40 protein-coding genes and 1 pseudogene are annotated in these 47,915 nt (G+C 72.5%); 19 read left to right on the top strand and 22 right to left on the bottom strand.

Annotation, left to right across the window (positions count from 1 at the left end; translation table 11 throughout):
- Nucleotides 1–276: 276 nt before the first annotated feature.
- From ACFYS8_RS03805 to ACFYS8_RS03790, 4 genes are read left to right on the top strand one after another with little or no spacing between them, the layout of a single operon-like run.
- A complete protein-coding gene (locus ACFYS8_RS03805; RefSeq protein ID WP_387635267.1) occupies nucleotides 277–3,240 on the top strand; it encodes a lantibiotic dehydratase in 2,964 nt (987 codons plus the stop codon).
- Nucleotides 3,237–4,490: a lanthionine synthetase C family protein gene (locus ACFYS8_RS03800; RefSeq protein ID WP_387635264.1), complete on the top strand. Its 1,254-nt coding sequence runs from the start codon at nucleotides 3,237–3,239 to the stop codon at nucleotides 4,488–4,490. Before ACFYS8_RS03805 ends, ACFYS8_RS03800 begins: the two co-directional genes overlap by 4 nt.
- A 33-nt stretch (nucleotides 4,491–4,523) precedes the next feature.
- Nucleotides 4,524–6,599, top strand: a complete 2,076-nt coding sequence (fxlM, locus tag ACFYS8_RS03795) for a methyltransferase, FxLD system (RefSeq protein ID WP_387635261.1) — start codon at nucleotides 4,524–4,526, stop codon at nucleotides 6,597–6,599.
- Nucleotides 6,600–6,603: 4 nt separating this feature from the next.
- Nucleotides 6,604–7,770 carry a hypothetical protein gene (locus ACFYS8_RS03790; protein WP_387635258.1) on the top strand — a complete coding sequence of 389 codons (1,167 nt, stop codon included), beginning with the start codon at nucleotides 6,604–6,606 and terminating at the stop codon, nucleotides 7,768–7,770.
- A gap of 463 nt (nucleotides 7,771–8,233) precedes the next feature.
- Here ACFYS8_RS03790 and ACFYS8_RS03785 read toward each other — a convergent pair whose 3' ends face one another.
- Complete coding sequence (locus ACFYS8_RS03785) at nucleotides 8,234–8,755, bottom strand: hypothetical protein (protein ID WP_387635256.1); 522 nt, start codon at nucleotides 8,753–8,755, stop codon at nucleotides 8,234–8,236.
- 156 nt (nucleotides 8,756–8,911) lie between these two features.
- Nucleotides 8,912–9,763 carry a S1 family peptidase gene (locus ACFYS8_RS03780; protein ID WP_387635254.1) on the bottom strand — a complete coding sequence of 284 codons (852 nt, stop codon included), beginning with the start codon at nucleotides 9,761–9,763 and terminating at the stop codon, nucleotides 8,912–8,914.
- Between the two features lie 278 nt (nucleotides 9,764–10,041).
- On the opposite strand from ACFYS8_RS03780, the gene ACFYS8_RS03775 reads away from it, so the two are divergent.
- Entirely contained in the window at nucleotides 10,042–10,563 is a 522-nt protein-coding gene (locus ACFYS8_RS03775) for a PadR family transcriptional regulator (protein ID WP_387635251.1), read from the top strand.
- Between the two features lie 36 nt (nucleotides 10,564–10,599).
- Here ACFYS8_RS03775 and ACFYS8_RS03770 read toward each other — a convergent pair whose 3' ends face one another.
- Nucleotides 10,600–11,253, bottom strand: a complete 654-nt coding sequence (locus tag ACFYS8_RS03770) for a TNT domain-containing protein (RefSeq protein WP_387635249.1) — start codon at nucleotides 11,251–11,253, stop codon at nucleotides 10,600–10,602.
- A 239-nt stretch (nucleotides 11,254–11,492) separates the two neighbouring features.
- Here ACFYS8_RS03770 and ACFYS8_RS03765 point away from each other — a divergent pair.
- The 4 genes and pseudogenes from ACFYS8_RS03765 to ACFYS8_RS03750 all read left to right on the top strand — a co-directional run bounded on the left by ACFYS8_RS03765 (nucleotide 11,493) and on the right by ACFYS8_RS03750 (nucleotide 14,645).
- A pseudogene (locus tag ACFYS8_RS03765) lies at nucleotides 11,493–12,646 on the top strand (LLM class flavin-dependent oxidoreductase).
- A gap of 5 nt (nucleotides 12,647–12,651) precedes the next feature.
- Nucleotides 12,652–13,260: an FMN reductase gene (locus ACFYS8_RS03760; protein WP_387636829.1), complete on the top strand. Its 609-nt coding sequence runs from the start codon at nucleotides 12,652–12,654 to the stop codon at nucleotides 13,258–13,260.
- Nucleotides 13,261–13,333: 73 nt separating this feature from the next.
- A complete protein-coding gene (locus tag ACFYS8_RS03755) occupies nucleotides 13,334–13,642 on the top strand; it encodes a GNAT family N-acetyltransferase (RefSeq protein ID WP_387635246.1) in 309 nt (102 codons plus the stop codon).
- Between the two features lie 196 nt (nucleotides 13,643–13,838).
- Complete coding sequence (locus tag ACFYS8_RS03750; RefSeq protein WP_387635244.1) at nucleotides 13,839–14,645, top strand: DUF1028 domain-containing protein; 807 nt, start codon at nucleotides 13,839–13,841, stop codon at nucleotides 14,643–14,645.
- A gap of 46 nt (nucleotides 14,646–14,691) precedes the next feature.
- Here ACFYS8_RS03750 and ACFYS8_RS03745 read toward each other — a convergent pair whose 3' ends face one another.
- Nucleotides 14,692–16,017, bottom strand: a complete 1,326-nt coding sequence (locus tag ACFYS8_RS03745) for an erythromycin esterase family protein (protein ID WP_387635241.1) — start codon at nucleotides 16,015–16,017, stop codon at nucleotides 14,692–14,694.
- Nucleotides 16,018–16,202: 185 nt separating this feature from the next.
- Nucleotides 16,203–17,354, bottom strand: a complete 1,152-nt coding sequence (locus ACFYS8_RS03740) for a trans-sulfuration enzyme family protein (RefSeq protein WP_387635238.1) — start codon at nucleotides 17,352–17,354, stop codon at nucleotides 16,203–16,205.
- A gap of 112 nt (nucleotides 17,355–17,466) precedes the next feature.
- Between ACFYS8_RS03740 and ACFYS8_RS03735 the strand changes: the two genes are divergently transcribed.
- The gene (locus ACFYS8_RS03735) at nucleotides 17,467–17,946 is read left to right on the top strand and encodes an Lrp/AsnC family transcriptional regulator (RefSeq protein ID WP_387635235.1); all 480 of its coding nucleotides are present in this window, start codon (nucleotides 17,467–17,469) and stop codon (nucleotides 17,944–17,946) included.
- Nucleotides 17,947–18,180: 234 nt separating this feature from the next.
- Nucleotides 18,181–18,615 (top strand): ATP-binding protein, encoded by a 435-nt coding sequence (locus ACFYS8_RS03730; RefSeq protein WP_387635233.1) that lies wholly within the window; start codon nucleotides 18,181–18,183, stop codon nucleotides 18,613–18,615.
- A gap of 153 nt (nucleotides 18,616–18,768) precedes the next feature.
- On the opposite strand, the gene ACFYS8_RS03725 is transcribed toward ACFYS8_RS03730, so the two are convergent.
- Together ACFYS8_RS03725 and ACFYS8_RS03720 are read right to left on the bottom strand one after the other, a co-directional pair.
- Nucleotides 18,769–19,932 (bottom strand): alpha-hydroxy-acid oxidizing protein, encoded by a 1,164-nt coding sequence (locus ACFYS8_RS03725; protein ID WP_387635231.1) that lies wholly within the window; start codon nucleotides 19,930–19,932, stop codon nucleotides 18,769–18,771.
- Between the two features lie 74 nt (nucleotides 19,933–20,006).
- Nucleotides 20,007–21,011, bottom strand: a complete 1,005-nt coding sequence (locus tag ACFYS8_RS03720) for a LacI family DNA-binding transcriptional regulator (RefSeq protein ID WP_387635229.1) — start codon at nucleotides 21,009–21,011, stop codon at nucleotides 20,007–20,009.
- Nucleotides 21,012–21,118: 107 nt separating this feature from the next.
- On the opposite strand from ACFYS8_RS03720, the gene ACFYS8_RS03715 reads away from it, so the two are divergent.
- Entirely contained in the window at nucleotides 21,119–22,030 is a 912-nt protein-coding gene (locus tag ACFYS8_RS03715) for a helix-turn-helix domain-containing protein (protein WP_387635227.1), read from the top strand.
- A 96-nt stretch (nucleotides 22,031–22,126) separates the two neighbouring features.
- Here ACFYS8_RS03715 and ACFYS8_RS03710 read toward each other — a convergent pair whose 3' ends face one another.
- From ACFYS8_RS03710 to ACFYS8_RS03700, 3 genes are all read right to left on the bottom strand, one after another.
- Nucleotides 22,127–22,534 (bottom strand): HIT family protein, encoded by a 408-nt coding sequence (locus ACFYS8_RS03710; protein ID WP_387635225.1) that lies wholly within the window; start codon nucleotides 22,532–22,534, stop codon nucleotides 22,127–22,129.
- Nucleotides 22,535–22,597: 63 nt separating this feature from the next.
- The gene (locus ACFYS8_RS03705; protein WP_387635222.1) at nucleotides 22,598–23,809 is read right to left on the bottom strand and encodes a hypothetical protein; all 1,212 of its coding nucleotides are present in this window, start codon (nucleotides 23,807–23,809) and stop codon (nucleotides 22,598–22,600) included.
- 80 nt (nucleotides 23,810–23,889) lie between these two features.
- Nucleotides 23,890–24,417, bottom strand: a complete 528-nt coding sequence (locus ACFYS8_RS03700) for a SigE family RNA polymerase sigma factor (protein WP_387635220.1) — start codon at nucleotides 24,415–24,417, stop codon at nucleotides 23,890–23,892.
- A 133-nt stretch (nucleotides 24,418–24,550) separates the two neighbouring features.
- On the opposite strand from ACFYS8_RS03700, the gene ACFYS8_RS03695 reads away from it, so the two are divergent.
- The 3 genes from ACFYS8_RS03695 to ACFYS8_RS03685 all read left to right on the top strand — a co-directional run bounded on the left by ACFYS8_RS03695 (nucleotide 24,551) and on the right by ACFYS8_RS03685 (nucleotide 28,704).
- The gene (locus ACFYS8_RS03695; RefSeq protein WP_387635217.1) at nucleotides 24,551–26,617 is read left to right on the top strand and encodes an MDR family MFS transporter; all 2,067 of its coding nucleotides are present in this window, start codon (nucleotides 24,551–24,553) and stop codon (nucleotides 26,615–26,617) included.
- 97 nt (nucleotides 26,618–26,714) lie between these two features.
- Nucleotides 26,715–27,707 (top strand): YdcF family protein, encoded by a 993-nt coding sequence (locus ACFYS8_RS03690; protein WP_387635214.1) that lies wholly within the window; start codon nucleotides 26,715–26,717, stop codon nucleotides 27,705–27,707.
- A gap of 79 nt (nucleotides 27,708–27,786) precedes the next feature.
- Nucleotides 27,787–28,704, top strand: coding sequence for an endonuclease/exonuclease/phosphatase family protein (locus ACFYS8_RS03685; protein WP_387635211.1), 918 nt, complete (start codon nucleotides 27,787–27,789; stop codon nucleotides 28,702–28,704).
- A gap of 7 nt (nucleotides 28,705–28,711) precedes the next feature.
- Here the strand turns inward: ACFYS8_RS03685 and ACFYS8_RS03680 are convergent, their stop codons facing one another.
- The 8 genes from ACFYS8_RS03680 to ACFYS8_RS03645 form a co-directional block, all read right to left on the bottom strand.
- Nucleotides 28,712–30,193, bottom strand: a complete 1,482-nt coding sequence (locus ACFYS8_RS03680) for a hypothetical protein (RefSeq protein ID WP_387635208.1) — start codon at nucleotides 30,191–30,193, stop codon at nucleotides 28,712–28,714.
- The gene (locus tag ACFYS8_RS03675) at nucleotides 30,186–33,977 is read right to left on the bottom strand and encodes a CDP-glycerol glycerophosphotransferase family protein (RefSeq protein WP_387635206.1); all 3,792 of its coding nucleotides are present in this window, start codon (nucleotides 33,975–33,977) and stop codon (nucleotides 30,186–30,188) included. The genes ACFYS8_RS03680 and ACFYS8_RS03675 overlap by 8 nt, the downstream gene beginning before the upstream one ends.
- Nucleotides 33,978–33,992: 15 nt before the next feature.
- Nucleotides 33,993–35,069 carry an LCP family protein gene (locus ACFYS8_RS03670; RefSeq protein WP_387635203.1) on the bottom strand — a complete coding sequence of 359 codons (1,077 nt, stop codon included), beginning with the start codon at nucleotides 35,067–35,069 and terminating at the stop codon, nucleotides 33,993–33,995.
- A 233-nt stretch (nucleotides 35,070–35,302) separates the two neighbouring features.
- Nucleotides 35,303–36,313, bottom strand: a complete 1,011-nt coding sequence (locus tag ACFYS8_RS03665; RefSeq protein WP_387635200.1) for a hypothetical protein — start codon at nucleotides 36,311–36,313, stop codon at nucleotides 35,303–35,305.
- 192 nt (nucleotides 36,314–36,505) lie between these two features.
- Complete coding sequence (locus ACFYS8_RS03660) at nucleotides 36,506–37,225, bottom strand: TSUP family transporter (RefSeq protein WP_387635198.1); 720 nt, start codon at nucleotides 37,223–37,225, stop codon at nucleotides 36,506–36,508.
- Nucleotides 37,226–37,227: 2 nt separating this feature from the next.
- On the bottom strand, nucleotides 37,228–37,566 hold the full coding sequence (locus ACFYS8_RS03655; RefSeq protein WP_387635196.1) for a deoxyxylulose-5-phosphate synthase: 339 nt from the start codon (nucleotides 37,564–37,566) through the stop codon (nucleotides 37,228–37,230).
- Nucleotides 37,567–37,628: 62 nt separating this feature from the next.
- On the bottom strand, nucleotides 37,629–38,564 hold the full coding sequence (locus ACFYS8_RS03650) for a 1-phosphofructokinase family hexose kinase (RefSeq protein WP_387635193.1): 936 nt from the start codon (nucleotides 38,562–38,564) through the stop codon (nucleotides 37,629–37,631).
- A 96-nt stretch (nucleotides 38,565–38,660) separates the two neighbouring features.
- The gene (locus ACFYS8_RS03645; protein ID WP_387635190.1) at nucleotides 38,661–39,515 is read right to left on the bottom strand and encodes a DNA-formamidopyrimidine glycosylase family protein; all 855 of its coding nucleotides are present in this window, start codon (nucleotides 39,513–39,515) and stop codon (nucleotides 38,661–38,663) included.
- Nucleotides 39,516–39,635: 120 nt separating this feature from the next.
- Here ACFYS8_RS03645 and ACFYS8_RS03640 point away from each other — a divergent pair, with 120 nt between their 5' ends.
- A complete protein-coding gene (locus ACFYS8_RS03640; RefSeq protein ID WP_387635188.1) occupies nucleotides 39,636–40,484 on the top strand; it encodes an EamA family transporter in 849 nt (282 codons plus the stop codon).
- Nucleotides 40,485–40,630: 146 nt separating this feature from the next.
- Entirely contained in the window at nucleotides 40,631–40,858 is a 228-nt protein-coding gene (locus ACFYS8_RS03635) for a hypothetical protein (RefSeq protein WP_387635185.1), read from the top strand.
- Nucleotides 40,859–40,865: 7 nt separating this feature from the next.
- On the opposite strand, the gene ACFYS8_RS03630 is transcribed toward ACFYS8_RS03635, so the two are convergent.
- The 4 genes from ACFYS8_RS03630 to ACFYS8_RS03615 form a co-directional block, all read right to left on the bottom strand.
- The gene (locus tag ACFYS8_RS03630; protein ID WP_387635183.1) at nucleotides 40,866–41,306 is read right to left on the bottom strand and encodes a hypothetical protein; all 441 of its coding nucleotides are present in this window, start codon (nucleotides 41,304–41,306) and stop codon (nucleotides 40,866–40,868) included.
- Nucleotides 41,307–41,310: 4 nt separating this feature from the next.
- Entirely contained in the window at nucleotides 41,311–41,820 is a 510-nt protein-coding gene (locus ACFYS8_RS03625) for a hypothetical protein (protein WP_387635181.1), read from the bottom strand.
- A gap of 187 nt (nucleotides 41,821–42,007) precedes the next feature.
- On the bottom strand, nucleotides 42,008–43,093 hold the full coding sequence (locus ACFYS8_RS03620) for a sugar ABC transporter substrate-binding protein (protein ID WP_387635179.1): 1,086 nt from the start codon (nucleotides 43,091–43,093) through the stop codon (nucleotides 42,008–42,010).
- A 162-nt stretch (nucleotides 43,094–43,255) separates the two neighbouring features.
- Nucleotides 43,256–44,257, bottom strand: a complete 1,002-nt coding sequence (locus tag ACFYS8_RS03615) for an EamA family transporter (RefSeq protein WP_387635176.1) — start codon at nucleotides 44,255–44,257, stop codon at nucleotides 43,256–43,258.
- A 233-nt stretch (nucleotides 44,258–44,490) separates the two neighbouring features.
- Here ACFYS8_RS03615 and ACFYS8_RS03610 point away from each other — a divergent pair, with 233 nt between their 5' ends.
- Both ACFYS8_RS03610 and ACFYS8_RS03605 read left to right on the top strand, forming a co-directional pair.
- Nucleotides 44,491–45,942 carry a lipase maturation factor family protein gene (locus tag ACFYS8_RS03610; protein ID WP_387635174.1) on the top strand — a complete coding sequence of 484 codons (1,452 nt, stop codon included), beginning with the start codon at nucleotides 44,491–44,493 and terminating at the stop codon, nucleotides 45,940–45,942.
- A 241-nt stretch (nucleotides 45,943–46,183) separates the two neighbouring features.
- Nucleotides 46,184–47,915: hypothetical protein (locus ACFYS8_RS03605; RefSeq protein ID WP_387635171.1), on the top strand; the 1,732-nt coding region annotated here is incomplete at its 3' end.

Raw genomic sequence — 47,915 nt, 5'->3', positions numbered from 1 at the left:
ACGTGGGGGGGGGGGGGGGGGGGGCGCCCGGGGGGCGCCCCCCCCCCCCGCGCCCCCCCCCCCCCCCGCCCCGCCCCGGGGGGGGGGGGGGGCCGGGCGCCCCCCCCCCCCCCCCCCCGGCCGGCCCTGTTCCATTCGTCCGAACCGGAGGTACTCGTGCGCTCTCCCGCCAGCTACCAGGCAGCTGGGACGGCCCTTGTGCGCGCCGTCGCCCGCCCCGACCTGGCGCCGCCGGTCTGGCCTGAGCTGACCGCCACCGGGCCAGATCACCTGCCAATGTGGACGCGATGGCTGCGCACTGTCTGGTCCGACGAGCAACTCGCCGAGGCGCTCGGGCAGGCCAGCGCGGCTCTCGCCCGCCGGGTTGAGGCGCTGTGCTCCGCTGCCGCTCCGGACGCGCGGGACACACGGCGAGCTGTGCTGTCCACCGCCCGCTACCTGCTGCGTGCCACCGCCCGGCCGACACCGTTCGCCCTGTTCGCAGGCGTGCAGGCCACCACGTTCGCCCCCAACTCCCAGCTTCGCTGGGGAGAGCAGCACCAAGCCCTCGCCCGCGCCGGTGCCGAGTGGCTCGCTCTAGTGATCACCCAGCTAGAGGACTGCCCGCAGCTGCTGACCCGGCTGGAAGTAGTGGCCAACTCCAACGCGGCGGTGCGCGGTGATCGCCTTGTGGCCCCGCATCAGCCCGTATCGCGGCCTGATGGCACTACGGGAGCCGCCGAGGTGTCCGTACGCCACACCGGCGCGGTGCGCTTCGCCGTTCAGGCCGCGCAAACCCCGGTGCGTGTCCATGATTTGGCGGCAAAGCTGGGTGCGGAGTTCCCCGGCACGGCGCCTGCCCGGATCACGGCTGCGCTGACCGATCTGGTGGCAAGCCGAGTCCTGATCACCAGCCTGCACGCTCCGGCCACCGTGCCGGACGCTCTGGGGCACCTACTGGCCGCCTTGGAAGTGGCCGGTGCAGACGCTCTCCACCAGGTCGCGGCTCTTGTCATAGGCCTCCGCACCGTCCACTCCGAACTCGCCGCCCACAACCAAGCCCCCGACACAGCGCAGCGACGTCGTACCGCGCACACGATGAGCCAGCTGGCCGCGACGGAACGGCATCCGCTGGCCGTCGACCTGCGGTTGGACGCCGACCTGGTCCTTCCCGAGGCAGTCGCCCGGGAGGCGGCGCACGCAGCCGACCTCCTCGCGCGTCTGAGCGCCTTCCCGTACGGGGTGGCCGCATGGCGGGAATACCACCAGCGGTTCTACGAGCGCTACGGCCGGGGATCCCTGGTGCCGCTGCTCGACATGGTCGCCGACAGCGGTATCGGCTGGCCCGACGGCTATCCAGGCACCACCCAGGCCGCCGAGCAACCCCGCTTCTCCGAACGCGACTCAGTTCTCGCGGCACTCGCCCAACGAGCCGCCCTCGAAGACCACCGCGAAGTCGAACTCGACGAAGCCCTGCTCGCCTCCCTCTCGCTGGGGCCCGCCGAGCCGCGCCTGCCCGCACACCTGGAGATCGGGGCCCGGCTTCATGCCGGCAGTCAGCAGGCTCTGCAGCGCGGTGAGTTCCGACTGGAGGTCGTATCCGTCTCCCGCGCCGCCGGCGTCTCCGTCGGCAGGTTCCTGCCGTTGCTGGTGACCGAGCAGCGTACGGCGCTGACTTCCGCTCTCGCGGGACTGCCGACCATGGACGCCGACACCGTCACCGCCCAACTGTCCTACCCCCCGTTGGATCCGGCGACCGCCCATGTCACCCGCACCGTGCCGACCGGCCAACTCCTCATCAGCCTCGCTGAACACCGGCTTCCCGTTGCCGGCGTGCTCTTCCCCCGCGACCTAGCGGTGGGCTGCGACGGACGCCGCATGTACCTGGCCGCCCCCGACCTGGGCGTACGGATCGAGGCAGCCGGCACAAACGCGCTGAACCTTCGCACCCACACGCCACCACTGGCCCGACTGTTGACCGAACTCTCCCGTGCCCAGTGCGCCCAGGTGACCGCATTCTCCTGGGGCGCCGCCCGCACCTTGCCGTTCCTGCCGCGCCTTCGGCACGGCCGGGTCATCCTTTCCCCCGCAACCTGGCGGCTGACCGCCCGCGAGCTGCCCACCGCTGACGCCCCTTGGGACACCTGGCTGCAGGCCCTGACCTACTGGCTTGCCCGCCGCTGCGTTCCGCACCGCATCCACCTGGTCGAGGGCGACCAGCACCTGCCGCTCCACCTCAACCATCCGGGCCACCGGGCCCTGCTGCGTGCCCACCTCGCGCAGAAGCCGGTGGCCGTACTCACCGAGGCACTGCGGCCTGGTGATGCCGGCTGGGCTGGGGGCCGCGCCCATGAGATCGTCGTGCCGCTGACCGCGGCCCGCCCAGCCCTGTGGCCGCGCCTACCCAAACCGACCCGCGCCCGCGTCCTCGCCCGGGGCCACGGCGACAACCCGGGCACCTCCCGGGTGCTGCTCGCCAGCCTCTACGCCAACCTCGATCGCCAGGACACCATCCTCACAGGCCACTTGCCCGACCTACTTCAGCGCCTCGACTCGCCGCCGTGGTGGTTCGTGCGCTTCCGCGACCCACACCAGCACCTTCGCCTGCGGATCGCTCTGGACGATCCGGCCGACTTCGGTGCCGCCGCCCAGACGGTGAGCACGTGGGCCGCCGAGCTGCGCCAGGCCGGCCTGCTGGCCGAAGTCCGCTATCCCGCCTCGTTCCCTGAGACCGGCCGCTGGGGCGACGGACCCGCCTGGGACGCGGCCGAAGAGGTGTTCCGCGCCGACTCCCGCGTCCTGCTCGCCCACCTGTCCCAGCTCCACCGACCCGAGCGAACAGCGCTGCTGGCCGCCCACGCGGTGGCCATCGCCTGCGCTTTCAGCGGCGGGATGCACGCCGGCCTTCGCTGGCTCGTCGCCAATGTCCCTGCCAAGGCTCCGGCCCCTATCCCACGCCACCTCTTCGCCCAGGCCGTACGCCTCGCCGACCCTGCCGACGACTGGGCGCCCCTGCGTGCCGAGCCCACCGGCGCGGCCATCGTCGACGCCTGGGGCGAGCGGGACCAGACGGTGGCCGCCTACCGCCGCCACTTCCCCGGACCCCACACCCGGGGCGTAGACGTGGACGACGTGCTCGGCTCCCTGCTGCACGTCTCCTATGTCCGCGCCCACCGGATCGACTTCGACGATGAGGCCCACGTCCTCTACCTGGCCAGGGCCGCCGCCCTCGCCCGGCTCGCCAAGGACGGTGCACGATGACGCACCTCGCGCTGGAGATGGCCGGCGTGATCGCCGACCGCCTCGCCGCCCCCGGCGACCTGCCTGCCGCCTGGACGACCCGTCCCCAGTGGCGCCAGTCGTTGGCCCACGGCGCTCCGGGCATCGCGCTGCTCCACATCGAGCGGGCCGCCGCCGGCCTCGGCACCTGGCAACGCGCTCACGACTGGCTGCGGTTCACCACGAGCGCGCCGATCACCAGCGGCCCGGACAGCTACCTGCATTACGGTGCACCGGCCGTCGCCCACGCCCTCACCAGTGCTGCCCGCGCACGCCCCGGCACCTACACGCGCGCCCTGGCCGGCCTCGATCAGATCGTCGCGTCCGACGCGACGCGACGCGTCGAGGCCGCTCACGCGCGCATCGATCGCGGCGACCGCAGTGCGCTGGCCGAGTTCGACGCCATCCGGGGCTTGGCCGGCCTCGGTGCCCACCTGCTGCGCCGCGACCCCGACGGCCCCGCGCTCCTCAGAGTCCTCTCCTACCTGGTCCGCCTGACCGAGCCGCTCGAGCGTGACGGTGCCCTGCTGCCCGGCTGGTGGGCAGCGAGCGGGCCATCCGGCCGCGCGGATGACCGGTACGCCGGTGGTCACGCCAACAACGGGATGGCGCACGGGATCGGCGGCCCGCTCGCCCTACTCGCCCTCGCTCTGATGAACGGGGTGAAGATCGACGGGCAACTGGAGGCGATCGACCGTGTCCTGTGCTGGCTGGACCGGTGGCGGGCGAGCGCGAGGTGGCCGTACTGGGTCATCCGCGACGAGCTCGACTCCGGCCGAGCCACGGCGCCGAACTCGCAACGACCGAGCTGGTGCTACGGCAGCGCTGGACTCGCCCGCGCCCAACAGCTCGCCGCCCACGCGGTCGGCGACCCTGACCGCCAGCGCGACGCGGAAACCGCCCTCATCGAAGCTCTTTCGGACCCGGCGGCGCTCGCGGCGACGACGGACATCTCGCTGTGCCACGGGTACGCCGGGCTCGCGCACATCGCCCACCGCGCGGCAGCTGACGCCACGCCGTCGACGGCCTCGCGGCTTCGAACCGTCGCCTCGACCCTGTTGGACGTCGTAAGCCCAGTCGGCGCTGATCCAGTCCAACAGACGACCACCGTGCTGGACGCAGCCGGTCCGTCCTTCCTCGAAGGCGCCGCCGGCACCGCGCTCGCCGTGATCACGCCCGCAACCGGCACGGCCCCGCTCTCCGGCTGGGACGCCTGCCTGCTCATCGCCTGACCGCTGACCGACCCGATGTGAGGACGCCCCTTGATGAACCGTTGGATCCAGCACGAGATTCGGTTTCGTGACGGCCAGAGCGCCGAGCACGCCGCCGCCCACCGCCTGGCTCCGGCGCTGACCGCCGCGAAGAGTGACCTTTCGTTGGACGGCTGGTGGTACATGCGCAAGAACCCGTTCAAGCTGCGGTATCGCGCCGAAGTTCCGGTGCCCTCCATCACCGGACTCCTTGACAGCCTCACCGCCGAAGGCCTGATCACTGGGTGGACAAACGGCATCTACGAACCGGAGACCGCCGCGTTCGGCGGCGAGCGCGGCATGGAGGTCGCCCACGAGCTGTTCCACCACGACAGCCGCTACCTCCTCGCCCGCGCCGCCCCCGCTGGCGCACCGACTCTCGGCCGACGCGAGACCACCGTTCTGCTCACCGGCGTGATACTTCGCGCCGCCGGCCTCGACTGGTACGAGCAGGGCGCCGTATGGGACCTGTTCGCCAGACTCCGCCCCGAACCCGCTGCCGTCGACCCCGAACGGGAGGCCGTTTGGACCCGGGCGATGCTGCGGCTGATGACCGTCGACACGCGGCGACTCACTAGCTCCGCCGGTCCGCTCCAAGGACAGGACGAGTGGGCCAGCGCCTTCGAGAGCGCCGGCCAGTCCCTGGCGCAGCTCGCCCGCCACGACAGCCTCACCCGGGGACTACGGGCCGTTCTGGCCCACCACCTGCTCTTCCACGCCAACCGCGCCGGGATCTCCACCGCAGACCAATCCTCCATGGCCGCACTGGCGTTGGAAGTCGTCTTCCACTCCGGCGGGGACCTCGAGTCCTCGCAGCCCACCATCCGCTCAACCACTAGGGTCGCCCAAGTGACTACTCTCAGCGATGACCAGTCCCAGTCCTCCGAGCAGCTGCGCACCGCGCTGACCGCCCGCCTGCGCGAGCAGAAGGTGATCACCACCGCTGCGGTCGAGAACGCCTTCCGCACCGTGCCCCGCGAGCACTTCCTGCCCGGTTTCCCGCTGGAGACGGCCTACGCCGACAACCCCACCTACACCAAGACCGACGGCTCCGGCACCCAGATCTCCGCCGCCTCCCAGCCGTGGATCGTCGCCCTGATGCTCGAACAGCTCGCCGCCAAGCCCGGTGAGCGCGTCTTCGAGTCCGGCGCAGGCACCGGCGTCAACGCCGCCTACCTGGGCACCGTGGTCGGCCCCGACGGCCGGGTCGTGACGGTGGACGTGGACGACGACCTCGTCGACGGCGCCCGCAAGCACCTCGTGGACGCGGGCATCACCAACGTCGAGGTCGTTCTCGGCGACGGCGCCCTCGGCCATGAGGCCGGCGCCCCCTACGACAAGGTCATGGCCACCGTCAGCACCGCCGAGATGCCGACCGCCTGGCTCCAGCAGGTCAAGCCGACCGGCCGGATCGTGGTACCACTGCGGCTGCGCGGCACCGCCAGCCGCTCCATCGCCTTCGAGCGTGGCGAGAGCGGGTGGGTATCGGTCGACAGCCAGCTCGCGGTCTTCATGCCGCTGCGCGGCAGCATGGACGACGCGCGTCGCACCCTCGCCCTCACCGAGCAGGACGACGTGACGCTGCAGGTCCACAAGGACCAGATCGACGCGGTCGACGCCGGCGCCCTGCTCGGTGTCCTCGACTCCGAGCGCCACGAGCGATGGACCGAAGTGAACATCCCCGCCGGAACGACCTACGAGTACATGGACCTGTGGCTGGCCTGCTCGCTGCCCAACTCCCTGATGCGCATGAGCGTCGGCGACGGTGCGCAGGAGCGCGGTGTCTCCCGCATGTTCGGGTGGGGTTCCATGGCGGCCGTGGCGGGCGCCTCCCTGGCCTACCTCACTATCCGCCCCGCCGAGCCCGGCGAGGACGGCCACAAGGCGTACGAGACCGGCGTCATCGGCCACGGCCCCAACGGCGCGGCACTCGCCGACCTGGTCTCGCAGGAGATCCGCACCTGGGACACCGGCTTCCGCGACCGCTCAGTCCGCTTCGAGCTCCCCTACACCCCGGCCGCCGCCGACCCGGCCGCCGGCCGCTTCGTCCTGGAACGCCCCCACCACCCCATCACCGTCAGCTGGGAGTGACCTCGTGCACCCGACCGGGCCGATAGCCCAGCGGTTCCCGCTGGTTGCCCGGATCCGGCCCGCGTGCCTGCCCCTTGAGGCCCGCCTCGGCAAGCTCAGCGAGCTTGCCGAGGCGGGCATCCGGCAGGACGACCCGGGCCTGGCATCCACCGTCTTCAACCAGGCCGCCCTGCTTGCCTCCGACCTCGCGCTACCCGGCCTCGCCCGCGAACTGTGCCACCGGCACGCCGATCTGTACCTGCGGCTCGGCCCACTGCCGGCGATGAGCGCGATCCGCGGCCTGGAACCGATCATCAACCTCGCTCGCCTGCACATCAGGGCCGGACGCGGAAGCGAGGGTCACCAGCTGCTCCTCTCCCTGTATGACGCCATCGCCACCGGCACCAGCACTGTCCTCGACGGCGTCACCGTGCCTGCCCGCCTCACCGAGACCGACGCCCAACGCGCCGAGGTGCGCGCATGGCTGTGGCGGGTCATGCTCGCCGATGGCACCCGGGCCCTCACCTGCTCCGGCCTCTGGGAGGAAGCCCTCCGACACCTCAACAACTACCGCGGTGTGGGCAACCGGATCCTCGACGGCCGCCAGGTCGCCGTTCTCGCCCGCGCCACCACCGGCGACCTTGCCGGCGCTCTCGCCCTCCTCGCGGACACCGAGCCGGGCGACCCCTGGGAGAACGCGGTCACCTCCGTCCTCACCGCCCTGTGCACACCCGGCGGCCGACAGGAAGCCGCCGCCGCACTCGACCACTGCCAAGGTCTGGAGACCGGCCCCGGCCTCGCGGTGTTCACCACCCGGCTGATACTGACCGCCATCGACGCGGCGGGCGGGACCACCAGCGAGGCCGCCCGAAGCCTCACACGGTCCCTGATCATCCATTCGATGGAATCGGACGACGGATACGCGGCTCGCGACCTCCTCGCCCACTCCGCCTACAACGACCTGCTGACCCGGGCCGAGGCCAGCTCCCTCCGCGCGGTGGTTAGGGCATGCGCGCTGGGCGCTGGCCATCTCTCAGCCGTCGGCCGGGCCCAGTTGGAGGTTGCCCTCGCAGAGGCTGCCAGGGTGCTCGAAGAGGCCCCGGTCGACCGGAGCGCGCCCGGACCCGATCCCCTTGAGCGAACCCTTCGACAGCCCCTCGAAGTGACCCAGCCATCCGTCACCCCCGGATGAGCCCAGCCAACGACCGCAGGGTCGATTAGGTCGGCCCGCGTGGACGAGCAACGTCCGACCCGCCCGGCCACGTAGGACGTCGGGCGCCGTGAGCCGCCAGGAGCAGACCGCAGGCACGCTGGCACGGTATTGGCCCGTACAGGCGCTCTGCCGAATCGTGCGTGGCGCGATGCCGCGCGGGCCCGGGGCACCGTTGGGGTGCTGTACGGCTTCGCCTTCGGTCTCGATGACAGGCTTGGCAGCCAAGAGCTCCTGGCCGCACCTCAGGCCGCTTCGGAAGCGTTCCAGATCGGTTGCGCGAAGGGCTTGGTCGCGGCGGCCATTGTTCCGTGGAAGGACCGTGTGCTGTCTGCTGCTCCGCCACGAGTCCGTGTTCAACGCCGCCGGAAGAGCTCCAGAGAGGCCCGCCGCAAGAAGTGAGCTGCCGCGAGGGTGGCCGGGGGCGGTGCGGCGCTCCGGCCGGTCAGTGGGACGTGGCCAGGAGCCAGACCGCGATGGCGAGGAGCGGGAGCAGGAGCAGGTCGGGCCATTCGATGCGGAGCGTCCGTGCGGCGCGCGCGGGTTCGGTCGCCGGTTCCGTCGCTCTGGCCTCCTTGGCGAGGCGGCGCACTGTGCGGCGGGCGTTCCGCACCTGCCCGCCGTCGAAGACGGACAGCGACATCGCCCACAGGAAGACCTCGCCGATCCCGTCCACCGTCACCGCGCTGCCCCCGGACCGCCCGACCGGGTGGGCCGAGCGCAGCGGGACGTCGTAGGTGACGAAGGGGTTCACCACGACGAGCCGGTCGTCCTCGGTGTACACCCGGGGTGACACCCCGAAGCGGCGGAAGATCCAGGCCAGGGCGGCCGGCAGGGCCGTGGCGAGCACCGCGTCCCAGGGCCGGGAGAGGCCGCCGCCGTCCACGAGCAGGAAGACGAGCAGCACCGGCTGCGCGGCGATCAGCGCCCAACTGGCCACGGCCAGCGGCAGGTTGCGGTACCTCATGGGTGTTCCGCCGTGCGGTCCTGCCGCGAAGGGCCACGGTGCGTCCGGGTGTTCATTCGGTGCGTGTTCCTGGAGGTGGTGCCGGTAGGGCGGCGCCCGGGTCGGCGAACCGTATCACCGGCCGCGGGCACTGCCTCCACCGTGTCGTGCGGGGGATCAGTACAGCGAGACGCCGTACGCGGCGGCGGCCGCCGTGACGGGCTGGAAGAAGGTGGTGCCGCCGGAGGTGCAGTTGCCGCTGCCGCCGGAGGTGAGGCCGAGGGCCTTGGTGCCGTCGTAGAGCGGGCCGCCGGAGTCGCCGCCCTCGGCGCAGACGTTGGTCTGGATCAGGCCGCGGACGGTGCTGCCGTCGGAGTAGCGGACGGTGGCGTTCAGGGCGGTGACGGTGCCGCCGTGGGTGCCGGTGGTGGAGCCGGTGCGCTTGACGGATTCGCCGACGTACGCGCTGGCCGCCGTGTAGCCGCCGGGGTGGCTGGTCGAGCTGTACTTCACCAGCGCGTAGTCGGTGCCCGGGAAGCTGGAGCTGACGGTGGAGCCGACCGCCGTGGACTGGCCGGAGTTGCTGTACCAGGTGCTGGCGATGTTGCCGCAGTGGCCGGCGGTCAGGAAGTAGTAGACGCCGCCCTTGACCACGTTGAAGCCCAGCGAACACCGGTAGCCGCCACCGTAGATGGCCGCACCCGCGGAGAGCAGGGGGTTGAACGTTCCTGCGGTGCGCTCGATCTTGAGATGCTTCGTCCCGGCGGCCTTGCCGAGTTTGGCGAGCGCGGCGGGGCCGACGCTGCTGTCGGCCGTCACGACGACCTGGCCGGTGGCCTGGTCGGTGTGCCAGGCGATGCCGTTGACGCCGGCCTGCTCGACCGCGGTGCTGACCTGGGCCAGCGTGCCGGCGTCCGCGACGCCGTCGGCCGCGACGGCGCTGGGCGCCGCGAGCGCGGTCGCCGCGGCGAGGGCGACGGCGACGGCGAGCAGGCGTCCGCGGGACGGCGACGTGGGGGTGGTGCGCATGGTCCTCACAGTTCTCCTCCTGAGGGGTGGGGGAGGCCCGCGCAAGTGACGGGCCGTGAGGCGCGGGCAGGCGGCGATCGCGGACCGGTCGACTCGTGGCCCCAGGTCTGATCTGCCCCTGACAAGCGCTATCCCGGGAGTATTCGCCAGGAGTTGGAGCGGCACAAGACCCCCGACCGAGCTTTCCGGCCACCCGCACCGGCTGCGCACCGCCGCGCACCGGGGCCCGCCAAGGCGCCGAGGATCACCCAGCGAGTGGCGGCCCGTACGATCGCCGCATGTCACTGCCGCACGCGATCCTCACCGCCCTGCTGGAGAAGCCGTCCTCGGGGCTGGAGTTGACCCGGCGGTTCGACCGGTCGATCGGGTTCTTCTGGTCGGCGACGCACCAGCAGATCTACCGCGAGCTGGGGCGGCTGGAGCGCGAGGGGCTGGTGCGGGCGTCGGGGCCGGGGGCGGGGCGTGGGCAGCGCAAGGAGTACGAGGTGTTGCCGGCGGGGCGGGAGCGGCTGCGCGAGTGGGTCGGGCAGGCGCAGGACCCGAAGCCGATCCGGGACCCGCTCCTGCTGCGGCTGCGCGCCGCGGCGGTGCTCGGTGTGGACGGCTTGGAGGAGGAGCTGGCGCGTCACCGGGAGCTGCACCGGGCGCAGTTGGCCGAGTACCTGGAGATCGAGCGCCGCGACTTCCCGCCGGAGCGGGCGGAGACGGAGAACCGCCTGCAGCACATGGTGCTGCAGGCGGGCGTCCAGCTGGAGTCGTTCTGGCTGGCCTGGCTGGACCAGGCGCTGGAACGGAGTTGAGCGAGGCCCGGGTGCCGGAGGGCAGTTGGGCGCCGGTCAGACCAGTCGCGCCAGGTACCCGTTGTCCACCAGCCACCCGACGTTGATCCGCTCCGGCGCGCCGGGCACCAGCGCGGCGTCCAGCTGGTACTGGAGGCCGAGGCCGGGCTGCCCGAACCAGGGGGCGATCGGGCCGGAGTGCACGGTGAACGCCTTGAGCACCCGGTAGTCGTGGTAGTTGCAGCCCGCGGCCGGGTTGCCGTCGAGGCTGGACGGCGGGATCGAGCGGGTGGCGTACGGCAGGCCCTCGGGGGCGAGGAAGGAGCCGTACTCGCTGCCGTAGCGGTCGATCGTCTGGCCGGGGTCGAGGGTGGTGTTGTACTCGATCGGGGTGCCGTCGGGCATCAGCACGTAGCCGTTGGACGGCGGGTACTTCCAGCTGCCGGCCGCGCTGTCGTAGTACGTGTTGAGGAACTGCTGCTCGCTCATCAGCCCGGTGCGCAGGTAGCCGAACAGCTGGCGGCCGACCGCTCCGGCGTTGGGCAGTTGGGCCGGGCCGAGCCGGGAGTCGCCGTGCTGGAAGTCGGCGGAGCACTCGGTGGTGACGGTGATCCGCAGCTCGGCGGGCGTCGCGGCGGACGCGACGGGGGCGGCGGTCGCGAACAGGGCGACGGTGGCGACGAGCGGGGCGAGGAACTTGCGCAGGCGCACGGACACTCCGGTGGGGGCGGCTGGACGGCAGGGGCGCGGCCGGTGACGGTCCGCACCTGAAGGCGTGCACCAGGTAAGCGGAATGTCTGACCATCAGTCAACTCTGCGTATCCGACCAACTGCCGAGAGTGTCGGCGTTTCGGTCAACCGCCGAGGAATCCTGGCGGGAATAGGCCGGGGTGGCATCCCGTTGCACCGGCTGGTTGAATGTTGAATCAACCGAGAAGGAGTTGAGAGCGGTGCAGTTCGGCATCTTCAGCGTCGGCGACGTGACCACCGACCCCACCACCGGTCGGACCCCCAGCGAGCACATGGGGGCACCTCCCAGCCCCCAGGGGCTGGGGGAGGATCAAGGCGATGGTCGCCATCGCGCTCAAGGCCGAGGAGGTCGGCCTCGACGTGTTCGCCACCGGCGAGCACCACAACCCGCCGTTCGTCCCGTCCTCGCCGACCACCATGCTCGGCTACATCGCGGCCCGCACCGAGAAACTGATCCTCTCCACCTCCACCACGCTGATCACCACCAACGACCCGGTGAAGATCGCCGAGGACTTCGCGATGCGGATGGGGGCACCTCCCAGCCCGCCAGGGCTGGGGGAACCTCGCGAACGGCCGGGTGGACGTGATGATGGGCCGTGGCAACACCGGCCCCGTCTACCCGTGGTTCGGCAAGGACATCCGCCAGGGCATCCCGCTCGCCATCGAGAACTACGCGCTGCTGCACCAGCTCTGGCGCGAGGAGAACGTCGACTGGCAGGGCCGCTTCCGCACCCCGCTGCAGTCCTTCACCTCCACCCCGCGCCCGCTCGACGACACCCCGCCGTTCGTCTGGCACGGCTCGATCCGCAGCCCCGAGATCGCCGAACAGGCCGCCTACTACGGCGACGGCTTCTTCGCCAACAACATCTTCTGGCCCAAGGAGCACTTCCAGCGCCTGGTCAACCTCTACCGCGAGCGGTACGCGCACTACGGCCACGGCACCGCCGAGCAGGCCGTCGTCGGCCTCGGCGGGCAGGTCTTCATCCGCAAGAACTCGCAGGACGCGGTGCGCGAGTTCCGCCCGTACTTCGACAACGCCCCCGTCTACGGGCACGGGCCCTCGCTGGAGGAGTTCACCGAGCAGACGCCGCTGACCGTCGGCAGCCCGCAGGAGGTCATCGAGAAGACCCTGAGCTTCCGCGAGACCTTCGGCGACTACCAGCGCCAGCTGTTCCTGATGGACCATGCCGGACTGCCGCTGAAGACCGTGCTGGAGCAGCTCGACCTGCTCGGCGAGGAGGTCGTTCCGGTACTGCGCAAGGAGTTCGCCAAGAACCGCCCCGCCGAGGTCCCGGACGGGCCCACCCACGCCGCGCTGGTGGCAGCCGGGCAGCAGGAGGAGGTCGCCAAGTGAGCGCGCTGAAACTGGTCGTGGTGACGGCGGGGCTCTCCGTCCCGTCCTCCACCAGGCTGCTCGCCGACCGCCTGGCCGGCGCCGCCGCCCGCGAACTGGGCGGTGCCGGGCGGGAGGTGGACGTCCGGGTGGTCGAACTGCGGGAGCTCGCCCGGGACATCGCGGACAACCTGGTCACCGGCTTCCCGCCGCCCGCGCTGCGCGACGCCGTGCGGGCGGTCGAGGAGGCGGACGGGCTGATCGCCGTCACGCCGATCTTCTCCGCCTCCTACAGCGGGCTGTTCAAGTCCTTCGTCGACGTGCTCGACAAGGACGCGCTGACCGGCACCCCCGTGCTGATCGCCGCCACCGGCGGCACCGCCCGGCACAGCCTCGCCCTCGAACACGTGATGCGGCCGCTCTTCGCGCACCTGCGCGCGGTGGTGGTCCCCACCGCGGTCTTCGCCGCCTCCGAGGACTGGGGCGCGAACGGGGCCGACGGCTCGTTGGCCGGCCGGATCGACCGCGCCGCCCGCGAACTCGCCGCCCTGCTGGCCGGGCGGCCCGCCGCGACGCACCAGGACGAGCAGGTTGTGCCCTTCGCGCAACAACTCGCTGCGCTACGAGGACAGTGACGGGCCCTCGATGCCCTATCTTCCGACCGAGAGCCCCGACACCCAGGAACCCCGACACCCAGGAGCGTGCGCCATGGAACCCCAGGTCACCGACAACACCGAACAGTCCCGCTTCGAGATCACCACCGACGCCGGACTGGCCGGATTCGCCGAGTACCAGCTCCGTGACGGCGGGCAGATCGCCTTCGTCCACACCGTCATCGACCCGGCTTTCGAGGGCCAGGGCCTGGGCGGCAAGCTGGCCCGCGCCGTCCTCGACACGGCGCGCGAGCGCGGCCTGGGCGTCCTGCCGTACTGCCCGTTCATCCGAGGCTGGATCGCCAAGCACCCCGAGTACGTCGACCTGGTGCCGGAGGACAAGCGCGCCAAGTTCGACCTCTGAGCCGTCGCGCGGACGGCGGACGGCGGGTGCCGGGGACGAGACCGGCGCCCGCCGCAGCATTTCGCCCGTCGCGCGCGACCCTGTATGCCGCTATGCCGCTTTGCCGCTATGCCGCTATGCCGCGGAACTTGACGGAATGTGCCAAACCGGGACTCACCGTGGACGAAACGTTCCTGCACAGCTATCGTCGCCGCTCGTGACCTTCTCCATCGTCGCTCGGCACGGAAACGCCTATGGCGTGGCCGTGGCCAGCAAGTTCCTCGCTGTCGGCGCCCTCGTTCCGGCCGCCGAGATCGGCACCGGCGCCCTCGCCTCCCAGGCCTGGGCCAACCTCGCCTACCGCCCGCAGGGCATGGCGATGCTGCGCAGCGGCGCCTCGCCCGCCGACACCGTCGCGGCGCTGCTCGCCGCGGACGGCGGGCGGGTGCACCGCCAGCTCGGCGTGGTCGGCCCGGAGAGCGCCGTCAGCTGGACCGGCGAGGAGTGCCTGCCCTGGGCGGGCGGGGTGTCCGGCCCGGACTACGCGATCCAGGGCAACATCCTGACCGGGCCGGAGGTGGTCGGCGAGATGGCGGACGCCTGGCTGGACTCCGCCGAACTCCCGTTCGCCGAGCGACTGTTGGCCGCCCTCACGGCGGGTGACGCGGCCGGCGGCGACTCCCGCGGTCGGCAGAGCGCCGGGCTGTACGTGGTTGAGCCCGGCAAGGGCGTCGGCGGCTGGGGCGACACCTCGCACGACCTGCGGGTCGAGGACCACGCGGACCCGGTCGGCGAACTGCGCCGCCTGCTCGCCCTGCACGAGATCCTGCACGGTACCCCGGACCCGGACTCGCTGCTCGCGCTCGACGGCGAACTCGCCGACGAGGTCGGCGCGTTGCTCGCCAAGCTCGGCCACGACGAGCTCGACCGCTGGGCCGGGGTGGAGAACCTCGAGGGCCGGCTGGTCGAGGGCCGGATCGACCCGCTGGTGCTGAACCACCTGCGCACCGTCGCCGCCGGCTGACCGCAGCCGGGTCTGGGCGCGCAGCCGGGTCGGGGCGCAGCCGGGTTCAGGGCGTCAACTCCCTTGCGGCCGTCACCTCGTGCAGGTGGACCAGGACGTCGTAGGCCGTGCCGACGGCGAGTTCCGGCAGGGGCGTCGTGAAGGTGGTCCCCGCGTCGTACGTCGGGCGCGGGGTCGCCAGCCAGTTGCTCGCTGCGGCGGGCAGCCGGCGCAGCGGCACGTAGTAGTCGACGTGGCGGACCTGGTCGAGGACGTACTCGACGCTGCCGGGCGCGGCGGGCGGGAGGCTGACCGGCCCCCACGCGCCGCCCGCGCCGTCGCCGGTGGTGAGGAAGGTGCCGCGGTCGAAGGTGGTGCCGATCGCGGTGTAGTGGTCGCCGAGGGCCTGGCGCAGCTGCGCGCCCTGCGGGTGCGGGTAGAGCTCCGGCATGGTGGAGGCGTAGCCGGCATGGCCGTTGTGCGCGGAGACCAGGATGCGGTGGCCGGTCCGCCGCTGCCACCACAGGACGTTGTGCGCCATGGCGCGGTCGCGGAGCTGCTCGGCGGCCGCGACCGTCGCCGGGTCGCCGGGGTCGATGGTGAGGAAGGCGCAGGTGTCGGCGATCACCCGGGCGTGCTGCTCGGCCCACGGGTCGCCCGCCGAGGACGCCAGCTCGAAGGCCTTGCGGGCGAGTTCGGCGTTGGCGCGGCGCTCGGCGAGCGGGCGGCCGAGGTAGCCGAAGACGTCGTCCAGCGGGCGCAGCGGCGCGTACAGGTCGGTGAGCCGGGCCCGATCCTGGGGGCGGGCGAGGTCGAGGACGCGTTGGAAGACCCGGTCGCCGAGGCCGGGCAGGCCGAGGTCGTCGCCGAGAAAGCGGACGGGGCGGCCGGGGTGGCGGCGGTTGTGGTCCCGCATCCAGCCGATCAGGTCGGCGAACTCCTCGCGGTGCCACGGCGATCCGGCGAAGGCGCGGTCGGCGACCTGGCGGGCGTCGCCTTCGCCGCCCTGGAGGAACTCGTCGATCTCCAGGCCGGTGGTCCAGCTCGCCTCCAGGGCGAAGGTGGTGAAGCCGCGCTCCTCGACCAGGTGGCGGAAGAGCCGGTGCTTGAGCGTGAAGAACTCGTGGGAGCCGTGGGTGGCCTCGCCGAGGCCGACGACCAGCGAGTCGCCGATCAGGTCGCCGAGCGCCGCCAGGTCGGTGCTGCGGCCGCCCGGCGCGGTGGTGCGCAGGGGGTGCGCGGCGGCCTCCAGCTGCTTGACCACGAGCAGTTCCTGGCGGTCCGTACGGTCGGCCGCGGCGGCGGCCGGGATGTGCAGCGCGGGGACGGCGAGGGCCGCGGTGGTGGCGGCGAGCAGGCCGCGCCTGCTGAGGTGCCGGTGGTGAGCCGTCATGGTCGTGTCTCCGTGTCCGGGCCGCCGGGTGCGGCCCTGGTGACGATCATGGTTCGGCGGGGCGGTGCGACGCGCTGGGGCGTGCCACCGGAAGGGTGCGGGGGAAATCCCCCGCACCGGGGGGTGGTTGCCCGGTGGGCCGACGTCACCGGCTCGGGGATGGCCGACGTCGGCCGGGGGCCGTGCTACCGGAGCAGCGCCTTGGCGAGGTCCGCCTCCAGGTCGGCCGGGTCCTCGAGGCCGACCGACAGCCGCAGCAGGGCGGGGACGGGCTTGTGGGCGGCGGCGACCGGGCGGTGGGTGAGCGAGGCCGGGTGCTGGATCAGGGTGTCCACGCCGCCGAGCGAGACCGCGTGGGTGATCAGCTCGCAGTGCTCGGCGATCGCCGCCGCGTGCTCGAAGCCGCCTGCCGCCTCGAACGCCAAGGTGCTGCCGCCGCCGAGGAGTTGACGTCCGAGCAGCGGGGAGCCGGAGCGGCCGGGGTAGTGCACGGCCGTCACCTCGGGCTGCTCGGCGAGCCAGTCGGCGAGCCGGGCGGCGCTTTCCGAGGCGGCCCGCACCCGCAGCGGCAGGGTCTGCAGGCCGCGGTGCAGCAGGTAGCCGGCCAGCGGGTGCAGGATCGCGCCGGTGACGGCGCGGACCCGGCGCAGCCGCTCGGCCCACTCGGTGGTGCAGGCGACGGCGCCGGCCAGCACGTCGCCGTGGCCGCCGATCGACTTGGTCGCGGAGTGCAGCACCAGCGCGGCGCCGAACTCGGCGGGGCGCTGCAGCACCGGGGTGGCGAAGGTGTTGTCGACCATCAGCGGTGCGTCGCCGCACTGGTGGGCGATCGCGGCCAGGTCGACCAGGTCCAGGGTGGGGTTGCCGGGCGTCTCCACCAGGACGAGCCCGGTGTCGGGGCGGACGGCGGCGGCGACGGTGTCCGGGGTGGCCCAGGTGACTTCGGTGCCGAGCAGGCCGGAGTCCAGCAGGTGGTCCGAGCCGCCGTACAGCGGGCGCACCGCGACCACGTGCCGTCGGCCCTCCGAGGCGGCGGCCAGCAGGCAGGCGGTGAGCGCGGCCATGCCGGAGGAGAACGCCACCGTTTGGGCGCAGCCCTCCAGTTCGGCCAGCGCGTTCTCGAAACGGGCGACGGTGGGGTTCCACAGCCGCTGGTAGACCAGCCCGCCCTCGGCGGGCGGCCGTCCGCCGGTGGCCAGCGCCTGGTAGGCGTCGCCGCCGGCGGCGAGGTCGGGCACCGGGTAGGTGGTGGACAGGTCGAGCGGGGGGACGTGCGTGCCGAGGCCGGCGAGGTCGTCGCGGCCGGCGTGCACGGCTCTGGTGTCGAGTCGGCTCATGGCCGTTGATGGTGAAGTTGATGCCGCGAGAAGGCCAGAGGGACAATCGATCATTCGGTTCGGAGGGGGTGCGGTCTTGCGAATGTTCGACCCGGGCCGCCACGCTGGTGGCGTGCCGAACATTCCACGGGCCCGCGCGGCGCTGGACGAGACCGACCGGGCGATCGTCCGGGCGCTGCTGGCGAACGCCCGGATGGCCAACAACGCGCTGGCGGAACTGGTCGGGATCGCCCCGTCCACCTGTCTGACCCGGGTGCGGGCGCTGCGCGAGCGCGGGGTGATCCGCGGCTACCACGCGGAGGTCGACCTGCCGGCCGTCGGGCTGTCGCTGCAGGCGATGATCTCGGTGCGCCTGCGGGCGCACACCGTGGAGCAGAACGGCAGTTTCCGGGCGGCCGCGCCCCAACTGCCCGGGGTGCTGGCGGTGTTCCACATGGCGGGCAGCGAGGACTACCTGCTGCACGTGGCGGTGGCCGACCCGGAGGCGCTGCGCTGCTTCGTGGTGGAGCACCTGACGACGCATCCGGCGGTCGCCCAGACCCGCACCAACCTGGTGTTCGAGCGGATCCCGGGCGCCACGCCCGCGATCTGAGGTCCGATACCACGCGCCGTCGGTAGCCCCCGCCGCAGGAGCCGTGCGGGGGTGGCGAGTTGTGGCCACTGTCCACCATCCGCCGCCGCATCCGGGGCCTTTCGGCCTTACCGTACTGGTTGACGGTAATCTGTCCGGTCCGTCCGGACGGGGCAGGGCTGCCGAGCCCCGGCGCGGCCGGACGACGGCGCTCCCGCTCCGACCCCGGTCGCCCCCGCTGTGAAGGGACCGACCATGGCTGTCGCGGACCCACCCCAGACCGTGCGGTACTGCCTGAGCCTGGCGACCGTACCCGCGTCCGTGCCCGAGGCGCGGCGCGGTGTGCGTGCCGAACTGGCCGCCCGCGGCCTGGACGCGGACCATCCGCTGACCGACACCGTGCTGCTGGTGGTCAGCGAACTGGTCACCAACACGGTCCGCCACGCGGCCGTGCGCTCGCCCCGCACCACACTCCAACTGGACTTCGCGGCGGACGAGTTGACGGTCCGGGTGCACGACCGGCACCCGCACTGCCCGCACCGCCGGGAGACGCCGCACCCGGACGGCAGCGGCGGCTGGGGCCTGAACCTGGTGCACGAGCTGGCGCAGCTCGCCGGCGGCGGCACCGCGACGCTGGCCGACGCGGACGGCGGCGGCAAGACCATGCTGGTGCGGCTGCCGCTCGGCTGAGCCCGGGGGAGGGGAGTTGGCGCGGGGCCGGCGCCGTGTCCCGGCGGACGCCGGTTGGGAAGACGATCGGAGGACGACCCCGCGGCCCCACTCTGCTGCATGCTCTCCGTTATTGCAAGTAAGTCGCAATAAGGGCCGTAACTTGCGACGGCCTCAGCAGCGGCGCAGCGCCCCCGGCACCCGCAGCGACTCCAGCGACGGATAGCCGTCCACCGCCATCAGCAGATCCGCCTCCGCCAGCAGCGACCGCAGCACGTGCACCACCCCCGCCTCGCCGCCCAGCGCCAGCCCGTACACGTACGGCCGGCCCACCCCCACCGCCGTCGCACCCAGCGCCAGCGCCTTCACCGCGTCCGCGCCGCTGCGCACCCCCGAGTCGAACAGCACCGGCAGGCCGTCCGCCGCCGCCACCGCCTCGGCCAGCGACTCCAGCGCCGGCAGCCCGCCGTTCGCCTGCCGGCCGCCGTGGTTGGAGCAGTAGACGCCGTCCACGCCCGCGTCCTTCGCCCGCCGGACGTCCTCCGGGTGGCACAGGCCCTTCAGGATCAGCGGCAGCGAAGTCAGCGAACGCAGCCACGGCAGGTCGTCCCAGGTCAGCGGGTTGCCGAAGATCTGCACCCAGTCCATCACCGCGCCGCGCGGATCCCCGTCCGGGTCCTTGAGCCTCGCCCGGAACACCGGGTCCGAGGTGTAGTTCGCCAGACAGTGCCCGCGCAGCTGCGGGAAGCTGCCACCGCCCAGGTCGCGCGGCCGCCAGCCCGTCACCCAGGTGTCCAGCGTCACCACGATGCCCTTGAACCCGGCCGCCTCCGCCCGGTGCACCAGCGACTCCGCGAGCGCCCGGTCGGTCGGCGTGTACAGCTGGAAGAACCCCGGGGTGTCGCCCAGCTCCGCCGCCACCCGCTCCATCGGATCCACCGACAGCGTCGACGCGACCATCGGCACCCCCGTGCGGGCCGCCGCCCGGGCCGCCGCCAGATCCCCGTGCCCGTCCGGCGCGCACAGCCCCAGCACCCCGACCGGGGCCATGAACAGCGGCGACGCCAACTCCAGACCGAACAGGTCCACCCGCAGGTCCCGCTCCTTCGCGCCCACCAGCATCCGCGGCACCAGCCCCCAGCGCTCGAACGCCGCGACGTTCGCCCGCTGGGTGTGCTCGTCGCCCGCGCCGCCCGCCACGTACGACCACACATCCGGCGCCAGCGTCTGCTGCGCCCGCTCCGCCAGGCCCGCGAACGTCATCGGGAACCTGGGCGCGACGCCGAACAGCGCCTCGAAATAGATCTCGTTCTGGTAGTCGCCGAACTGCGGGGCCATCCGCGCTCCTCAGGGCTGGTTTCCGGTGGCGGCCACCCTCCATCCGCTACCGGCGGGTAGTCAAGGGCTCGCCGTCACGGGCCTGCCATCACGGGGTTGCCGCGCAGCACCAGCCGGGTCGGCACCGTCTCGGTGCGCGGCGGCGAATCGTCCCCGTCCAGCCGGGCCAGCGCCAGCCGCACCGCCGCCGCACCCAGCTCCGCCGGGGCCTGCGCCACCGCCGACAGCGGCGGATCCAGCACCTCCGCCAACGGCAGGTCGTCGAACGCCAGCACCGCCACCTCGCGACGGCCCGCCCGGCCCAGCGCCAGCACCGCACCCGTCGCCGCGTTCACATTCGACGCGAACAGCGCCGTCGGCGGATCCGGCAGCGCCAGCAGCCGCAGCACCGCGTCCGCCGCGTCCGCCGTCGTCCGGGCATCCGCGACCAGCACCTCGTCGACCGGGACGCCGGCCTCCGCCAGCGCGTCCCGGTAGCCCGCCAGGCGCTCCCGGCGGGTGTACAGCTCCGGCGGCAGATCACCCAGGAACGCCACCCGCCGGTGCCCCGCGCCCAGCAGCTGCGCCACGCCCTCGCGGGCACCCGCCCGGTTCGACGACACCACACAGTCCGCGTCCGGCCCCGGACGGTCCACGAACACCAGCGGCACCCCCGCCGCCCCCGCCTGCGCCAACGCCTCCCCGCCCGCCGCCGGCACCACCAGCAACGCCGCCGTCCGACGCGCCAGGAAATCGCCCACCACTTCCGCCTCACGCACCGGGTCACCGCCCGAACACCCCAGCAGCACCGTCAGCCCACGCGCCCGCGCCGCCTCCTCCACCCCGCCCGCCAGCGCCCCGAAGAACGGATTGCCCAGATCCGGCACCACCAGCCCCACCGTCGAATCCGGGCCGCCCGTCCGAATGCTCCGCGCCAACAGGTTCGGCCGGAAACCCAACCGCTCCGTCACCGCCAGCACCCGCGCCCGGGTCGCCGCCGCCACCGGACCGTCCCCGTTCACCACCCGCGACACCGTCTTCGCACTCACCCCCGCCTCACGCGCCACATCGTGCAACGTCGAACGCCGCTCCATCCCCACTCCCCGTTCCCGTCCCGCCGGCCCCACTGTCCCGCTTTCCCGCCGACCGTACCGCCGCCCTCCCGGCGGAAGATCCACCGGAGGTAGCCTGGCTGCGGGTGGTGACCATGCGAGCCAGCGACAACCCGACGTCCGGGACGACGATCCCCGAGGTCCCCTTCGCCGCGCCACCCGGCACACCGGCCGGCGTCGAAGTACTGACCCTCGCCGAACTGCGCGCCCGCCGCGACACCGCCGCCGACCGCGCCTTCCACCGCCCCCAGCGGCCCGCCTTCCACCACCTCCTCACCCTCGACAGCGGCACCCTCCACCACACCGTCGACTTCACCGAACACGCCGTCCACCCCGGCAGCTGGCTCTGGGTCCGGCCCGGACAGGTCCAGCAATGGGGCGAGCTCGACGACGCCGACGGCACCCTCGTCCTCTTCGAACCCGGCTTCCCCGACCCCGCGACAGTCGCCGCCGCCCGCCTCGACGACCCCTTCGCCGCCGCCGTCCTGCACACCACCGGCACCTCCCGCGACGCCCTCCGGCACGCGCTCCGCCACCTCGAACACGAATACGCCTCCGGCGCCGACCTCCCCGCCGACATCCACCACGCCCTGCTCCGCCACCTCCTCGCCGCACTCCTGCTGCGCCTCGCCAACCCCGCCACCCCCTGCGGCAGCGCGACTGCCGAACCCGGCGAGACCTACCGCCGCTTCCGCCACGCCGTCGAACACCACTTCACCCGCACCCGCCGCGTCGAGGACTACGCCAAAGCCCTCGGCTACTCCCCCCGCACCCTCTCCCGCGCCACCCTCGCCGCCGCAGGCATCGGCGCCAAGGAATTCGTCGACCGCCGCGTAGTCCTCGAAGCCAAACGCCTCCTCGCCCACAGCGACACCCCCGCCGCCCGCATAGCCGACCACCTCGGCTTCGCCGACGCCGCCAACTTCGCCAAGTTCTTCCACCAACGCACCGGCACCACCCCCATCGCCTTCCGCACAGCGGTCCGTGGGACCGCGGAAGAGACGTGAGCGGCACCAGCCAGACCTTGCCCGCGCAGCGTTGTCTTTCCGGTTCTCGACGGCGGCGGGATGCTCGGGTGGGTGGGTGGGGCGGGGCGGGTGAGGTCAGAGGGCGTTGCGGATGCGGGCCGCCGTCTCCGCCGCGTGAGCGTCGTCGCGGTAGTGGGTGCGGGGCCAGAAGAAGCCGCGCAGGCCGTCCTTGGGGTTGCGGGGGACGATGTGGGTGTGCAGGTGGGGGACGGACTGGCTGATCCGGTTGTTGGCCGCGACGAAGCTGCCGGCGGCGGCCGTGCCGCGTTCGACGGCGGCGGTGAGCAGGCGGACGCGGGTGTAGTAGGGGCCGGTCTCGTCCTCGGTGAGGTCGGTGAGGGTGGGGACGTGGCGGCGCGGGATGACCAGCAGGTGGCCGGGGAACAGTGGCCGGTGGTCGAGGAAGGCGTGGACGACGTCGTCGGCGAGGACGGTCTCGACCGGGACTTCGCCGGCGACGACACGGCAGAACAGGCAGTCCATCGCCCCATCATCACGGCGGGGCGCGCCGTCGGGGGAGACGGCGCGCCCCGGCAGGACGTCTCGTCAGGCGTGCGCCCAGGACGGGGCGGCGACCAGCGCGACCAGCTGTTCCTGGCTGAGTGCCGGGGCGTCGCGGGTGACCTGGTAGTTGGGCCCGTACGTCCAGAGTTTGGCGGTCACCATGGTGCCGTCGGGGAGCAGCGCGCCCGCGATCACCTCGGTGCCCTGGGTGTCTTTGGTGCCGTCGGGCCCGGGGACGGGGACCTCCTTGACGTAGGACCGGGTTCCGTCCGGGTGCTCCTTGAAGCGCCCGTCGAATCCGATGTTGCGGAACCTGGTGTCCGGGTCGGCGGGGAAGCCCCGCTGCCAGCCGTGTTCGACGGAGACGACCAGCTGGCTGGTGAGATTGGCGAGGGAGACGGTTCCGTGCACCCGTCCCGGGGTGTCCTGGGTGCCCGGGCCCGGGTCGAAGGTGGCGTCGGCGGGCAGCGTGACGCGCAGGGCGGCGAGTACGGCGGGGCTGCCGACGGGTGCGGCGGGCGGGACGGTGGAGGCGCGGAGGACGGTGAAGGCCGGCCGCCAGGCGTCGGAGGTGGCCACGGTCACCAGCCGTTCCTGGGTCAGCGGCGGCTGCTCGCGGGCCGGGTGGCCCGGGCGGCCGGAGGCGACCTCGGTGGCGTTGACGATCCGGCCGTCGGTGGTGGCGTACGTGACGGTCCAGACGCGGTCGCCGGCCTCCCAGCGCGGGGCGGTGGTGGTGGTGATCAGGCGGGAACCGTCGGGGCGGGTGGTGAGTTGGCAGGTGGCGGTCGGCTGGTTGAGGGTGTCGGGGCACTGCAGGGCGGCGGCGCTGTCGCTGAGCGGGGTGGCCAGCCGGTCGATGGTCAGCAGGACCCGGGCCGGGCCGTTGCCGTCGTCGTAGTCCATCCAGCCCATCGGGGTGTGAGCGGGCAGCAGGTCGTCGGGGGAGGTGCCCGCGGGGTCGATGATGCGGCCGTCGGCGGGCATCAGTGAGCTCAGAGTGTCGGACATGAAGGTCTGGCCGACGGGCGATGCGGCCGGTGCGGGACGCGCCGGGGAGCGGTCGGGCAGCAGGGCCAGCGCGCACCCGGCCGCGGCGACCAGGGCGAGCGCGGAGGCACCGGCCGCCCGGCGGCGGCGCACCCGGGTGCGGCCTCGGCGTTCGGCGGCCAGCGCGAACAGTTCGGTGGACGGTTCGGGGGCGGTGGCGGCGGAGGCCCGCAGGGCGCGGGCGAAGTCCTCTTCGGAAGTCATCGGCATTCTCCGGAAACGGTGCGGAGGGAACGTCAGGGGTGAAGGAGCGCGGCGATGCGGCTCCGGACAAGAAAGGAGCGTCAGGGCCGGACGAGCTCGTCGAACTGCCCGCCGAGCCGGGTGCGCAGGCGGCTGAGCGCGCGGGAGGCGCGGGAGCGGACGGCGCTCGGGGTGAGGCGCAGCGCGGTGGCGGCCTCCTCGACGCCGAGGTCCTCCCAGTAGCGCAGGACGAGCACGGCCCGGTCCTGCTGCGGGAGTTCGGCGAGTGCCTGGAGCAGGGTGACGCGCAGTGCGGGGTCGGCGGTGGGGGCGGCGGATTCGGCGAAGGTGTCGGTGACGTGTTCGCGGCTGCTGCGCCGGCGCCGGTGGCTGAGGAAGGTGTTGACCAGGACGGTCCGGGCGTATCCGGCGGGGTTCGCCATCCGGGAGACCCGCCGCCAGCTGCCGTAGAGCTTGCCGAGCGCCTCCTGCGCGAGGTCCTCGGCGAGGTGGGCGTCGCCACCGGTCAGCAGGTAGGCGGTGCGTACCAGGTCGCGGCCGCGGGCGGCTGCGAAGTCCCGGAACTCGAGGGGTCCGCCGTCGGCCCCGATCGTCGTCGTGCTGTCCATGCCCCTCTAACGCGGTGGGCCGGTGTTCTTGTCGCACCGTCGAATAATCGGCAGCCGATTGGCAGTTGAGCACGACAGGGCCGCGCGGGGTGTCGAAAACGGACACCGGTGGGCAAAGTGTGACGATGTCGCGGTGACCACCACCAGCGAGCCCAGTCAGGCGGCGGCCCCGCCCGTTCTCGACCGGCGGCAGCGGAACGTCGTGTTCGGCACCATCGTGCTCGGCATGCTGCTGGCCGCCCTCGACCAGACCATCGTCGGCACCGCGCTGCCCACCATCGTCGCGGACCTCGGCGGCGCCGCGCACATGTCCTGGGTGGTGACGTCCTATCTGCTCGCGGAGACCGTCACCACCGCGCTGGTCGGCAAGTTCGGCGACCTGTTCGGCCGCAAGGTGGTCTTCCAGGTCTCCGCGATCGTCTTCATCACCGGCTCGTTCCTGTGCGGCCTGGCCACCAACATGACGCTGCTGATCGCCTGGCGGGCTGTTCAGGGCGTCGGCGCGGGCGGCCTGATGGTCACCTCGATGGCGCTGATCGCGGACGTCATCCCGCTGCGCGAACGCGGCAAGTACCAGGGCGCGATCGGCGCGGTGTTCGGCGTCGCCACCGTGATCGGACCGCTGCTGGGCGGGCTGTTCACCGACCACCTGTCCTGGCGCTGGGCGTTCTACGTCAACGTGCCGATCGCCGTCCTGGTGGTGATCGCGGCGGCCCGGAACATCCCGGTGGTCCGCTCCGCCGCACGCCCCGTCATCGACTACGCGGGCATCGCGCTGGTCGCGGTCGGCGCCAGCTCCCTGATCCTGGCGACCAGTTGGGGCGGCAACGAGTACGCGTGGAGCTCGCCCGTCATCATCGGCCTGTTCGCCGGCGGTGTGGTCGCGCTCGGCCTGTTCTGCTGGGTGGAGACCCGCGCCGCCGAACCCACCCTGCCGATGCGGCTGTTCCGCAACCCGGTGTTCACGGTCTGCTCGGTGCTCAGCTTCATCGTCGGCTTCGCCATGCTCGGCGCGATGACCTTCCTGCCGACCTTCCTGCAGTACGTGGACGGCGACTCGGCGACCGTCTCCGGCGTGCGGACCCTGCCGCTGGTGCTCGGCCTGCTGATCGCGTCGATCTTCAGCGGCAACACGGTGTCCAAGACCGGCCAGTACCGGATCTTCCCGATCGTCGGATCGCTGGTGATGGCGCTCGGCCTGTACCTGCTCTCGCTGCTCAACGCAGGCACCAGCGCCTGGCTGGCCAGCCTCTACATGTTCGTGCTCGGCACCGGCATCGGCCTGTGCATGCAGGTGCTCACCATCGCCGTGCAGAACACCGTCGACTACGCCGACCTCGGTACCTCCACCTCCGGCGTCACCTTCTTCCGCACCCTCGGCTCCTCGTTCGGCACCGCCGTGTTCGGCACCATCTACACCAACGCGCTGCGGACCAACCTGGCCGACGGCGTCGCCGCGGCCGCCCGGGCCACCGGCGAGAGCCCCGAACAGCTCGCCGTCCGCGCACAGAGCCCGCACGGCGTCCAGGGGCTGCCGCCCGGCGCGGCCGAACCGGTCATCCGGGCCTACGCCGACTCGCTGCACACCGTGTTCCTGTGGACGGTGCCGGTCGCGCTGCTCGGCTTCGTGGTCGCGCTCTTCCTCAAGCAGGTCGAACTGCGCGACTCGGCCCGCGCCACCTGCACCGACATGGGCGAGGGCTTCGCGCAGCCGTCCTCCGGCGACTCCGCCAAGCTGCTCGAACTCTCCGTCGCCAAACTCCTCGCCGGCGTCGGACTGGACACCGCCCGGCAGGTCGTCGGCTCCTCCGGCACCCGGCTCGACATGGCCGGCGCCTGGGCCGTCATGCAGGTCGACCTGTTCACCCGCAGCGTCGGCCACGCCACCCTCAACCTGATCGCCGGGCGCCGCCGGATCCCCCCGGAGGTCCTCCGGCCGGTGTTCGACCGGATGGTCACCGAAGGCTTCCTGGACGTCCACGGCGGCTTCTACGCGCACACCGAGGCCGGCGAACGGGAGGCCCAGACCATCGGCCACGCCTGGTCCCAGTGGCTGTGCCAACGCCTGGAGCAGGACCGCGGCCGCCCCCGCAGCGCCGAACTGCGGGCCGCCGCCGACGCGATCGCCAAGCGCATGATCGTCGAGGACCTCGCCGAAGGGTTCCCGCAGAGCGGCGTGCCGACCGGCTCGCGCGCCTGAACCGCCGTCACGTCACCTCGGTGTTCGTCGGATCGGCGCCCCCGGCCTCACAGGGCGTCAGGCCGACCCGGCGGCGCCGTTCTCTAAGCTGGCCCCCATGCTCCTGTACGCCCCCGCGATCTTCTTCCTGCTGCTGACCGCCCTCGGCGTACGGCGCGACCGCCGCCGCTTCAGCAATGCCGTGTACCTCGGACTCGCCCTCACCTTCCTGGCCTTCGCGCTGCTCGCCACCCTCGGCCGGACCGACTCCGTGCTCGCGGAAACGGTCGTGATCGCGGTCGTCCTCGCCCCCGCCCTCGGCGTCCTGGTGCTCTCCGGGCTGCTGATCGCCAACGGCTTCAAGATGCTGCGCAAGGAAGGCCGCCGCCTCGGCAACCTGCTCTCGCTGCTCTGCGGCCTCGGCATCCTGGTGGTCGTCGCCCTGCTGATCGCCGCCACCCAGGCAGACTCGCCCGTGCTGGTGGTGATCGCCCGCACCACCTTCCTGCTCGCCAGCTACTTCTCCTTCCTCTTCCTGTGCTTCATCGGCTACGCCTACCTGTACGGCCGGCTGATCCCGCGCCAGGACGTCGACTACGTCGTGGTCCTCGGCTCCGGACTGATCGGCGGCACCCGCGTCCCGCCGCTGCTCGCCAGCCGCCTCGAACGCGGCCGCGCCCTGTACGAGCGCCAGGCCGCGAACGGCCGGCCGCCGCTGCTGATCACCTCCGGCGGCCAGGGCCCCGACGAGAAGCTGCCCGAGTCCCACGCGATGGCCGCCTACCTCACCGAACGCGGCTTCCCCGCCGACCGGATCGTCCTGGAGGACCGCTCCCGCACCACCGAGGAGAACCTCCGCTTCTCCCGCGAGCTGATGACCGCCGCGAACCCCGACTACCGCTGCATCGTGGTCACCAACAACTTCCACGCCTTCCGCGCCGCCATCCTGGCCCGCCAGGAAGCGGTCAACGGCCAGGTCGCCGGCTCCCCGACCGCCGCCTACTTCTGGCCGAGCGCCACCATCCGGGAGTTCGTCGCCGTGACCGTCACCCACAAGTGGATCAACCTGACGGTCTGCGGGCTGCTCACCCTGGTCTCCGTCACCGGGTAGCGCGGGTCCGGGCGGCGGAGTGGTTCGGGGGCAAAGTTATGCTGGTCGCCTGCACCGTTCAACGCCCGGGGGATCTGTCGTGCCGCCCACCTACGCAAGTCTCCCGGGGCCGCCCCCGCGGCGTCGCCTGCGGACGCTGCTGGGTGCGGCGGCGGGGGTGCTGCTGCTCGGGCTGATACCCGCCGTGCGGCACGAGGCCGAGGCGATGGCCGGCGAAGGCGGGCCGGACGGGCCCCGGCTGACGGTGGCGACCTGGAACATGTGCGGGGAGACCGTCTGGGGCTGCGGCAAGTACGGCGGCGGCGACCAGAAGATCAAGGTGATGCGCTCGATGGCGCAGGACCACGGGGCCCGGGCGATCCTGGTGCAGGAGGCCTGCCGGGGCGACCTGGACCGGGCCCGGGCCGGGCTCGGCGCCGCCTGGCAGCTCGCCTTCCAGCCGTACGAACAGGCGGACGAGGCGGGCGCGACCACGCCCGTGGACTGCGGCGGCGGACGCGGCGACGCCGGCATCGGCATCCTGGCGGCCGCCCCGCTGACGGACATCGCCCCGGTCTCAGCCCCCCAGCCCGAAAAAGGCCTGCGCCGCGGCATCCTGTGCGCGACGGCCGGCAGCGGCCCGAGGCTCTGCGTCGCGCACCTCTCGCTGCCCCCCGCCGACCGGTCCGACCGCGCCGCCGAACTCCGCGACGACCAGCTGTCGGCACTGCTCAAGGCGGCCGGGACGGGCGGTTCGGTGTTCGGCGGCGACTTCAACTCCTCGCCGCCCGGCCCGAACAACAAGGACGCCTGGATCTGGCCGGCCGGCTACTTCGACACCGTCCAGGAGTGCGCCCAGCAGTCGCCGGACCAGCGTACGGGCTTCGCGCCCACCCACGAGAACGGGTTCAAGCTGGACTACCTGTTCACCGCGCTGCCCCGGCACGGCTGCTCCCGGCTGGACACCAGCTTCTCCGACCACCAGGCGGAGCTGATCACCGTCGCCGCCGCCCTCTGACGGGGCGTCAGCCGCCGTAGCGCTGCAGGAGCGTGGGGTTGCGGGCCAGCGCACCGGCCACCACGAAGCCGACCTGCCCGGGGCTCGACACCCGGCCGTCGGCGTATGCCGCCCGGACCTCGACGGTGTGCCCGCCGCCGCGCCACCCCCACTCGGGCTGCCAGGTCCACAAGCCGTCCTCGACCGGGGCGCTGCCCAGCGCGTGCTCCCCGATGGCGAGGTCGACCCGGACCGCGCCGGGCGCGTGGCCGCTCAGCCGGACGACAGGGCCGGGGACGTAGCTGTTGTCCACCGGTTCGGTGACCACCGGCGCGGGCAGCGGTGGCGCCGCCTCGGTGATGGTGTGCTGGGTGCGGGGGGCCTGTCCGTCGATGGTGAACACCACGTCGGAGCGTTCGCTCTGGATGTTGCTGGCGTCGGCGGCGAACACGCGGAGCAGGTGCCGGCCCGCGGTGAAGGCCCGGTCGGCCTGCCAGGACCAGCTGCCGTCGGCGGCGACCGGGGCCGAGGCGACGTACTTGCCGTTCTCCCAGATGCTGACCCGCACGCCGCCCGGCGCGAAGCCGGTGATGGCCACGCCGTTCGGCGGGAGCACCGCCTCCGCCGGAGGAGAGGTGATCACCGGGCGGGGGAAGGAATCGCCCCTGACCTGCGAGGTGTCCTTGAGGAAATGCTCGATCGCGGCGAGGTCGGGCTCCGGAACCTCGCCGCCGTTGGTGATCAGGCCGATCCGCGGGACCACGCCGTCCACCAGCAGGTTGAGGATGCCCATGAGGGTGGGCAGGTTCCGCAGCGTCACCTTGCCATGGCCGGTGATCAGCACCGAGTCGTTGTAGATGAAGTTGAAGTTCGAGTAGCCCTGGAAGAGCTGGACGAACGGCTGCACCTGTCGCAGGTACTGCTCGTCCTGCGGGGAGGTGATCAGGTAGATGTTGGCGTTCCGGTGGGGGCTGGCCATCACCAGGTTCGGCAGGACGGCGTCGAGGACGGCGACGTTCTGCTCGGTCACCTCACCCATCATCAGCCGGGCCGCGCTGGGGATGCCGTCCAGCACGTAGGAGCCGATGCTGAACTGGGGCACGCTGGCGACGATGTTGCCGAAGCCGTACTTGAGGCCGTAGAACAGCGCCGCGCTGCCCCCCTTGGAGCTGCCGAAGACGGTGACGTCCTGCGGCGTCAGGTGCAGCGAATGCATCACCCGGGTGATCACCCCGGCGACGGACTGCTCCAGCGAGAAGTCCATCCGCTTGCACAGGTAGTAGCTGTTGGCGCCCTCGAAGGAGTCGCGGATCCACAGGATGTTGCCGCGCACCTTGTCCAGGACGCCGTTGCCCCAGCCGTACTCGTCCGGTGCGGTGAAGTTGGCGAACACCACGACCAGGTGCCGGTTGCCGTTGCGGGCGTGCGAGAAGCGGTACTCGATCGGGACGGCGCCCGTGGTGTCCACACCGGTGAAGATGCGGCGGGTGTGCTTGGCCTGATCAGCCATTTGCCGGGTCCAATCGTCTGCGCAGTTCTGCCTGGAGGTCGCGTGGCGGCTCCACCGCCGCCGCCGTGACCTCGTCGAGGTCACGGAAGGAACGGGAGCCCGGCTGGGTGCTGCCGAGCGAGCGGAACGAGGGTGCCGACACGTTCTGCGGCGGCTCCGCCAGGTCGCCGCCCGCGACCAGGATCCGGTCCGCCAGGCGGACCGAGGCGTACCCGTCGTCCAGGTCGCAGAAGGCCTCCTGGAAGCGCCGGTAGCGCTCGGCGTAGCGGGCGTGCACCCCGTCGGCGTAGCGGATCGCGGTGATCAGCTGGGCGGACTCGGCGAGCAGCGGCCCGGGGGCGCTGGTCTCGAAGTCGAAGTAGAAGCCGCGCAGGGTGTCGCGGTAGTGCTCCAGGTCGTAGGTGAAGAACAGGATGGGCCGGCCGGTGTTGACGAAGTCGAACATCAGCGAGGAGTAGTCGGTGATCATCACATCGGTGATCAGCGACAGGTCGGCCATGTCGGGGTAGTCGGAGACGTCGTGGACGAACCCGTCGCCGGCGCCGGGGACCGGGTCGACCACGTTGGGGTGGCGGCGGACCAGCAGCACGTGGTCCGTGCCGAGCCGGGCCCGGGCGTCGTCGAGGTCGATCCGGAAGTCGAGCTTGTACCGGCCGGGCGCGTAGTACTGGTCGTCGCGCCAGGTCGGGGCGTACAGCACGACCCGCTTGCCGTCGGGGATGCCGATCCGCCGGCGGATCCCGGCGGCGCGCTGCTCGGTGCCCGGGCGGCGCAGCACGTCGTTGCGGGGGTAGCCGCATTCGACGATCTCGCCGGGGAAGCCGAAGGCGCGGCGCAGGATCGGGGTGGAGAAGGTGTTCGGCGAGACCAGCAGGTCCCAGTTCTCCACCTCGGTGGCGAGGCGTTCCAGGTAGCGCTTGTCGGCGAAGTGGACGGCCTCGATGTCGTGGCCGATCTTCTTCAGCGGGGTGCCGTGCCAGGTCTGCACGACGACCTGGCCGGGGCGCTTGCGGAACCAGTCGGGCAGGTGGTTGTTGGCGACGATGTACCGGCTGGTGGCGAGCGCCTCGTACCACTCGGGCGACCACATGCGGACGGCGCGGGCGGTGGCGGGGACGTCCACCTGGTCGTCCTTGACCACCCACAGGTGCTCCAACGGGACCTGGCGGCGCACCAGTTCCTCGTGGACGGCGCGCGGGCTGTCGGAGTACTGGGTGCCCTTGAACGCGTCGAACAGCACGGCGGGCCGGACGGGCTGCTGGCGGGCGGCGGGGTACGCCTTGGTGCGCAGCAGCTTCTGCCGGTAGGGGCCGCGGGCGTGGTCGGGCATCGCGGAGTGCACCTGGAGCGAGAGCCGGTCGTAGCTCTCGGCCTGGAGTTCGTAGCCGCGCCCGTCGCTCTCGACGGCCTGCGGGAGGCCGGGGATGGCGTCCTGCTCCAGCTTGAGCATCAGGTCGGGCAGCCGGTCGGCGGGTGCGGTGCGGGCGGGGTCCTGGCGGCGCAGGTAGAGGTCCCAGCGGCCGGCGGAGAGCGGGACGGTGCCGGCCAGGGTGCGGATCCGGGCGGGGGCGAAGCGGGCCCGGAAATAGTCGCCGATCAGGTCGAGCGGGACGACGCGTTCGGTGCCCTGGGCGCGGGAGCGCAGCACCAGGTGGACCTGGTGGCGCAGTTTGGCGGGGACCAGGTGCAGGGCCGGGTAGCGGCCGACGATCTCCAGGGTGCCGTCGTCCTCCCAGGCGTACCGGGTGACCAGCGGGAGGGTGGCGCGTTCGAACAGCACCAGGTAGCCGGAGCCGTTGCGGTGGACGACGAGTTCGCGGTCGCCGTCCGCGGTCTGCAGGCTGTCGGGGAGGCGGTGGTGGCCGTCGGGGGTGTCCTCGGCCATCACCGGATACATCGTCATCTTGCGCCCGGCGACGTGGAAGGTGGTCTTCCAGCCGTTGGCGCCGAGGTCCCAGGACTGCGGAACGGCCTCGTCGGCGCCGTTCGCGCGGTGCGCGGGCACCAGGGAGCGCAGCGGGACGCGGACGGTGAAGGTGCACCAGCCCTCACCGCCGGGGGTGAAGCGGACCGGAGCCTGGGTGCGGCCGGCGCCGCCGAGGCTGACCAGCCGCAGCTGGCCGCTCTCGGGGACGGTCGGGCCGAGGTAGACACCGCGCAGTTCGAGGTGCTCGCCGGTGATGCGGTGCCCGGTGATCCGGCAACGGACCACCTCCACCCGGAGCTTGAGCCGGTTCTGCACGAACAGCGGCAGCACCCGGGTGTTCTTGTCGACATACCGGTAGGGCGGGTTGGCGGCGCTGCCGACGCCGCCGCGGTCCAGGCCGCGGTAGCGGAACAGGCCGCGGCTGAGCACACCGGCCGCGACGTCCCAGGTGCCCTCGGCCCACTGGCCCTTCTGCTTGAGCCGGTTGGTGTCGAAGGCGGCGCTGAAGCCCGACCAGTCGTAGCAGTAACGGTTCTGGTTGGAGTGCTCGGTGGCCTGCGGGGCGTAGACGGTGCGGGTGGGGACCAGCAGCATCCGGTCCTGCTTGGTGTTGCGCAGGGCCAGCGCCTTGACCGACATGTGCCGCTTGTGGACGTTCACGAAGCGGATGTACGCGCTGCCGGAGAGCTCCAACCGGTCGCCGTTCCAGCGGACTTCACCGATCGAGCCGTGCAGCGAGAGCTCCTTGCCGAGCCGGTACGCCTTGCGGCCGATGCCGACCCGCCGGTCGCCCAGGTGCGGGTACTTGAGGTAGCGGCGGAAGCGGCGCTGGACCGGCATCGGGCCGCCGCGCCGCTCGAACTCGACCACGTCGAGCAGTTCCTGGAGCAGCCGGCGGCGCACCAGCAGCCACTTCACCCGGGCCTCGGCGGGCAGTTCCTCGATCAGGTCCTCGCCGGCCTCGTCCAGGAACTCGTTGGCCCACTGGATGAAGGAGAGCTGGTACTCCTCGTCGCCGTCGGGCAGCGCCTTCAGATGGAGCATCAGGTCGGAGGTGAGGCAGGCCAGGTCGTACTTGCGCTTGGACTCGGCGAAGCTCTTGGAACGGTGCCCGCCCAGGAAGCGGCTGACGGACAGCACGGCGGAGACCCGGTCGCGCAGGTTGTCGATCTCGTGGTGGCGCTGGGTGATGGAGGGCGCGGCGTTGCCCTCGCGGCGGCGCCAGTAGTAGACGACGTCCGTGATGGTGTCGACCTTGGCCGCCCGGAAGTGGGCGAACATGTTGACCCAGGAGTCCTCGTACAGGACCCCCTCGGGGAACTCGATGTAGTAGTAGTCCCAGAAGCTGCGCCGGAACAGCTTGTTCCACACCGTGCGGTCGTAGATCAGCTTCTCGAACCTGGTGATGTGGGTGCCGCGCCGGTTGGCCTCCATCGGGCCCTTGTGCAGCGGCGACTGCCACTTCTTGGTGGAGTTCATCATCTGCACGTTGCCGGAGACGAAGTCCGAGCCGGACTCCTCCAGGGTGCGCAGCAGCGTCTCGTAGGCGTGCTCGGGCACCACGTCGTCGCCGTCGGCGAACACCAGGAACTCGGCGTCGGGGTGGAGCGCGCGCAGACCGGTGTTGCGGGCGTGGCCCGGGCCGTTCGCGTCCTGCCGGATCAGCCGGAAACGCGTGTCCCGGGCGCACATGTTCTGCGCGATCGCGGTGGAGGCGTCGGTCGAGCCGTCGTCCACCAGGATCACCTCGAAGTCGCGGAACGACTGGCGGGCGATGGACTCCAGGCATTCGGCGAGGTACATCTCGACGTCCTGGAACGGGACGACGACGCTCAGCTTCGGCGGGTGGGCAAGCACGGATCCGCTCCTCCGTCAGCCGGTGGCGGCCGGGACGGGCTTGTCCTCGCGCAGCGCCTGCCAGAGCTTCTGCGCGCGGGGCTCGTCGGCGATCACCCGGTCGTGGTCGATCCGGTCGGTGACCACCGGGAGCATCACGGTCTTCATCCGCTCGGGCTGCAGGCCCTTCATGCTCTGCGCGAAGTCGAGCAGGCCGTTCACCGAACCGAGGTCGGTGTCGGTGGTCAGCGCCTTGGTGGCCGCGTTCGCCACGCCGTACGCCTTGGTCGGGCTGGAGAGGGTGCCCTTGCGCTGGAGCTGGGAGAGGACGGAGAGCAGGAACTTCTGCTGGAGGCCGATCCGGCCGAGGTCGCTGCCGTCGCCGATGCCGTGCCGGGTACGGACGAAGGCCAGTGCCTGGGTGCCGTCCAGGGTGTGGGTGCCGGCCGGCAGGTGCAGGCCGCTGTACTTGTCGTCGATCGCGACGTCGGTGGTGATCTCCACGCCGCCCATCGCGTCCACGAGTTCCTTGAACCCGGCGAAGTCGATCTCGACGTAGTGGCTCATCCGCAGGCCGGTGATGGTCTCGACGGTCTTCACCACGCAGGCCGGACCGGCCGTGGTGTACACCGAGTTGAACATCACCCGGGGCGCGGCGGGCACCTGCTTGCCGTCGGCGGTGGTGCAGGCCGGCCGGGCCACCATGGTGTCGCGGGGGATGCTGACCACGGTGGCGTTGGCGCGGCCCTGCGGTATGTGCACCAGCATCGCCGTGTCCGAACGGGCGGTGCCGCCGGTGTCGCCGCCCGCCAGTTCGGCGTTGTCGCCGCCACGGGAGTCCGAGCCGAGCACCAGGATGTCCTGCGCGCCGGTGGGCAGGACGGCCGGGCGGTCCTCGCCGAGCGCCTTGTCGATGTCGACGGTGTCGAGGTTGCCCTCCAGGTGGTGGTACATCCACAGCCCCGTCCCGCCGACGGCCAGGCCGAGCGCGAGCACCACGCCGCCGCCGATCAGCAGGACCCGCCGGCCTCGGCGACGCGGCTTCGGCCGCCGGCCCGGGGCGGCGGCAGCGTCGGTCTTCGGTCCGGCCGACACGCCGTCAGTCTGCGCCATGGATCGAGCATCCTCCCAGTTCACGGGCTGCGGTGCGTACCCGGAGGGGTCATGCTCTCACGCGTTGTTCATGTCCTGTTGGTTTTTTGATCACAGACCTATACCGACTCTTTGCGTTTCCATCACATCACCCTCCGTGACCATGCGCCTTTTTCGTTGCACGGAGGGTGACATTTGATGATGCCGCGTCAGGTGGTCGGGAGGTGCCCGGTTCTGACTGGGGGTCGGCTGCGTCAGGGGCCGGTGTCCGCGGCGACGAAGGTGTACGCGCCGAGTTCGAGGAACAGGGCGTCCTCGAGTTCGGGTACGCCGGTGAGCGGGACGGCGAGCCGTCGTTCCAGCACCCCCGGGTTGTTGGTCACCGGGTTGTAGGCCCGCAGCACGATCCGGGCGTCGCACGGCAGGGGCTGGTCGAGCTGGATCACCACCGTGACGGTGCCGGAGTAGTTGGCGGGCAGCAGGATCGAGCGGGTGTACCCCTCGTCGGTGCCGGGCGAGTAGATCTGCGCCACCAGGCTGAACGGGGCCTGCTGGTCGGTGTTGGAGAAGGTCGCGGTGCCGTTCGGCAGGTCGGTGCCGGAGACCCCGAAGACGAACCGCGTCGGGTAGTTGTTGAGGTTGCAGATCGCCAGGTTGGCGAGCACGTAGTTGGTCTGCCGGCACGGGATCACGTCGATGTTGCGCCAGCCGACGTTGGGGTTGTACCTGACCCAGTTCAGGTAGTCGACGATCGAGCTGAACGTGGGCAGGGTCGCGGACATCGGGTGGGCGGGGGTGTCCACGGTGGTGATCGTGCAGTAGTGGCCCGGCGGCGTGTCGCTCGGGAAGAGGAAGGCGGACCTGCTGACGCAGATCCGCCCGGGTGGGATCTCCCGCGAGCCGCCGCGGACGGTGAACGGCGCACTGGTGCCGCCGCCCTCCGCGTTGATCGGCGTCCAGGCCCGTGGGTCCAGGAGCAGTCCGCCGGGGGCGAAGTAGAGCCTGACGTTGCCGGAGCTGGGGCAGTTGGCTCGCAGGTTCTTTCCGCGGACGTAGATGCGGTTGAGCCTGCCCTGCACGATCGGATGGCGAATCCCGAGGTCGGGGCCGGGATAGCTGGACTCCAGCAGGTCGAAGTCGAGGATGTCGCTCCCGAAGGGGATGATGTCCGGCGACTCCCAGACCGGGTCGGCGGTGGGCGTCTGTCCCATGTCCTGGAAGTTGTCCCGGACCAGGATGTCGTCCCAGTTGGCGGCTGCGTTCATGGTTCCTCCCGAGAATCTCTTCGCGCCGACGGGCATGCGTCGGTTCCGCGTGGGCGGGCAGGTGGATGGCCGTGGTCGTCGGGACGGTGAATGCGCCCGTTCGGGGGAACGTCCCGGTGCAGTCAATGTACGTGCCCGAACCATTCGGCCCAATCCATCGGAAGGGTGAACGTGCGTCACGCCGTGTTGCCGTCAGAGGCCCGCGGCCAGGCCCTTGGCCAGCGTGAGCAGGCCGCCGGCCAGGGCCAGACCTAGGACCAGACGCCGGAGGGGGCGGTCCGGGACGCGGCCGGACAGCAGGTGGCCGACGGCACTGCCGGCGGCGACGGCGCCCGCGGCGACCGTCCACTGCGCGCCCGACAGCGCGGGCACGCCCTTCGCGGTGAGGGACATCGCGTTCACGGCGAGGCCGAAGAACTGGGCGTTGGGGAGGAACTCGCGGGCCGACCAGCCGCAGTTCGCCGCGTACAGCGACACCGCCGGCCCGCCGACACCCGCCGCCGCGTTCAGCAGCCCGCCGGCGGCGCCCGCCGCGACCGCGCCCGGCACCCCGCGCAGCGCCGCCGCCCGCACGCCGAGCATCACCATCACCGACGCCGCGCTCACCACCAGACCGATCGCCACCAGCAGCACCGCCTCGGGCGCGGCCGCCGCCAGCCGGGCCCCGAGCGGCACGGTGAGCGCGGCCGCCAGGACCAGCGGCACCATCCGTCCGGGTCGCACCCCGCGCCACCCGGCGGCCAGCCCGAGCACGCTGATCGCCCCTGACGCGCAGTTCGACAGCCCCACCCCGCCCGCCGGCCCGAGGATCAGCACCAGCACCGGCGCGGCGATCAGCGCGAACCCCACCCCGGACAGCCGCTGCACCGCCGCCGCGGCCAGCACCACGACCCCCATCGCCGCGATGCCCATGCCTACGGAAGTTCGGGACGCACCAGAGCCTTCGCGAAGGGCTCGCCCGTGCGTCGGGCGTGGGTCATCCGCTCGCGCACCTCGACGAGGGTGCGCGGGCGGTAGCCGGGGCCGCCGCAGCAGCCCTTGTGGAAGCGGACACCGGCGTGCAGCAGGACCGACAGGGTCCGCCAGGCGGCGGTGTCGCGCCGTCGGGGTGCGGCGAAGGCGGAGCCCACGTGGATCAGCGGCTCGGCGCAGCGCGGGCAGCGGCGGTCGTGCCGCTCGTGCATGTCCCGGTAGGGCTGCTTGTAGGAGGCGCGGCAGGGCAGGCAGACGTAGGAGGTCTTTCCGGCGGGCATGGTGGTCAGGGTAGGGCCTGCCGCGCCGGATTTCCCGTCAATATTCGGGCGGGAGCCGGCTGTTACCAGGTGAAGGGGGAGACCCCCGCGCCGAGGCGGGTGGCGGTCAGCGAGTGGCGCAGGCGGCGGTAGGCGGCGTCGTCGAAACGGCCGGCCCGGGGGTGCAGGACGGTGGCGGCGGACAGTGCCACCGCGTCGGGGAGGATCGCGGACCAGCCGGCGTGGCCGGACAGTCCGGCGGCGAGGGCGGCGACGGCGGAGTCCCCGGCGCCGGTGGGGTTGCCGGTGACGGGGGCGGACGGGGCGCAGCGCCACGCGCCGTGGGCGTCGACGGCGAGCAGGCCGTCGGGGCCGAGCGAGGCGAGGACGGACTCGGCGCCGCGGCGGAGCAGGGTGCGGGCGGCGTCGTGCGGGTCGGGCAGGCCGGTGGCGGCGGTGAGTTCGGCGGCGTTCGGCTTGATCGCGGTGGGCCGGGCGGGCAGTGCGGCGAGCAGCGCGGGGCCGTCCGCGTCGAGCACCACGGGGATGCCGAACCCCCGTCCCAGCGTGACGAGTTGGGCGTAGCCGTCGGCGGGGGCGCCGGGCGGGAGGCTGCCGGAGAGGACCAGGACGGCGGCCTGCGGGAGGTGCCGTTCGGTCTCGGCGAGCAGCGCGTCCCACTCGGCGCCGGCGAGCTCCGGGCCGGGCTCGTTGAACATGGTGGCGTCGGCGGTGTCGACCACGGCGACGGTGCGGCGGGTGTCGCCGGCCACCGGGACGGCGGCGTGCTCGAGGCCGGCGGCGGCGAGTTCGGCGCGCACGGCCTCGCCGGTGGGGCCGCCGAGCGGCAGCACGCAGCGGGCCGGGTGGCCGAGCGCGGTGAGCACCCGGGCCACGTTGACGCCCTTGCCGCCCGCCTGGGTGGCCATGCCGGTGACCCGGTGGCTGGTGTACGGGCGGACGTGGGGGACGGAGTAGGTGACGTCCAACGCCGGGTTCGGTGTGACGGTGAGGATCATGAGGGACGCCCCGTGAAAGTCTCGACTGACTGAAAGTGCTTGATCATAGCCATGTTCGAGCAGCTTCGATCATCCCGGTCCATGAATGCGGGGGTCTCACTTGAGCAACCGGGACAGTCGCCGGTCGGCCAGCACCCGGCCGCCGGTCTGACAGGTCGGGCAGTACTGGAGCGAGGAGTCGGCGAAGTTCACCGAGCGCACCGTGTCCCCGCACACCGGGCAGCTCTCGCCCGCCCGGCCGTGCACCGCCAGGTGGGCCTTCTTCTCGGACTTCAGCCCGCCGGCCGGCGCCGCCCGCAACTGCTCCAGCGCGCCGCCCAGTTCGCGTCCGACGGCGGCGTGCAGCCGGGCCAGTTGCCCGGCGTCGAGCGAGGACGCCAGCGCGTACGGGGAGAGCCTGGCGGTGTGCAGGATCTCGTCGGAGTAGGCGTTGCCGATCCCGGCCAGCACGCTCTGGTCGGTGAGGAAGGTCTTCAGCCGGTGCCGGGCCCCGGCGGCGAGGGCGGCGAGCTGCTCGGGGGTGACGGCGAGCGCGTCGGTGCCGAGCCGGGCGATGCCGGGGACCTCGCGAGGGTCCGTCACCACGTAGGCGGCGAGGCGCTTGGTGGTGCCCTGCTCGGTGAGGTCGAAGCCGCTGCCGTCGTCCAGCACCAGCCGCAGCGCGAGTGGGCCGCGCCGGCTCGGCGGCCGGGCCGGGAAGGACTCCCGCCGGTGCACCCAGCCGGCCCGGGCCAGGTGCACCACCAGGTGCGGGCCGCCGTCGGTGGCCAGGTCGAGGAACTTGCCGTGCCGGGAGACCCCGCTGACGGCCCGTCCGGCGAGCGCCCGCACCGGCGGGTCGAAGGTCTTCAGGGCGGTGATCGACAGCACGTCCACGCGCTCCAGCACGCGGCCCGCGCAGACGGTGGTCATCCACTCGGCGAGCGCCTGCACTTCGGGGAGTTCGGGCATCCGTCCAGTCTGGCCCGGCCCCGGCCGGGCGGGCCACCGGGGCGGTTGACGGGTGGCCGCCGTCGCGCGCTAAGTTGTCTGTACAAGTCGGCGGTGGGGAGCTGTGGGAGGGGGATGCCGGTGGGCCAGGAAGCCGTGCCGTTCGTGGTGTTGGCGGCCGCGCTGCTGCACGCGGTGTGGAACGCGCTGGTGCACGGAGTGCGCGACCGGTTGGCCGGGGTCGCGCTGATGAACGTGGTCTTCGTCGCGTTCGGCGCGCTCTTCGCGCTGTTCGTGCCACTGCCCGGGGTCCGCGCCGTGCCGTACCTGCTGGCCTCGACAGCGCTTCAGGTGGGCTACCAGCTGCTGCTGGCCCGGGCCTACCGGCTCGGCGACTTCGGCCAGATGTACCCGATCGCCCGCGGCACCTCCCCGGCGGTGGTCGCGCTGCTCGCCGCCACCGTGCTGCACCACCCGATGCCGGCCGGGCAGGTGGTCGCCGTCGCGGTGATCTCGCTCGGCCTGGCCGGGCTCGCGCTGGTCGGCGGGTGGCCGCGCCGCGAACAGCTGCCGGCGCTGGCCGCCGCGCTCGGCACCGGCGTCCTGATCGCCGGCTACACCGTGGTGGACGGGAGCGGGGTGCGGGCCGCGGCCTCCACCGGCGGCTACATCGCCTGGATGTTCCTCCTCCAGGGGCTGGCCGTCCTCGCCGCCGTCCTCGCCGTCCGCGGCCGCACCCTGCGGCCCGCGCTGCGCGAGGGCCGTACCGCCGCGCTGGCCGGCGGCCTGATGTCGCTCACCGCGTACGGCCTGGTGGTGTGGGCGCAGACCGTCGGCGACCTGCCCACCATCGCCGCCCTGCGGGAGACCTCGATCGTGATCGCCGCCCTGATCGGCACCCTCGTCCTGCGTGAACGCCTCGGCACCCTCCGGCTGGCCGCCAGCGCGACCGTCCTGACCGGGATCGCCCTGCTGGAGTTCGCGCACTGAGGTCTCGGGACAGGGCGAACGGCGGGGGCCGGGTGCGGCCCCGCCGCCGGACGGTGTCAGGCGGGTTCTAGGTGACGATGGCGCCGGAGCGGGCGGTCGCGTTCGTGGCGGCGTACCTGGACTAACTGCTGCCGCACCTGGCGCTGGTGCGGATGTCGCCCGGCGCCCGCTACCGGATCGGCGCGTACCGGTTCTGGCACCGCCACCTGACGGTGCTGCTGGCGGGCACCCCGGCTCCGGAGCACACCGCGCACGCCCTGCCGGCGGCGCTGGCCGCCGAACACGTCACGGCGCTGCTGCCCGGGCTCGGCGAGCAGCGGCTGCGCGCGGGTGCCGAGCGGCTGGCCCGCGCCGCGTTCGCCGGGCCGGCCTGACGGCCCGTCAGGACTCCGTGCCCGAGCGGTAGTACAGCCATTCGCCGCCGGCCACTGCGCGGCGGGCCAACTCGGCCAGTGCGGGCAGGAGTTCGACGGCGGAGGCGGGAGTGTCGGGATCGTGCGGGCGCAGCGTGCCCAGCTCGGCCGGGCTCGCGGTGGCCAGGGCGTCACGGACGATCGGGGTGAACTCGAACGTCCAGGGGTCTTCCGTGTAGTTCGGGGCCGCCGACACGAAGCAGCCCCAGGCGGCCAGGTCGATCTCCGGCCAGACCAGCCCGGTGATCAGATCGGCGTCCGACTCGGCGTCGATCAGTTGATCCAGCAGCCAAAGGACGTCGGCCGGCCCGGTGACGCCGTCGTACGTGGGCAGCGCGGTGCCGCCGCCGAGGGTGGTGAGGACGGCGGCGGCACTCGGGGCGCGGAAGAATTCGAGGTCGTCGGACACGCGGTCAGCCGGAGAGGCTGCAGTAGAGGTGCTGCTCGGCCTTCTTGGCGCGGCGGGCCAGGACGCCCAGGCGGTGGATCAGCTGGACGAGTTCGGCGGCCGGGACGGGCCGGAGCTCCTCGGCGCGGGCCCAGCGGGCGGCGAGTTCGGGCAGCCGCTTGCGTTCGATGGTGGCGAGGGCGTCGCGGGTCTCGTCGGAGAGTTCCACCACCCAGGGCCCGGTCATCCAGGGGTCCTCCTGGTCGACCTCGGTGACCGCCTCGTCGTCCCCCGTCGTCCAGGGCTGCGGCCCGGTCGGCCAGATCGAGCGGTCGGGGGCGCCGCCGGGCTCGAACTCCTTGGCGTCGATGGCGGCCACCAGCCGGCGCAGCACCGTGGTCGGGTCGACCCGCTTGGCCCGTACGGATTCGAACGACTCGGCGGGCTTGGCCGTCTTGTCGGCCATCACCGTCCGCACCGCCGTGTCGTCGGCGGCCCGGAAGTAGTCGGTCTGGAAATCAAGGTCCAGGTTCATGTCGCTCGCTCCCCTCGCTCGGCAAGATGCCCAGTGGACCACGGCGAACGGACGCTTGGGTACCGGGCCTCCGGTTCGCCACCGTCCTGTGATCTTCCCGCCACCGCGGGGGCGCCTCCCCGACAGCCGACGGGGGGAGCGGGCCGCGCGACGCCACCGCACTGGACGTAGGCGCGGCCCGTCCCGGTCAGTAGTTGCCGGGGATGTTCGCGGACCGGCAGGCCTGCGCGAACTGCGGGGTGCAGATCTCCTCGGCCTTGTACAGTCCGGCCGCGACGATGGTCTCGGCGACCCGCGCCTTGGTGACGACCACCGGGCTGAGCAGCCTGGACGGGATCTGGGCGCCGCCCGATTCGGTGATCGTGGAGGCCACCGAGGTGACGTCGATGCCCTTGACCAGGTAGACCGCCATGTTGGCGGCGGCCTCGGCCTCCGGCAGGTACGGCTTGTAGATGGTGTAGGCCTGCTCGCCGGTGAGGATCCGTCGCACGGCGTCCAGCGAGGCGTCCTGACCGCCGACCGGGACGTCGCCCCGCCCAGCCTTGCGCAGCTCGTCGATGATCGCGCCGGCCATGCCGTCGTTGGCGGAGTAGACGGCCTGGAAGCCGTTCTTGCCGAGCCTGTTGATCGCCTCGTTGACCTTGGCGGCGGCCACCTCGGGCTTCCACTCGCCGGACTGCTCGTAGGCGATCCGCTTGACCTTGCCGTCCAGCGCGTGGTGCGCGCCGGCCTTGAAGTCGGCGGCGTTCGGGTCGGTCTCCGCGCCGTTGATCATCACGATCTCGGCGCCGGCCGCCTTATTGCCGAGCGCTTCCAGCAGGGCCTGGCCCTGGAGTTCGCCGGTGCGCTTGTTGTCGAAGGAGATGTACGCGGCGACGTTGCCGGCGGCCAGCCGGTCGTACGCGATGACCTTGGTGCCCTTCCGGGTGGCCTCGTCCACCCACGGGGCGGTGACGGCGGCGTTCACCGGGTCGAGCAGGATCACCTTGACGCCGCGGGCGAGCAGCGCGTCGAACTGCTGCTTCTGCGCCTTCTCGTCGCCGTCGGCGTTGGCGTAGTCGATGGTGCACTTGGTGCACAGGCCGCTGACCTGGGCCTCGATCAGTGGCTTGTCGAACGCCTCGTACCGGGTGGAGGAAGCGCGCTCGGGCAGCAGCAGGCCGATCGCCTGGTTGCCCGACGACGAGGGTTTGTCGCTTCCGCAGGCGGCGAGCGACAGCGTCATCGACACGGCGGCCGTGCCGATGACGAGTCGACGCGTCATCGAATTCATGGTGGGTGGTGCCTCCCTGACAGCGCCGCGTCCTTGCGGCGAGAGTGAAGGGGAGTCAAGCCCACCCGTCATGTGTCGTCAAGAAGTAAACCACTGGTCAGGGCGGTAGGGCCAAGTCGTTACCTTCTTGAAGGCTGACCGGAAGGTTGGTCTGCGGAGCGTTCAGCGCTCGTTGCGGGCCACCAGGAACACCCCGCCGACGACTATTGCGCCGCCGAGCAGGATCGGCCAGGTCAGCGCCTCGGAGAGGAACAGCCACCCGAGGAACACCGCCACCACCGGGTTGACGTACGCGTAGGTGGCGACCAGCGGCAGCGGTGCGCGCTGAAGCAGCCAGGCATAAGACGTGAACGCGACGATCGAGCCGAACAGCACCAGGTACCCCAGCCCCACCCAGGACGCGGTGGACACCGCCGCCGGGTCGAACTCGCCCGGCTCGCCCCGCAGGAACGCCAGCGCGAGCGCACCCACCGCGCCCGCCGCCATCTCGTACACGCTCGCCACGAACGGGTCGGCCGGCATCGGCAGCCGGCCCGCCAGCACCGAGCCCAGCGCCCACACCAGTGCGGCGGCCACCACCAGCAGCAGCCCCGACAGTCCCACCTCGCCGGTCAGGCCCGGCGCGGTCAGCACCGCCAGGCCCACCAGGCCGAGCAGCACGCCCGCCAGCGTGGCCGGGCCGGTCCTGGTGCCGAACGCCCGGCGCAGCAGCACCACCCACAGCGGCACGCTCGCCACCATCAGCGCCGCCAGCCCCGACGGGACGGTCCGCTCCGCCAGCACCACCATGCCGTTACCGCCGCACAGCAGCAGCACGCCCACCAGTGCGGCGGAAGCGAATTGACGCCACGTCACGCGCAGCACGCCGATCCCCCGGCGGGCCGCCAGACCCGCCGCCAGCAGCACCGCGGCCGCCGCGAACCGCAGCGCGCCCGACAGCAGCGGCGGCATGGTCTCCACCACCACCCGGATCGCCAGATAGGTCGATCCCCACACCACGTACACGATGCCGAGCGCCGCCCAGACCGCCGCCCCCAGCCCCGCCGGGCCGGCGGCCGAACGGGGCGAACCGGAGGCGGGCGAGCCGTCGGCGGGCGAGCCGGGGGAGGAGCCGGGGGATGGGCAGTCGGGGTCGGCGGCGGGCTGCGGAGAGGGCGCGGACATGGGCGTCTCCTTCTGATACTCCTGACAGGGGTCCGGCGGAATGACACCACACTCCGCCCGCGCCCCAACAGAGGGTTTCAGCAGCCGATACGGGCAGAACCCCGAACCCGCACGCCGGGCAGGGCCGACCGGATGAACCGGCGCACCACCGCACCCCCAACCGGCCCCACCCCGGCCGCCACACCTGGTAGGCATGGGGACGGCCGAGCGCAGCCGACCCGAGGAGCGGCCGCATGGCATGGTTCGCCGCACCCGAGTACCGGCTCGCCCGCGAGCTGTTCCTGCGCCTGCTCGCCCTCGTCTACCTGTGCGGATTCCTCGCCGCCGCACGCCAGTTCCGCCCCCTGCTCGGCAGCCGCGGCCTGCTCCCGATCCCGCGCTTCGTCGCCCGCGTCCCGCTGCGCCACGCCCCCAGCCTGTTCCACTGGCACTACAGCGACCGCTTCTACGCCACCGTCGCCTGGACCGGCACCGCCCTCGCCGCCGCACTGCTCGCCGGAGCCGCGAACGCGGTGCCGCTCGGCTTCGCGATGGCCCTGTGGGTGATCGTCTGGGCGCTCTACCTGTCGATCGTCAACGTCGGGCAGACCTGGTACGCCTTCGGGTGGGAATCCCTGCTGCTCGAAGCCGGCGCACTCGCCGTGTTCCTCGGCAACGCCTCCACCGCGCCACCCCTGCTCGGCATGTGGCTGCTGCGCTGGCTGCTGTTCCGCGTCGAATTCGGCGCCGGACTGATCAAATGGCGCGGCGACGAATGCTGGCGCAAGCTCACCTGCCTCTACCACCACCACGAGACCCAGCCCATGCCCGGCCCGCTCAGCTGGTTCTTCCACCACCTGCCCCGACCCCTGCACAAGGCCGAGGCCGCAGCCAACCACTTCGTCCAACTCGTCGTCCCCTTCGGCCTGTTCCTCCCGCAGCCGATCGCCTCCGACGCCGCCCTGCTGATGATCGCCACCCAGCTCTGGCTGATCGCCTCCGGCAACTTCGCCTGGCTGAACTGGCTCACCGTCGCCCCCGCCCTCGGCACCCTCGACACCGGCACCCTGCGCCGCGTCCTGCCGATCGCCCCCGACCCGCACTACCCCGCCCAACCCGCCTGGTACCAGGGCCTGGTGGCCGCCTACACGCTGCTGGTGGCGGCCCGCTCCTGGCAACCCGTGCGCAACCTGCTCTCCCCCCGGCAGCAGATGAACCGCTCCTTCGACCCGCTGCACCTCGTCAACACCTACGGCGCGTTCGGATCCGTCAACCGGGTGCGGTACGAGATCGTCCTCGAAGGCACCCGGGACGCAGAAGGCGTGCACGGCTGGTGCGAGTACGAGTTCCACGGCAAACCCGGCGAACTCCGGCGACTGCCACGGCAGTTCGCGCCCTACCACCTCCGCCTGGACTGGCTGATGTGGTTCGCCGCGATCTCCCCGGCCTACGCCCGCACCTGGTTCCTGCCGCTGCTCGCCCGCCTCCTCGTCAACGACCAGGACACCCTGCGCCTGCTGCGCCACAACCCGTTCCCCGGCACCCCGCCCGCCCTGATCCGGGCCCGCCTCTACCGCTACCGCTTCACCACCGGCCCCGAACTCCGCGACACCGGCGCCTGGTGGCACCGCAGCCCCCTGCGCGACTACCAGCGGCCCGTCGGCCTCGCCGAACTGCACCGACTCGTCCCAGGAGCCCACCGGTGACCCGCCCCGGCCCCCGCCCGCCGACCGGGAAAGGCGTACTGTCGGTGGCGCTCCCTACCGTACGGACCACGCGACCGGGCCCCGGCCCGACGCCACCGGACCGGCGCGGCCCGGCAATTCACGGGGTCAGGTGCTGCAAGCGTCGAACGCGCACCCGTATTCTGGCCTACCGCGACGCCACCGCCGCCGCAACCACCCCGCCCGCACCCCTGCCCGCCACACGCCACGAACCGGACTTCACATGACTGTGCGCACCCTGAACGACGCCGACGACGCCGCGTCCGAGACCGCGTCCGCGACGGACGGCGAGACCCGCCAGAGCACCCGTGAGGAGCTCGGCCGGTTCGCCGACCAGGGCGGCTTCGCGCTCAACCACGAGACCAACCCCTGGCTGGAAGCCGCCGAAACCCTCACCGGCCCCGAGGACGCCCGCGCCGCGTCCACCGTCCTCGCCGAACTCCGCAGCCGCGACACCCGCGCCGTCGGCAAGGCAGCCAACGCCATCGCCGACAAGGCCGGCCTGCGCATCCCCGACACCCTCGCCGGCCTCACCACCCTGCTCAACCTGCTCCAGCGCGTCCACGCCACCTCCGCGACCCTGCGCACCGAGGTCTACGAGCACGACCTGGACCAGCTCGCCGCCGCCACTGGCACCAGCGGCTACCGCAAGTACGAGGACATCAAGCTCGGCTGGAACCGCCGCCGCCAGCTGCGCGCCCAGGCCCGCGCCCTCACCCCCGCCGGCACCCGCGCCCCCGGCCGTGCCGAGCTGCACAGCGCGCTCGTCGCCGCCGCGGCCGCCCACCGCGACTGGAAGGCGCTCGCGGCGGACGTCGCCGGCTCCTCCCGGCCGTCCGTGCCCGTGGACGGCGCGCTGCTGACCGAGACCGCGAACGTCGTCGACTCCCTCGCCGACGCCGTCCGTTCCCTCACCCGCCTCCTCCCCGAGCGCGCCCTCGACTCCCTCCCGCTCGGCGAACTCGCCGACCTCGTCGACCGCCTCGCCGCCGACGAAGGCACCCTCTACCGCCTCTCCACCCTCCGCCAGCTCCGCCTCGAACTCGCCGAGCAGGGGCTGACGGAGCTGCTGGAGGAGCTGACGGAGCGTCAAGCCGACAAGGACGCTGCGCTCGCCGCCTACGACCGTCACCAGTCCGCCCGCGCGGCCCTGGCGGCCGGGCCGCGGCAGGCGGCGGACGGGGCGGTTGTTGAGGACTCGGCTGTTGAGGCCGACGTTGAGGCCGAGGCCGACGCGGAGGTTGTTGTCGAGGAGCCGGCTGTTGAGGTGGAGGCGGTCGTGGAGACCGTTGCCGAGACGGAGGTTGAGGCCGAGGCTGCGCCCGAGGTTGCGGTTGAGGAGCCGGTTGCCGAGGTGGAGGCGGTCGTGGAGACCGTTGCCGAGACGGAGGTTGAGGCCGAGGCTGAGGCTGCGCCCGAGGTTGCGGTTGAGGAGCCGGTTGCCGAGGTGACGGTCGAGGTCGAGGCTGAGGCGGCTGCTGAGGTTGAGTCGGAGACCGAGGCTGCGGCCGAGGTTGAGGTCGAGGCGATGGTGGAGCCGGTCGCCGAGGCGGAGGTTGAGCCTGCGGCTGCTGTTGAGGAGCCCGCTGCCGAGGCTGAGGTCGCGGTTGTCGCGGAGCCTGAGGCCGAACCGGCCGCGGAGGTTGAGCCGGAGACCGAGGCTGAGCCGGTTGCCGAGGCTGCGACCGAGGTTGAGGCCGAGCCCGTTGTGGAGCCCGTCGCCGAGGCGGAGGTCGAGCCCGAGGCTGGGGCTGCGCCTGAGCTTGCTGTTGAGGAGCCGGCTGCCGAGGTTGAGGTCGAGGCCGAGGTTGCTGATGAGCCGGTTGCCGAGGTGGCGGCTGACGTGGTTGCGGAGGAGCCGGTTGCGGAGGTGACGGCCGAGGTTGAGGCCGAGCCGGTTGCGGAGGTTGAGCCGGAGGTCGAGGTTGCGGCCGAGGTTGAGGTTGAGGCCGTCG

The sequence above is a fragment of the Kitasatospora sp. NPDC004615 genome (assembly GCF_042873545.1).
GTDB lineage: Bacteria > Actinomycetota > Actinomycetes > Streptomycetales > Streptomycetaceae > Kitasatospora.
This window is presented reverse-complemented; position numbering and strand designations above follow the sequence as displayed.

Coding starts and splice junctions, on each gene's coding strand:
- ACFYS8_RS03725 (WP_387635231.1), bottom strand. CDS start 19,932: ATGGCCCCGCAGTTCGGCGACTACCAGAACGAGATCTATTTCGAGGCG.
- ACFYS8_RS03740 (WP_387635238.1), bottom strand. CDS start 17,354: ATGAGCCGACTCGACACCAGAGCCGTGCACGCCGGCCGCGACGACCTC.
- ACFYS8_RS03690 (WP_387635214.1), top strand. CDS start 26,715: ATGCTCCTGTACGCCCCCGCGATCTTCTTCCTGCTGCTGACCGCCCTC.
- ACFYS8_RS03745 (WP_387635241.1), bottom strand. CDS start 16,017: ATGACGGCTCACCACCGGCACCTCAGCAGGCGCGGCCTGCTCGCCGCC.
- ACFYS8_RS03705 (WP_387635222.1), bottom strand. CDS start 23,809: ATGACTTCCGAAGAGGACTTCGCCCGCGCCCTGCGGGCCTCCGCCGCC.
- ACFYS8_RS03610 (WP_387635174.1), top strand. CDS start 44,491: ATGGCATGGTTCGCCGCACCCGAGTACCGGCTCGCCCGCGAGCTGTTC.
- ACFYS8_RS03620 (WP_387635179.1), bottom strand. CDS start 43,093: ATGAATTCGATGACGCGTCGACTCGTCATCGGCACGGCCGCCGTGTCG.
- ACFYS8_RS03800 (WP_387635264.1), top strand. CDS start 3,237: ATGACGCACCTCGCGCTGGAGATGGCCGGCGTGATCGCCGACCGCCTC.
- ACFYS8_RS03710 (WP_387635225.1), bottom strand. CDS start 22,534: ATGGACTGCCTGTTCTGCCGTGTCGTCGCCGGCGAAGTCCCGGTCGAG.
- ACFYS8_RS03615 (WP_387635176.1), bottom strand. CDS start 44,257: ATGTCCGCGCCCTCTCCGCAGCCCGCCGCCGACCCCGACTGCCCATCC.
- ACFYS8_RS03755 (WP_387635246.1), top strand. CDS start 13,334: ATGGAACCCCAGGTCACCGACAACACCGAACAGTCCCGCTTCGAGATC.
- fxlM (WP_387635261.1), top strand. CDS start 4,524: ATGAACCGTTGGATCCAGCACGAGATTCGGTTTCGTGACGGCCAGAGC.
- ACFYS8_RS03700 (WP_387635220.1), bottom strand. CDS start 24,417: ATGGACAGCACGACGACGATCGGGGCCGACGGCGGACCCCTCGAGTTC.
- ACFYS8_RS03680 (WP_387635208.1), bottom strand. CDS start 30,193: ATGGCTGATCAGGCCAAGCACACCCGCCGCATCTTCACCGGTGTGGAC.
- ACFYS8_RS03715 (WP_387635227.1), top strand. CDS start 21,119: ATGCGAGCCAGCGACAACCCGACGTCCGGGACGACGATCCCCGAGGTC.
- ACFYS8_RS03780 (WP_387635254.1), bottom strand. CDS start 9,763: ATGCGCACCACCCCCACGTCGCCGTCCCGCGGACGCCTGCTCGCCGTC.
- ACFYS8_RS03805 (WP_387635267.1), top strand. CDS start 277: ATGTGGACGCGATGGCTGCGCACTGTCTGGTCCGACGAGCAACTCGCC.
- ACFYS8_RS03785 (WP_387635256.1), bottom strand. CDS start 8,755: ATGAGGTACCGCAACCTGCCGCTGGCCGTGGCCAGTTGGGCGCTGATC.
- ACFYS8_RS03660 (WP_387635198.1), bottom strand. CDS start 37,225: ATGGGCATCGCGGCGATGGGGGTCGTGGTGCTGGCCGCGGCGGCGGTG.
- ACFYS8_RS03645 (WP_387635190.1), bottom strand. CDS start 39,515: ATGCCCGAACTCCCCGAAGTGCAGGCGCTCGCCGAGTGGATGACCACC.
- ACFYS8_RS03730 (WP_387635233.1), top strand. CDS start 18,181: ATGGCTGTCGCGGACCCACCCCAGACCGTGCGGTACTGCCTGAGCCTG.
- ACFYS8_RS03665 (WP_387635200.1), bottom strand. CDS start 36,313: ATGAACGCAGCCGCCAACTGGGACGACATCCTGGTCCGGGACAACTTC.
- ACFYS8_RS03650 (WP_387635193.1), bottom strand. CDS start 38,564: ATGATCCTCACCGTCACACCGAACCCGGCGTTGGACGTCACCTACTCC.
- ACFYS8_RS03670 (WP_387635203.1), bottom strand. CDS start 35,069: ATGGCGCAGACTGACGGCGTGTCGGCCGGACCGAAGACCGACGCTGCC.
- ACFYS8_RS03775 (WP_387635251.1), top strand. CDS start 10,042: ATGTCACTGCCGCACGCGATCCTCACCGCCCTGCTGGAGAAGCCGTCC.
- ACFYS8_RS03625 (WP_387635181.1), bottom strand. CDS start 41,820: ATGAACCTGGACCTTGATTTCCAGACCGACTACTTCCGGGCCGCCGAC.
- ACFYS8_RS03655 (WP_387635196.1), bottom strand. CDS start 37,566: ATGCCCGCCGGAAAGACCTCCTACGTCTGCCTGCCCTGCCGCGCCTCC.